The sequence below is a fragment of the Nocardioides sp. BGA-UO-ETr-FS32 genome (genome assembly GCF_059567905.1).
Genome location: NZ_JCAQOX010000015.1, coordinates 791366 through 848879 on the forward strand (window position 1 = coordinate 791366; position 57514 = coordinate 848879).

Below are 57514 nucleotides of genomic sequence, written 5' to 3' on the forward strand. Positions count from 1 at the left end.
CGGCCCTACGGAGTCGCACAAGTTGAAGGTAGCAATGGTCACCCTCACACCCGTGGCCATTGGGTCGGATCGCCGAAGAACTGGGCGAACTGGTCGGTGGCGACGCTGAGGGGCTCCTGCGTGAGCGTCTCGAATCCGGCCTCGGACATCCTGCGGGTGCCGAGTCCGACGGTGAAGCTGAACTCCCTGGGATGCACCTCGGGCAGTTTGTCGAAGTCGATGGGGGCAGGGTTCGGCCACAGCGCTGCCACTCGTCCGGCCACCTCCAACGGATGGAGAATCGGCCACCCGGGGTGCCACACCATCGTGACGTCTAGCCCGCGAACCCCGAACGAGCGGGTCGCGAAGCGAAGCTCCCTGTCCCCGACCACGACCCGGGTCGGGAGGAAGATCCGCTGGGTCTCGCCCTCCCACGGCAGTTCGCCCATGACGCTGCGCTTGGCAACGTAGACCGAGAAGTCGGCGGGCGGGGCCGAGCCGGTGCGCATCCAGTCCAGCCAGGTGGGTTCTACCCGCTCGAATCGCGGGAAGTCCTCGTCGCGCTGGACGTGGGGATTGTCATGCACCGCCTCGGGGTGACCTGCCAGCAGCCCGATCTTGAGGAACCATCGGGCGAGCGCGGCAGCTTCATTCGTGCTGATCGCCGGCCAGGCATGCGTCGACGACCAGGGGAGGAGTCGGCGGATGACCGGCTTGGCGGGCTCCTCGATGGAGCGGTTGAGCTCGGTGTTGCACGGCTCGCACATTGGCACGTGCACGCCAGGCAGTGCGACTGCGGTGACGGGCGTGACGCCGTCACGCTTGGTGTAGGCGACGCCGCCCTTTTCGGTCGTGAATGGTCCCTCGCCGCGAAACTCTTGGATCAGCCAGCGCGGCCAGACGTGCTCGCCCACGCCCTTGGACGGGTTCGGGCACAGGACGCAGGTCATCCCAGCGAAGCGATCGGACACGCTCCGACGATACGGAGGGCATGCGGGCCTCGGCGAATCGAAATCGGGATGGCGACCTACGCGTGGAGCGCCTCGAGCTCGGCGACGAGGTAGCCCGTCTCGTAATTGCGCACTGCGGGCTGCGGGTGAAGCCAGCGAACGCCGAGGCACTTGTCCTGGGCGACCACCCACCGGCCGCCGCATGGGCGCAACTCGTCGACGTCGACCTGTTCAACGGAACCGTCCATGTGCGGGAGGAGCATCGGGACGGCTGGCGACAGGTACTGAGTTTGGTTCGTCATGCTGAGCACGGTGCTCGCCAGCCGGGGCTAACGTCCACCGCTGCCGCTCGCCGCCCCCAAGGGACCACGTCGCGTCGTTGCCGGTCGGCAGAGTTCACCAGCGACGACTGCTCCGAAACTCCCGCGATGTGGCCCCGCTTGGCGACGTCCTGGACGCCTCGAAGGCGCCTATGAGTTTCTGGAGCCGCTCGACGGCTCCCTCGTGTTTCGTCTGCCGGGCATACGCCAGCACGATGTCGCGGTCGTACGCGCCGGCGTCGGCGAGATCCGTGAGGTAGCTCGTGACCATCCGCGCCGAGATGCTGTCGGTCCAGCCCTTGTACCCCTCGAAGACGAGGCGATCGAGCGCCTCGACGGCTGCCGGGCTGAGCGCGGCGTCCATGACCTCGCCGGTGACGACGTTGTAGGCCTGGTTCAGCTTGGCCCAGCCCTCGAACTCACCTGGAATCCACTCCACCAGGACGACCACGCTCTTCTCCAGGTGCTGGGCCTTCTCCATGGTCTTGTACCTGGGGCACCATGCGAGCACGACACCGCCGTCGCCTACTCGTCCGCTGCGTTCGGTCACGATCTCGAGCTTCGCGAGCTCGGCGTGGAAGGTCGCCGAGTTCTTCTGCGGCGCCAGGACCGTCAGGGGCACCCGCCGGGCGTGCGCAACGGCCAAGCCGAGGAGCTTGCCGGGCTGGAGGGTGTCCTTCCTCTCGCCGCGCGGCACGTAGACGTGCTTGTGCTTGAGCACCTCATCCAATCGGTCTGACACGCGATCCTCCTTGGTCGACCTGACCCAGGCAACGCTAGATGGGACCTCCGACACTTATGGCCGTCGCGTGGTTCATCAGCCCTTGGAATCGCCCAGACGGCGAGCGCAGGCGGTGTGGTGAGGATTCGCTTCCGGTGGCACCTACATGAACAGCCGATACGGGTAGGCAGCGTCGGGAAGCCCCCGCGTGTGCCCAATGACCCGCGCCAAGGTCTGGGAGTACTTGATCGTCACCGGCAGCGGGTCGTAGAGCGCGTCGTTGTTCCAGTCCATCTTGGTGAGCGCCAGCACGTCATCGGCGGTGCGCTCCAGCGGCCCCGAGCCAGCGTCACGGGTGACGAGCAGCGGGCTGGGGATGCTCTTGGCGCCTTGGTAGAAATTGTTGTTCCCGGCTGCGAGACCGGGTGCCGTGCCGTTGACGTAGAGCAGGCCGTCGCGTCCGGACAGGAACTGCAGCGTGCCGCGCTGGACGGGCCAGTTGGCCGGTTGGCTCGGACCCTGACCAGGTTTGGCCGGGACCAGGCGGACTCCTCGCCAGGGCGTGCTCGCCTGCACTCGGACGCACTCCACCTCTTCGCAGGCATCCCAAGCGTCGAACACCCCGTCGACCTCGTCGTCGCGGAAGCGGGTGGTCTTGTGGACGACGATTCTGGTCGGCAGGTTGCCGGCGTGGCGATCCTGGTAGAGCCGAGCGCTGCGGCTCATGACGGCGCGCATCTGGTCGCGCGTGAGGTGTGGGTTGTCGAGGTCGACACCTTGGCCGACGTCGTAAGCCACGAAGTCCATCCCGCCGCCATCGGCGTCGAACACCTGTGAGCAGCAGGTGACGAAGGCGTCCGAGGTGCCGCCCCGGATAGCGTACGACAAGCCGACGTACGCCACGTCCGCGTCAGTCGTGCGGTGGAGGCGCCACGGTGTGCCTCCCGCCTTGGCGTACAGGGCCATCGACAGGCGCCAGCAAAGGCTGCAGGGGTGTTTGAAGCTGATGGCTTTGTCTTCCCACACGATCTGGGTCGGGATACCGAGTGGGGCGGCGAAGGCCTTCAGCTGGTCGTGGAGATCGAGGGCGCCGTCGCTGGAGACCTTCCACCGTCGCCACGCTGCGGGAAGCGCCACGATCAGGACGTTCCAGCTCGATCGCGTTGTGGTGAGCTGCCGAATTGCCTGGGCGAGGGCAGCGGCGATCGCGAAGTGGGGATCTGGCGCGTTGGCGGTGCCCGGGTCGAGCTGGACGACCGAGTCGTCAGCGGGGGTGAGGTCGACTCCGTACACGTTCTTGAAGCCGGGATAGGGCGGGACGTACTTCGGCCGATCCGTCGGTCGATGCTGGTTGACGAGCGTGCCGAGGAACTGGCGCGTCCGGGGGTAGAGGGTCGTGGTCGTGATCAGGGCGAATCGGACGTCGGCCGTGCCGAAGGAGTCCCGGCTGTAGGGACCATGCGTCTGCAGGCCGCGCAGCGGGTGCTTGTCGCTGCCGCCGTTGCCGAAGGCAAGCAGTGGCTCGTCCAGTAGCCGGTGCGGGGGTAGCCGGCTGTCGATCACGTGGGTGGTCATTTGGCCTCCCGGCTGTACGCGGTGGTCCGGCTCAGCACGAAGCGTCCGCCGACCAGGTCCCGCTCGCTGAGCCCGGCGGGCAGCACGGATACCTCCGCGTGGTCATGCGGGGCGATCGCCTTCGCCCAAGCGTCGATGATCGCCGCCCACTTCTCGTTGCGGCGGTTGACCCAGCGTTCCTTTCGCCAGGCCGATGCCGGATCTCCTTGTCCCTTTCGCCGATCGGCGGGCGGCAGCGCAGACACCCACGTGCGCGGCACGAAGAGCAGCCACAGGACCCCGAGCCGCCACTCGAGTGACAGCTCAACGGACTCGGCGAATCGGCGGACCTTCCCGTCCGCTCCGCGCCCAAGTCTTGTTGGGCACTGGCCGGTGAGGTCCTCTCCGTACGCCACCCGCAGAAGCCTTCGCACCTGCGCTTGACGCTCGTTGTCGGGTCGATCCTTCCGCTCAGTCGTCACGATCAGTCGGTGGCCCGAGTCTCGGATTCGTGCCTGGACGGGGAGGTCGCGGGCGAGTCCGCGAGCGAGCGCTTCATAGATCAGGGCCCGCTCAACAGTCGGGGCGCCCTCGACCGCTGGGTTGATGTCGCGCTGGTCGATTGCGCCCTCGACGTCGAGCGCCTTGCCGAGCACTTCGGCGCTGCCCAATGCGAGCACCTGACGTCCCGAGGACACCGCCGCGCCACGCCAGAAGACGTCGTGAAGGGCCTGATTCATCTCCTTGCGACCCGGAGCCGCTGTCAGCGTTGCGCAGAGCGCCTTTGTCGGGGTCTCCAGGATCGGCAGTGCGTTCATCCGAAGGGCTGGCAGCGAACCCCGATCGTGCTGGGGGAGTCCGCTGTCGATCGCCCGGGGTTTGGCCTGTAGGCCGTCGACGTAGCCGCGCAAACCGTCAGGAAGTTCTGCCTGCCGGCCGAGCGCCCCTAGCGTCTCGTCGAAGGTCTCGATCGTGACGAAGTAGGCCGAGACGTCGCTGGATGCGCACGCGTCGAAGAGCTCCTTGACCGGGGCGAGCACCGTGTCCGGCTGACGACCCATCCACCACAGGCCAGCGGGGAACGCGCCGTCGGTGGCGACCGCTTCCTTCAGCATGTCCATGACGCTGGCGTCCCGGCCGCTGTATCCCATCACCGCCAAGCCGAAACGACGGCTGGCGTCCAGGACGGCTTGGCGCATGTTGGCGTCCTGCGTCTGCAGCTCGGACTCGAGGTTCTTCAATTCGCGGTCGCGGAAGTCGCCGTGCAGCTTGAAGAGGAACGGGAAGTCGCTGTCGCTGAGCGCGAGGTTCGCCTGGCCGGAATTGCCTAGGTCGGCGACGCCCAACCGGCTGCGCGTCGGGTCGCCGAGCCTGACCTGGGCTTGCTCGACGGCCCTTTCGATGAGGTCGTCGAAGTTGGTAGTGATGACGAGGTCGGAGAGTCCGGCGGCCACGAAGGCACCCAAGATCCGCTGCCCGTACGACGGTGACCGGCCCTCGAACAGGGAGCGGAGGTGCTGGCGCCTCGCGCCCGCATCGGGGAGGGCCATCTGGAAGGCGACGCTGTAGGCCGAGGGATCTGACAGGGCGGGCATGCCGTTGCGGTTGTCGTAGTACTCGCGGATGCGGTCCCGGTCCCTCGCCTCGGAGAGGGACAGGCTCTGTCGGACCAGCTGGTGTGCGTCGGCGTACATCCTGAGGAGGAGATCCATCATGACGTGGTCTGCGGTTGGCACTCTGGCGGCGGCGCTGGCTCCCGCGCCGAGCAGCCAGCCGACCTTGGAGCTCTGTACGGCCCATTGCCGGGCGAATGTGCCGTGGTCGACAACCTCGAACGACATCTGCGACGGACCTCCTGACAGGGCGTAGAAGCGGTAAGACGATGAGCCGTCTTCCGCTCGATGCTTCTGACAGTCAGCCAACCCACCTTGCCACGGGGGTGCGACAACTTTGTGGAGAACGGCCGTCGTTGGGCTGGCCAAGGCCTCCGCGTGGTCGGCTATCGCCGAACTTCTGTCGGATCGACGCGATATCAATAGGCATGCGCTTCACACTGGACGGCGAGTCGTTCGAACTGACGCCGGAGTTGGTCCGTGCGCGGCTCGCTGGCCACCTGCCCGAGGGCATTCGCGAGTACTGGGTCGAGATCGACGGCACGCGCTGGCCCGTCAAGCAGGTCATTTCGCTCGCGACCGGCGTGTCCGATAGGCAGCGCTTCCAGTCGCAGTCTTCACGTCGATGGCTCCAGAACCTCGGCTTCACGATCGGCGGAGGCCGCAAGGGAACAACCGCCACTCAGACTCCGCAACTAGGACCCGTAGCGGCGATGAGGGACATCGTCCCGGACACCCTCACCTCAGCGCGACCGGCGGGCGTCGTCCTCGTGGGGTGCGTCAAGACGAAACTCAGCCACGGAGCACCGGCCAAGGAACTCTACGTCTCGGACTACTTCGCGAAGATGCGGACGCATGCCGAAGCCAGTGGCCGGCCGTGGTTCATTCTCTCGGCCGAGCACGGCCTGGTCAGTCCCGACGAGTGGCTCGAACCCTACGAGCGCTACCTCCCCGACACATCGCGCGAATACCGGAGGGCCTGGGGAGAGAAGGTCGCCCAGCAGCTCGAGCAGGCAGTGGGCGCACTGTCGAGCCTCGTTGTCGATATCCACGCAGGAGCGGCCTACGTTGAGTCGGTGGAAGAAGCCCTCATGCCGCGGGGTGCCCAGGTGCTCGATCAACTCAGCGGACTTTCCTTCGGCCGGCGCCTGTCCTGGTACCTCCACCACGACGGCACCGGCGGACCTGACAGCTCGATCGTGATCTCCCAGCTCCGGGCCGGCCAGACGGCTAGGCCGCTCAGCGACATCATCGCGAGCGGCGGCGCCGACCTTCGCGTTCCCGGCATGTACAGCTGGTGGGTCGACGAAGCTGGCGCGAGCGACCTCACCTTGGGCCTGGGCCACCCCATCCAGCCCGGCCTCATTTACGCCGGTCTGGCCGGCGCAACTCGAAGTGGCGGCACGGCGTCCTCGAACACCCTCTGGGGTCGGATCGCCACCATGCACCTGGGCAAGAAGCATGAATTCTCCACCCTCCGACGCAGCCTCGGGTCCATCCTCGCCCAGGCCCACGGGCAGCCGACGATCGATGAGGAGCAGCTGACTCGGTGGATGCATGGGCACCTCCGGGTCATCCCGATTCCGGTCGCTGACGTCGACACCCTCGATCATTTGGAGTCGGAGATCCTCGGCCAGCTCGATCCTCCCCTCAACCTGGCCAAGGTCCCGAAGACGCCGCTCCGGGTGCGGCTCTCTGCGCTCAGGAAGAAGTACGGGGGATGACATCGTGATCTCGCCACCCTGTTCAACCACTACATCCGACCCGCCGACGCGCTCTCCAATACGACCAGTCACGACCTCGGACTGTGACGCATCCTCGCGGGACTGTCCGCGGTCTGACCTACAGTGCCGTTGTGCCGGACAGCCCTGACCTAGACGCGCTTCTGCGGCAGTTCGAGGGTCGGCTGGACGGGTTCGACCCGACGGGTTGGGAGATCGTTGCGCAGCACCGCAACCCTTGGGGCCGGATTCCGGTGACCGGTAGCGGGAGGTCACTCGATGGGGGGTCGCGGGAGTACATGGACCGTCTACTCGCGACGCAGCGGCAACCCGACCGGGATAGTCGTCGGCACCACTACGTGCCTCGGACGTACCTGAAGCGCTGGGGATTCGGCAAGCAGAACCGACGCATCTGGAACTTGGACACCGTTACTGGAGAGGTGCGGGCCTTCTCGGTGAACGACGTGTGTGTGGAGGAGAACTTCTACCGGGTCATCGGCCCGGACGGGAAGGCGCACAACCGAGTCGAGGCCATGTTTGGTGTGGTCGATGCGGAACTGGGCCGTATTCAGTCGCTATTCGAGCGGCTCGAGGACCCCGAGGAGCTGGATTTCGATGACCTCATCGGGCTCGGGGTGACGATCGCGGTCCAGCGGATGCGGACAGCGCAGCAGCGGCGTTTGCGTCTCCAGCACGACGCGTGGCTGGTCGCGCAGAACCCTGAGCAGTTCAAGTCCATGAAGGACCCGCTGAACCCGTTCCGCGTCGCCGGCATCCACACCGAGTTGCTGTTCACGAGCATGTGGGAGGCGGCCGACGTGATGACGACCAGGTCCATCGAGGTGTGGGACGACCCCGAGGGCAGATTCTGGACGTGCGACGCACCGGTGCTGGTGCCGTTTCGGAAGAACAAGGGCCCGAACCTGGTAGCGGCGCCGCACATCCTGTGGCCGGTGAACCCGCACCGAGTCGTTGCGCTGACGAATGAGCCGTCGGGGGAGAAGGCTGTCATCCGGCGGGTCACTCCGAAGGAGCGTGGTCTTGTCCGGGACGCGACTGAGAACGGCAGGGAGCGCTGGATATTTGCCTCGCCAGAGCAGAAGGACCGGTTGCCGAAGTCGAAGAAGTTCGGGCGCCGGACGCAGATGCGGATGCGATGCTCACAGTGGACTCCGCGTGGCCGATACGTCGAACCGCCGGGTTGCTGCGTCGAGCAGGCCGACGGGTTCTCGGCAGGTCCGGACGTTGCCCTGTGTGACCAAGGACTGCATGTGGCGGCCCCGGCGATGTGGGACTACGTCTGATGGCCGTCCACCTGAGCGCGTCGCGGCGGAAGGACCGCACCCTCCAGCGCGTGGGTCGCGGTGAAGCGAGAGACCCCTTGTTCTCGTCCAGGTCTGAACTCCACTTTGGGCAACAGTCGACCTACGTATCCCACTTAGGGCGGCAAGGGTCCTCGTCCTCGACGCGTGAATCTCACTGCGAGAGGGTGCCAGGGTGACGGGAAATGACCTGTTGGCCCCATACGGACGCAACGAGCCGTGCTGGTGCGGTGCAGATCGGAAGTACAAGGTCTGCCATGGCATGCAGCGGCCAATGTCGCAGCCGGGTGCGGCGCTTCCGCCGGACCGCGACGGGAGTATGTTCCTGAGCCCGTCCACTTCATTGGCTAGGGACGCATTGCGAACCATGATGCCCGGTGGCACCGGGATTACTCTGCCACCAGGCGGCCCCGCGCCAACAACGATTACCTACACCAACTGGGAAGCCGATCTGGGCGCTGCATTGACCCCCGCTCCCGAAGTCATGGCGGTCGAGGATCTGGGAAATTTGCGGGTTGAGGTGCTCAGACGCGTCGCCGGGATGCACCCTAGCGACCAACCTCCGTCAAGCGACGTGATCCAGGCTGTCTACGAGCTCGCCGCAGAAACCGTGCGCACCGTCGCCCAACTGGCGAGACAGCGGCAGAGGCCAGCCATGCTGTGGAACCAGGAACTCGATGTCGCTCAATTTCTCGGTCGAACCCTGTTGCTTGCCGACCATGTCCTTTACCCAGACCGTGTCTTCGACGCGATGCGCCGAAGTCCGACCATGGCGCAATTGGTAGATGACGCCAAGGCAGAGCTGCAACACGCTCACCTGCTCTCGGGAGGCCTCGCGATCCCGGTCCCACCGGGAGTGGCAATGGCAGCACAAGGACCGGTCGCTCAAGAGCTCACCGCTGGGGATCTTCAGCAGCTTGAACTTGTTTCGTGGGTGCGGAGCCAATTGATCGTCGAGGGGCCAACAGCTCGCGAGGCACTGTTCGTCCGAGCGGCCGACGATCTCGCACGTGAGCCCGCCAATTTCTGGCTACACGGACACATCGACCGAGAATCACTCGATGAAGAGACTGGGCAATTTCGCACTCTGTTACTGCAGCCGTTCGATACCGAGTTTGACTACGAACCATGGATTGCCCAAGTGAAGAATTCGGCGATCAGCGCGCTCGTGCAGCGTACGCACGAACGCGTGGTCGCTGCGGATGTCTTCGGTTCGGAGTACGTCTCAGCATCCCTTTTCGAGGCGAGGCTGCTCCGTATGCGCGAGCGCACCCAGAGCATGGGCCCGGCTCAAGCCGCTCTGTGGGCCGACATCCCTGAACTGACCACTCTTAGCGGCGCCGACTTGGTCAGGCTCATGAAGAACGAGGCCGCCATTGAAGACCTGCGCCGCCAAGTACGGGCGAGCTTGGAGACGGCTCGAAGTGACGGTGACAGGATCGATGCGATAACTGACCTGAGCCACCAGCTCGAGGCCGCCTCCCACAATCTGCAGAGGGTCTCCGCTTCAGATCGCGCTTGGAAGGCCGCCATACCGGGCGGCCTCAGTACAGCCACCATGGTCGTCGGTGGTATCACCGGAGGGCTTGCAGGCGTCGGGGTCGGAGCAATGGGGGCGCTCGCGACGCTCGCACCGGCCCTGGGAGACCGAATGAACTCTCGCCGACAAGCCGCATATGTGTTCGTCGCTGCCCGAAGAGGTCGTCGGTTGCGGTGATTCCACCAGACGCATCGCGGCGGATAGACGCACGTCGTCGATGCTCGGCAAGCGCTCGGGGCTTGTGACGAGGAGTCGTCCGACGCGGCAAGCTCAACTGCCGGACGCAGTTGGTGGTTCGACCGGCACCCGGGTAACTGCCACCTTGGTGAAGCCGAGTCGGTTCAGGTCGCGCACCGTCTGCATGAGGGTAAGGCGGCTAAAGAAGGGCAACCACTCGACGCCAGTCGCGGTTGAGTTAGCGATCACTGCATAGGTGATTGTCACCTTATCGCGATCGAGAGTTGAGCTGCCCGGGGGAATCAGGCTAAGCCACGCCGATGCGTCCGCCCCGCCAGCTGACTTTTGAATCGCCGCGCGGACCTGATCGCGGAGGGTGCCATCTACGAGCGCCTCGGCAGATACGTGCCCTTGCGCAAAGAGGTGGCTCAGCGTCGATGACCGAGACTTCCTCTTGACGTGGATTATCGACCCATCGGTGCTCAACAGGTCACAGAACTCGACTCTCGTCTTTGCCCCATCGGGGGCGACGAGCTCTTTGTCAAGCAGCGTCATGTCGGCTGAAGCAGCGGCCGCTCGCTTGTTGTAGTCGCCCTCGGCCTCTCCTGGATGCCCTGACGGTAAGGAAACCGTGGCTAAGGGGATCGCCGATACGGCAGAGTCGACTTGCGCGACGAGGGTGGCTGCAATCTCGAACCAGCGGCCCTCGATGAGGGCATACAGCCTGCTATCGACCGTCTGTTCGGAGACGAGGCACTGGTAGAGGCTCCAGCGCGCAACTGGGTCTGCGCTGCTGATGAACTTGACCGATACCTTGCGTGACTTGAGAAGGTCGATCGTCAGGTTGGCAGCATCGGTCAGCGGCTGCGCCAGGTACTCGTCAAGGTCAAGCTCGTCATACGCGTGCTTCCGCGTCGGGGTCATTCGGAAGTACTCAATATCTTCCCAGTCTAGATTCTCCGGCATTGCCATGTGAGTCGCACTGGTGTCGGACCCCCTTAGGTGCGAGACGAGTTGCTGGTCAAGTTTCGCGGCTAGCACGGGGTCTCTCACCTCGGCCAGTTGGTCTACCCATCCGAAGGTCGACTGATACTTCGTGGCCTTGTACTGCTTGTAGAGGTCTTGGAGCAGTGCAGCGAGATCTGTGACAGGCTTGTCCACGCCTAGAACCAGAGCGTCGGCTCCGCTGAGTGATTTGTATCCGCTGCCGGCTGGCGCGATTCCCGTCACAGCACGGACGATGTCGCGGAGCACATCCACGCCGAAGGTCGGAAGCTCCGTCGTCCGACTGGTCTGCGTGTTCGTGGACACGACCATCTCGTCGAACTTCTTCGTGTCCAGGCTCCTGATCTGACGTTCGTCAATCAGATTGAGCACGACCTTGAGCCCGAACCTTCGCTCGATCTTTCCTTGATTGAGAAAGCTGCGGCCGTATCCAAACGTCAAAGCATAGACTTGACCGTCAACCCTTAGGAGGAGCAGGGCCGATGCCGAAGCTGACTGCACTCCTTGAACACCGCCCTCAACCACTGGGTTCACGTACTTGACCCAACCAGGCGTCCGAGTAAAAGACTTCTTGGTGTAGAAGCGCCCATTCAACCCCGATGCCTTGGTCAGGTCACTGGCCACGAGACCGGACGCGATGTCGCCAGCTAACGCATCGTCAAATGCGCTGACGTCGCGAAGAAGGAAGATTGTGAGTCTTTGAGTCGCCACGCGAGACCCCCGTTTGGTCGGTCTCGAATCTTAAAGGCGATGGGCGGCGAACGCAGCAAGACGCTCGGGAGAGCCGACGTCGCTTGGATCTTGTGGCTGGTCCGGCGGGATGCGTTCTGAAAAGGTCCCAATCTCGGTGAGGACGTCGCGTGGCAACGTACTTAGGCACGAGGACGGACGCTCGCTCATCGTAGATTCGGTGTAGCCCTGATCGCGAGTGCTCGGGAAACCTTCACTCGCGGCGACGTGATGATGGGTCACGGGGGCAAGAACGTCTACCTCCACGACCACCTCCTGCAAGAGCCGGTGATTCCCTGATGATGAAGCTGGGGGAGGCGGCCAATCGGCTTTCGAGGCTCGACGTACTCGCCCCGGACGGCGTCGACTGTGCGCTGGCGGTGGCGAACCGCAACTTCCTGATCCACCAGTACGACGAGATCAACCGCGAGCTCACGTGGCTCTCGCGCGACCTGCCCGAATGGAAGCAATCGCTGGAAGCGCTGTTCGGCGCGGCGGACGCAACGATCGGCGAAGAGTCCGACAGGCGCCCTGAGCGAGCCCGAGTTTGGCCCGGTGGCAGATTCGATCGCCCTCCATCAACCCTCCAAGAACAGCCGGAAGTTTCAGGAGCCCGTCGGGTAAGGTCGGAACCGTCAGCGAGGACTCCTCCTCATCAACACGGAGCATCCGGCGGCATCCCGCAACGTTCGGTAGCGGTCGGCAGGGCGCCGATCCAACCCAGAGGTCGCAGGTTCAAATCCTGCCCCCGCTACGAAGAAAGGCCCTCTGACCAGCGGAAACGCTGGTCAGAGGGCCTTTCAGGTTTCTGACCAAAAGCGATAAGTGGGCGGAAATTGGGCTCTTTGTGTGGGCACTTAGCGCGCGTCCCCCGGGCGCGAACATGCAAGTGCCCTCGCCGTGAACACAGCGAGGGCACTCTCGAGTGGGCGGGCGCCGAGTGGGGCCTCGTCACGTCTTTGGCGTAATGGGCGGCCGGAACCGTTCGAGGTAGTCGGTCAGGTCAGGAGCGACCTTGGCCTTGTGGATGTAGTGCTCCAGCGTGATGTCCTCGTTGGCGTGACCCAGTTGGGCTTGCGCCGCCTTCGAGTCGACCGTCTGGTCGATCAGCGTCGCGACCGACTTGCGGAAGGTATGGAACGTGACCCAGTCGTAGGCGGTGCCATCGACTACCCGGTTCCACAACCGTTCCCAGTTGGAGACCTGACGCCACGTTCCGTTGCGGGTCGTAAAGACCGCGCCGTTCCTATTCGCGGGACTCTCGATCATCCGGCGCATCAGGATGTCGACGGCGAATGGTGGGAGAAACAGGGTCCGGTAGCCGGCGTCCGATTTCGTCCACGGCTGGCGGAACGTCCCCTTACCGGTCTCGGTGACGATCGTGCCCGACACTGTCAGGGTCGGGGTCTCGGAGGAGAGGTCAATCTCGGGGTAGATGAAGCCGGCTGCTTCGCCGATGCGACATCCAGTGGCGAGCATCAGGTCGACGATGTCGCGGAGGTCGGCCGACATCCGCGGCCCGGGTCGCTTGCGCTTCATCTCGGTGTCGATGAGCGCACGGACCTGGTTGACCTGCTCGAGGTCGAGGTAGGTGATCTCCTTCCGCGGCCGTGAGATCCGAGCGACCTCCTTGACCGGGTTCGCCGGGATGGCGTCATGCCGGACTGCGACGCCGAACATCTGGTGCAGCGCGTTCCGCAGCTTCGTCACGTCCGCTCCAGTCGCGGCGCGGTCCTTGATGACTCGGTCGATGACACTTGTGCGGCAGTCGGCGATTCTCCGCTGCCCGATTGCCGGAAGTACCTGGTTGTTCACCACGCTCCGATAGGCGCGCAGCGAATTGGCGCTGACGTTGTTGTCGACCTCCTTCTCCTTCAGCCAGAAGGCGGCCAACTCGGCGATCGACCTCTGTTGGGTCAGTTCGCCGTCCCCCACATCTGAACCCTTCAGGGCCTGCAGTTTCTGGATGAGGGCGGTTCGGGCGGCCGACTCGCTGTTAGCGCGAGCGCGCTGCTTGGCTACACGGCCACTGAAGAGGGCATAGCGAGCCTCGGCCTGGTAGGTCCCGGTCTTGGTCCGCGTGACGCTGATCTTCCCCCAGGTCCCAGGGGGCATCGGCGGCCGACCGCTCACCGGCCGGCCTCACGCGAACGCAACGAGCTGACTCCCAGGGCATTTGAGTTACGAGACATGGTGACTTCTCCGTGGCGGTGGTGGATCGGAAATCGTACCCAGATCAGGCGGGGCGCGCGTCGGTGTGGAGGTCGAGGTAGTTCTCGATCTCACTGCGCCGGTACCGGATGCCGTTGCCGACCTTGATCGCGCGCGGTCCTCGGCTTCGGCTCCGCCACTGGTACAGCGTGCCCTTGGGGACGCCTAGCCAGTCCGACACCTGGTCGACGGTCAGGAGCGGGTCGTAGGCGGGGCCGTACGTCGACGGGGACGCTGACCGGCCGGGCGCGCCGGTCTGTGCCGAGAGTTCTGCCGAGTGGGCCTGCTCCGCCCTCTCCGTGGCTGACTTCTCTCGCGCATCGAGTACCGCTCGTGCCTGCCTCTGTGCCGCAGTTGGTCGTGCCATGGTGGTTCAGTCCCTCATCCCAGGGCCAGCCGGGCTGTCGTTACGTGTTCCCAGTTGGCCTTCGGCTGGCGCAAGCCACGGGGCAACTTGATCCGCTGCCAGCAACGGGTCGAACTGGGCAACTCCGTCGGAATCGACCGGCATGGCGACCGGATGCGCGGGGCGCTGTTCCGGAGGGGGATGGCTGCGCTGAGTCGTGGTCTTCCCCGGCTTGGCAGCCGTCGTGGTGTTGCCAGTCGAGCTCGATGGAGGCTGCTGGCCGACTGTTCGGCGGCGGGCCTGGAGTTCGGCCTTGGACGGACGACACACGGCAGGTCCCCTCTCTCACTGGCCGTAGCCGCTCGTGCCGAGGCTGCGCGCGGCGGGGAATGGGGACGGTGGCTGCGACGCGGTCGGCGTCATGTCGAGGGTCCGACGCAGAGCGGCCCGTTGCAGCGGGTTGTTGAACTGTGCGACCGGCAACTTGGGTGCTGGCATGTTGATCAGATCGGTGAGGGTGGCCTCCAGCCGCGAGCGTCGTCCGACCCGGACAGGCCCGTCCGCGTGACGAGGGTTGCCGTCACGCAGGTTGCTGTTGGTACGCAGCAGTTCGCGGCGCAGTGCCTTGCCCAGCGTGTGGGTGACCTCGTGGGTTGCCTTGGCCAGCTCGACCAACTGCGTGGGCTGCAGCCGGATCGGCACGCCTTGGTCTTCCATCCGGACCACCGCGGTCGTGAGCTCGCTTTGCTGCCAGAAGCGGCGCATGTTCGGGTCCCGTACCTCGGAGACGTCGAGCAAGTGGCTGATCTGGGGCTGCAACGACTCCAGCACCTCGGCGCGTTCCTCGAAGAGCGCCGCGAACTTGCCGGTCTTGACCGACTGGCCGGCGGCCTTCGCGAACGCACGACACAGGTAGAGCTGGCTGGCCGTAACCTGCCGTGCAGAGTCGGCGGTGATCTCAGGCTCAGCGGCGTAGAACGCGTCGGAGGCATGGAGTGGGCGCAGGAACCGCGCAAGCCGTCGCTGTGCGGCCGCCAGGTCGTCAGGCGTCGAGACCAGCGACACCGGCTCCACCACCGTCGACGGCGCCGCCTGCCGCATGCGAGGGGTGGCCTCATCGGGGCTCGCGCTCGTGGCATGCCACGTCGCGACCCGGGCTGTCTGGGAGAGCACCATGCGCTTCTCGTCCAGCCTCATCGCGTCATCCGGTCGCTGATGCTCAGCCAGCAGGCCGACCTCCTCAAGGCGGGAGTCGAGCACGAGGACCGCTTCTAGGGCCACCGACACGTCGCGCATCACCCACCAGCCGGCCCCCGGATCGGTGCGCCAAGGCTGCTCGGCGGCCGCCGAGAGCGCATGAGAGGCCGCCAGCAGCTCGATGGCCGCCGCTCGCCACGCCTCGACCGTCGGATCGGTCGAGGCGGGAGCGAGGTAGTCGGCGGGGGAGCGGCGCTCGTCGAGGGGGAGCGTGGGGAGTGCGAAGGCGATGTTGTCCACCAGCGTCGCCAGCTTCTCGTCCAGCGCAGCCAGTGTCGGCTTCGGCCTAGGGGCCGGCAGGTGGTCCGGCGGCGGGTACCAGCTGTCCTGGCCGACGTCGTACAGCCGCTGCCGCAGCGCGTCGACCACGGCCTCGCGGCAATGCAGCAGCTGGTCGACCGCGGCCTCATCGGCCGGGATCACGTCATCGCGGATCAGGTTGTTCAGCGCCTGCGCCGCGTTCTCGGCGTGCTCGCCATAGGTGGAGACCGTCATCGCGGGCCACCAGCCGGGCGCCGTACGGGCCAAGTCGTTGCCATGCCCGGAGAAGCAACCGCCGCTGTGTCGGATCGGACACCGCGGCGGGAAATGCTTGTGGAGACGGGCGACTACCTGCCCGGCGGGCTGGGGGAGCGGTCTACCGGCTCCGCGACGCCCTCGGCGTCCGGCCGGCTCTCATCCGAGCCGGGTGGGTGCAGTGCGCCGGCCTGCAGCAGCCCGCGACGGGCCGTCACTGAGGCGGCGTTGCGCGGCGGGGTGGGGTCGGGGTCCCCGAAATGGCTCGGGTCACCCGGGTCGATCAGCGTGACCCAGTGCCCGTAGTCGGCGCACATCTTGGCGATCGAGGCCGGATCCGTGGCCACGTACACGTCATCGAGCCACTCGTTGCGGTTGGTGTCCTCGGCGAAGCCGTCGATGAGGGGCGAGTCCTGCATGGCGGCCACCGCCTGCTCGTACGACGAGTACGGGCCCACGACTTCCGGCCGCGGGTGCACCGAGTCGGCGAACCAGCGCAGGGTCACCCACCATCCCGACGCCGCGGGGCCGCCGTGCGCGTTGAGATAGTCGGTCCAGGTCGCATCGTTGGGCAGCGCGTTGGTCATGTCCGGAGAAGCAACCTCCGACGTGCAGGATCGGACACCTTGACCCTGACGTGACTACAGTCGAGGCCGCGGCGGGGCGCCGTGAGCGAGGCGGTGGGGGAGAGGTGGCCGTGCCCCTCCGCCTACTGCTCGCTCTTCGCGACGCGCGTCTCCCATGCCGTGGCGGGCTTCCACCAGCGGGGTCGGGCGTAGCCGACGACCCCGGTGATGTCGTCCCGGCTGAGGCCGTGCTGGGTGAGCAACTGGTGCTCGACCTGATGCCAAGGGGCGAGGTCGGTGGCGTCCTTCGGGTACTGGAGTGGGAGCCCGTCGATCTCCTCCCAGTCTCCAAGAAGGAGGGCGGAGCCCCCGTCGGGGCCGACGTCGCGGGGTAGGCACTCTTCGATTACCGCGACGATCACGTTGGCGAGGGCAGTGTGATCTCCATCGGCCGCCAAAGGCGTGATAGTGGCTTGCAGCGAGAGATAGTCGCGCCGTCGTCGGCCGTGATGCCAGGCGAGGCGCAGCCGTCGGGTGTCCGTGGTAGTTATGGTCGGCCTCCTTCGTTGGCTCCTGAGTGTTCCCGACAGGTCCGACACAACTCTGCGGCCGCGGTCAGGATGCCGCGCCTGTGAAGGCTGGACAAAGTCGCGATCGGCGGCGGCCTCGACCCCGCCGGTCCACCCGCTTCACGATTGCGCCGTGGTACCACCCGTGGGGAACGAAGTTTCGGTTCCACCGGGTTTACCAGCGCCCCGACCGGCTGGTCGAGCAGGTTGCCGGTGACCTCGCGGACCCGGCCGCGGTCATCGCAGGGTTCCTAGGCGACAGCGGCCACGCCGCGGCGCAGCAGCCGGCGAGCTGAGTCGAGGCGGAGGGTGTGCTGGAGCACCTGCGAGTCCGCCAGGAGCGCGGTGAGGCGCCGCTCGAGGTCGGCCAGCCCGGACCGAAGGTCGCCGATCTGCACCGGTACGTAGCGGGCCGGGCGCCGCTGCCCGAAGTCGGTGAGCTCGGCGCGGGCCATGCCCAGGAACGGCAACACCATGGCGTGTCCGTCCTGCCCGGTCGCGTCCTCGAGCGCGGCGAGCAGCGAGACCGCGTAGACGAAGTCCGGGGTCGCGTCGTACACGTCGCCGGCGCGATCGGTGGTGGGAACAGGCATCAGGTGTTGTCCTTTCGAGAGAGGTCGGCAGCGGACCCGGCCCCGCCACCCAGTGGAACAGAACAGGCCACGGCAGTGCACCCGCCGCGCCAGGACCGGTGACATGCAGCCGTGCCGGGCCGCCTGTGGACAGGAACTGGACTCCCGGCCGGGCTCATCGAGACCAACCCGGGGTTTCCGGTGGCCGAGGCCCTTCACCGGGCCTGGGCGGCGGGGGAGGGGGTGGAGGCGCGAGCGCGGGACGAGCCGTCTGGCCCGCCTGGCCCGGCTGACCGGGCGGGCTGGTTGGGGTGTTGGGCTGGGATCCGTTAGCCGCGGGGGAGGAGGGGTCGTGCTCGGTCGCGTGTTCGCCGGCGGCCTTCTCGGCGCTGCCGGCTGCCAGCTCGGCCGAGAGCCGGTCCCGCGTCGCGCGGACCTCGGCGAGTTCGCCGGCACGCGGGAAGGCGTCGACCAGGCCCGCCTGGGCCTTCTCTGCCTCGCGGGTGATCTTGGTGGTGTCCATCTCGACGTCCTCGAGCACCCGCTCCAGGCGCCGGGGGAGGTTCTCGACCCGCGTCACCAGGCCGATGTTCGGTTTGCGCACGTCGCCGGCCTCGTCCCGGCGGCTCCTGAGCAAGTACACCCAGCGCCAGCCCCTCAGCGTCGCCGCCGACGCCCACAGGGTCGCTCTCTACCGGCCCTTCCTCCGCCAGCACGTCTACTTCTCCTCCGACCTCAACGAGGACCGGCGCCGGCTGCCCGAGGCGTTCCCCACCCCCGCACACGCCAACCACGGGGTGCTCCTCACCGGCGTCTCCTCGCACTACGAGTTCTGCGCGATCGCCACCGACGCGATCCCGGACCTCCACCTCCTCGACACCGGCCAGTTCTTCGCTCGCTGGCGCTACGAGCCAATCGCGGAACCCGACGACGGGACTCTCGACTTCGGCACCACGGAGGAGACCGGCGAGACGGTCGACGGGTACCGCCGCATCGACAACATCACCGACGCCGCGCGCCAGCGCTTCCAAGCGACCTATCCGAGCCTGGACATCACCAAGGACGACGTCTTCCACTACGTCTACGGAGTGCTGCACTCCCCGACCTACCGGGAGGCGTACGCCGCCGACCTGAAGAAGTCACTGCCCCGGATCCCACTGGTCGCGGACTTCGCCGGCTTCGCGGCCGCCGGCCGCGACCTGTACCAGCTGCACCGGAGCTACGAGACCGCGCAGCCCTACCCGCTCGACGGCCTCAACACCAGCCCCGTCGGGAACCCCTACGAGTTCTACGCCGTCGGCGAGAAGAAGATGCGGTACGTCGGTAGCGGCGCCGACAAGGACCACAGCTCGATCCGGTTCAACGACCGAATCACCCTCGCCGGCATCCCCGAGGAGGCGCACCGCTACCGGCTCGGCAGCAGATCCGCAGTGGACTGGATCATCGACCGCTACCACGTGAAGACCGACAAGAACTCCGGCATCGTCAACGACCCGAACGCCTGGTCCCGCGAAGTCGGCGACCCGCGCTACATCCTCGACCTACTGGCCCGCGTCGTCACCGTCTCGCTGGAGACCATGACGATCGTCGACTCCCTGCCGCCACTGGACATCCGCGACCAGCAGTAGGGGTCCTGTGGTGGCCTGCTACTCGTCGCCGTCGCTTCCCACGGCGCGATCCTCGCCGCCCCGGACCAGGCGAAGATGGCCCCGCCCGGCCCAGTCAAGGTCGAGGCGCGCCTCGCGGCCCGGTGCCGGCCTGGAACCTGGGCACGTCGGGTCGTTGCAGGGCCCGAAGATCCGGTCGGCCTCCAGGTGCAAGTCATCCACGGTCGTCGTCTCCTCCCTGGTTCACCGTCGTGAGGTGGGGAGGGTCAGCACCCGAGCGCCGGACGCCGCCTCGACCGCCGATCCCTCGGCGGGCTCCGGCCGCGTCGACGGGACGCGCTCGGCCGCAGCTGCACGGATCCGCTGCACCCGCTCCAGCGAGGCGGAGCCGTGCTGCCACTGCGCAAGCTGGATCAACGACCCAGCCAGCCCGCGCTGCGCAACGATGCGGTCGGCGTCGCGCTGTACCACCGAGCGCCAGGCCCCCTCGGCAGCCGGTGCGACGTAGCTGATCGCCACCAGCACGCCGGCCGCGACCCCGATCGCAGGATCGCCGCCCGGCTGGAAGCCCTGGAAGACCGCGATGACACCGACCACGATCCGCAGATGCCACGCGAACCCGCCGGCGGACACCCACGAGAACATGCGCGCGATCTGCCGCACAACCACGAACACCAGCGTCCAAGGCAGCGCCCACAGCCGCGCCGCCAGGTCGAACCGGGACGGGCCGACCCGCTGGCTCGCGACCGCGTGCCCGATCGCCGTCGCGGCATCCTCGGTCGCCAGCCGCCGCTCGTAGAGGCCCTGCACCAGCCACGGCTCCACGATCACCGTGTCCCGGCCGATCGGAGTAGCAGGGAGGCCGTCGGTGTCGGTCAGCCGCACCAGCACCCGCCCGGGGGCGAGGTCCAGCGTCTCGAGGAGGGCCAGCGTCGGCTCGAGCACGGCGCGCTGCCCGGGGCGAGGGCCGCGGGCGAACCCGAAGATCCGGGCGGCCGGAGCCTCCAACCAGCCGCACGCCAGACCGATCGACAAGGCAAGCGTGCCCAGGAACGCGATCACCAGGCCCGCGCCGGGCAGGAAGCCCAGGCCGATGACCGCGATGAAGCTGCCGGCGACACCGGCCGGCACGACGGCGCAGAGGCGAATCAGCTTGGTCGACGTCCGCATGTTCCTCACGTCCCCTCGTGGGCAGGGAGCCTCATGAATCCGCGCCCAGCCGGCACGACCCGATCGTGCCGACACTTCCACTCTGAGTGTGTACAGAACCACCGACAGCGCAACCGCACCGCCGACGGTCTGTGGATAGCGGATCTCTATCCACAGGCCGCGCGCCGGAACCTTGACAACCGCGGCAGTGCCTACTCACGCAGGCTGCGGTTCAGGCGGTCTTGGGTCTCCTCGTCGAGGTAGAGCAAGTCGACCTTCGTGTGTCCCGCCGTGTGCGGCGCGGCGAGCGGGGGAGTGGCGGCGAGGAGCTTCGCGAGGCGCTTCTCCAGTCGCGAGCGAGTGTTCTGCACGGGTCTGTCTCCGTCCTTCTCAGCGGCCCGGGGCCGACGACTCCTGGCCGGCACCGTTGACGCCGGGGGCGTTGCTGGCGTCCTGGTCGTGGGCACGGCGCTCCTGCGCGAACGTGTCGCTCAATGCCGCCTGCTGCATCAGCGCGCCGGCGGCCGCGGGCACGGCACGGTCCCACTCACGCGGGTGCACGGCCTGCTCGAGGGCAGCGGCCACCAGGTCCGCCAACGGGTCGCTCTCCGAGAGCTGGTCGAGGGCGGTCCACGCCTGGGCTCCCTTGCCCTCCAGGAACGAGCTCAGCGCCAGCATCGTCGCCGGGCTGTCGCGCACCTCGCTCGGCGCCCGCCGCACGAGGTCCTGCCAGAACTCCGAGAAGACGGGCGCGTCCTCGCGGCTCATGCTGAACACCGCCGCGTCCCGGGCGGCGCTGTCGTGGAGCACGGCCAGCACCCGGGCCGCGTCGCCGTTGGAGAGGTACTCCCGGTCACGGCGGAACTGGTCGAGCCGTGCGCCGAGCCACTCGACTTCGGCCCGTCGGGCAGCCACATCCATGTCCAGTACGCGTGCTTCGGCGGCAGGAAGGTGCTCGGCAACCGCGGTGGGGTCGCCCTGCATCGCTGCGGCGAGGTCCTCGCGCCGGCCGACGGGCATGACCCGGCCCATCAGTGCGAACTCCGCGTCGATCCGGGCGCGGGCGCCGGGGTCGACGGTTCCGCGGGTGCCTTCGAGAAGGTCGGTCCACTCCTCGCCGTTGACCCACAGCATCGGCCCTACGGCGGGGCCGCGGCCCTCGCTGTTGACCAGAGCCCCACCCAAGGCAGCCAGCGCCTGGATGCAGGCGGGGCAGTCCTCGCCGTACGCCACGAGGGCGACGCGGTCAGGGTGGTGCCGGTGGAGGTAGACGTCGGTGAGCGCCTGGAGGAACTCCCCCATCTCTTCGGGAGAGTCGGGAATGTCGAGGCGGGCGGTGGGACCGTCGCCGAAGGCGAGGCAAACCATCCCCCGAGGAATGAACCCCAATGTGTGGGGGATGGAGGAGATCAGCTCGTCGTGCGAGCTGATCTTGAGAACGTTGGTCATCTACGATCACCTGCTCTGGTTGGAGGGCACGTTCTTACGGAGAAGCAACCGATCACGGGCCGGATCGGACAGCGGAGCGCTACCGATCTGGGGCCGTTGTCGACCGGGCCTGTCCGGGCGCGTCGGCGGGCATCCACCGCGATGGTCCGGACGCGAGCTGGTTGAGCGCGACAGCTTGCAGCGGCGCCGACGTCGGCGGCGTGTCGCCTGGGATCACGATCCCCTTGTTCGCCGAACCGAGTTGCTCAAGTGCGATCTCCCAGGTGCGGCCTGTCAGGTGCCCCAGCTGTACGCGGTCGGCGTCGGTGCGCTCGATGAGGCGGTCGATCGCCTCGCTGGTGAACACGGGGCGACCCTGCGCGTCGCAGTCCGCGACGAACACGCCCAGGTCGGGGTGATTGAGGTGCACCTCGCCGAGGTGCTCGTACTTCGGGTCCGCCCGGGACTTTCCATGCTGTGTCGGAGCGCAGCGCCGTGGCGAAGTCGGCGCTGGAGGCGACCGAGATTCGCTGTGGATGTACCCGCGGCCCAGCTCGAGCATGCGCTGGCGGCTGGCGTTGGCGGGCCGCGGCGCTGGGTCGCCAGGGAGCACGAACTCGTGTCCCAGTCCGAACTCCTCGAAGACCTCGAGGAGGACATTCACTCGCTCCGGCGGGCAGGAGTAGACGATGGCTTCAATCGGTGTGCGATCACCCATGACGCGTGGACCTCTCTCCGGGGTTCAGATGTCGGTGCCGGAGTGGCCCGGCTTGTCTGGCTGGTGGGTCTGCGTCGGGGGACCGCTGGACCAACGGCCGACCAGTTGTGCCCGGCCCCCCCGCGTGACCGCAGGCGCGTGGGCGGGCGCGTAGCTCAGTGGCCCGGCCAGTGCGGCTGAGGTCCGCGCCCTCGACTGCGCGCTCTCGATCACCGAGCGCATCATCGACACGCCCTCGTCGGCACGGGTCACCTCCTGGCCGGCGTGGTGGACACGCGAATCCAAGAGCACCAGCGCATCGGTCGCCGTCGCCGACTCGGCCGCATGCTGTGCGTGGCGGGTGATCTGATCTGCCATGGGGCGCGCGAGCGTCACGACCTCGGCGAGGACGGCGATGTGAGTCCGCAGGGCCCGGATCTCGACGTCACGGTAGTCTACGTCGGTGCCGCGGCCGAGCTGGTGGCCAGCGCGCCCGATCGCGCCGCTAGCCGCGGTGAGATGGCGGGTGAGGTCGTCGCCGAGCTCGTTCATGACGCCGGACCTGTTGCGAAGCCGCCCCAGGTGTTCGCCGGCGGACTCCAGATAGAAGTCCCTCCGCTCCTCCTGGTGGGCGTAGAAGGCGTCGGACGCGGCCTCGTCCAGGACCCGTAGCGACGAAGCTGCGACGCCGCTGAGCTCATCGACGGTCTCAGCCGCGCGCCGCAGCGCCCGCTCCGCGTCGAAGACGGCGTCGGCGGCCGCGAGCACTTCGCGCTCCTTCATCGGATCTCACCGAACCTGCGCCCGGGGTCATCGACCGTGGCGAGGATGGACCTGAGCTGGTTCGCCGCCGTCATGGTCTGCGTTAGCTGGTCGCGCAGCGCGACCACCGGATGAGGACGTGGGTTACCGGCGGCGCCGGACGAGTTGCTCGGGAACTGGTTCATCGGTCGTTCTCCTCGTGAGATGTGTGCTCTGCCGCGGAGAAGCAACCGGTCGCGCCCAGGATCGGACAACCACCGCGGAACAACATCGCCCACGGCGGCAGGCGGGGCCTGTGGGGGAGCGAGGGGTCTTCCGCAGCGGCGACGGGTGGTTGACACTGCTGGGGGGGTAGCGGACCGTTCATTCTCGCGACAGCGTCACGACAATCTGGGTCGCGGCGCGGCGTGGGTGCTGGATCCACATCCGGCCCCGCATAGGTGGGTATACTTCGGCGTGAGTTATACGGACCTATGCGGGAGGTGCTGTCCATGGAGCCGAGTCCGTACGCACCCGGTTCTCTTCCGGAGTACCTCGCTGGCCGCGGCCGCGAGCGCGATCTGATCCGCGACAAGGTCTCGCGGCTGAGCATGCTCGGTCGCTCGGGCGGACCGCTGCTCGCCTTCCATGCCCCTCGCGGCTTGGGGAAGACGTCTTTGCTGCGCATGGCCCAGCGCGACGCGATCGAAGATGGGTTTCTCACGGTGTGGGTCACCGGCCGTGACGACCGGCCGATGTCGCCGGACCTCGCGCAAGGGCTGAGCGTGGCGGTCAAGGACCGCTCCTTCGGGGAGCGGTCGAAGGCGCTGCTACACCGCCTTGACCAGATCCAGGTCGAGTTCGGAGTCCCGGGCGTCAAGGTCGGCGCAACCCTTTCCGCCGATGACAAGGTGCCGCCGGTCTCTGCGGTACTCGAGGAGTTGCTAGAGAATGCGGGCCGGTTTGCTCGCAACCACGATGCGAAGGGCCTGGTCGTGTTCGTCGACGAGTTCCAGGAGGCCCAGCTGGGGGACCGCAAGAGTCTCCTGATCGGGTTGCAGCACTTCGATGGAGCACCGGACGCAACCCCGGTCGCGATCATCGCTGCGGGGTTGCCCTCGCTGCCCGCGGCGGTGACCGAGGCGGCCACGTTCGGAGAGCGCTCGCGGTTCGTCGAGCTCGGCCTTCTCAGCGAGGTGGCTGTCGCCGAGGCGATCCGGGTGCCTGCGGAGCACCATCACGTCACCTGGGCCGACGAGGCGATCTTCGCCGCCATCGAGCTCGCCGCAGGCTATCCGCACAAGGTGCAGCTGATTGGCGATGCGGCGTGGGAGGTGGCACGCCCCACCCCGGGAAGCACGATCGCTATTGGTCACGTGCGGCGGGCCGAGGAGGACATCGAGGACCGCATGACGGGTCTGTTCCGCACCCGTCTGGCCCGCACCACGACCGAGCAGCAGCGGTTCTTGGCAGCCATGGCCGCAGCCGGCGACGGGCCGGTGGAACGAGCCGCGATCGCCACCGAGCTCGGTGTGCCAACCACTGCGGTGAGCCGGCCGCGGCAGCAACTGATCGACCGGGGCTTCATTGAATCGGTCGGCCACGGGAAGCTCCGCTTCACCATCCCCGGTTTCGCTGCCTACATCCGCGACAACGGCTGAGCCCGGACGAGGTGGCGGGGCATTCGGCTCCGGCTGGGCTTAGCCTGCGGCCTCCCGGTGTCGGCTCCATCGAAGAGGTTGCCCTGGCGTTCGAGGAACGCGGCGTCGCGTGTGCGGCACCATCGGGCAGCAGCGCCGCCTGCTCGACGTCAGGTGTGGAGGGCCGCTCGTGGTCGGCCGGGGTGGCGAGTCGCTGCACGGTGAGTCCGTAGCGGAGCCGGTGCCGGTCCCACGCGGCGACCGACGCGCCTCGTTCGGCGGGAGAGGTCCTGGAACCGTTGTTTGCGTTTCAGGCTGCGGGCGACGTACTCGTCGGGCGGGACGGCGCGTAGCCAGGTCTGGTACTGGTCGAGCTCGTCGAGACCGGCGCGGGTAGGTCGCTCGGCCCGGCCGGCGGAAGGGAGGTTGTCGCACCAGCCCTTCTCCCGAACCTTCGCGGGCTGCCTTGATCGCGCGCGCTCGGCCTGCCGTCCAGCTCGAGGGATCCCGGAGCGGTAGGCGGCCCGCTCGGCTTCGACCGTCACCAGCTCACGGGCGTACGCGTCCGCCGCGTCCTGTTCGACCTGAACCGACCGGGGCTGCCACATCAACAAGAGCAACACCAGTCACGTCGGATCGGACACCTCCTGAGAAAATGCGTCTCATCCGTTGGCTTCTACCGACCCTGAGCGGAGTCGGAAGATTGGCCGCCGGTGACGTAGTCGATCCAGCTTCGACCGAGTTCCTCTGCCCGCTGGTGGTTGGTCTCCCAGAGCACGACCCGGCCCTTCGCCCTACGTGAGCCGCGCGGGTGGTCCGCTTTGACCAGGTCAAGGTTCTCCAGGACAGCCAGATGCCTGAGCACCTGGCTGGGGGATACGCCGATCGCCTCAGCCAACTCCGGAGTGCTCATGGCTCGGAGCGAAAGGTGCCGCAGGATCTCGGTGCGTGCACTGTTGCCGATCGCGTCGAGCATCGCCAGCACCCCCTCGGGCATGTTCGGCGGCTTCGACAGACGTGGCACGGACTGCATTGTGCCGGACCCCGAGACTCGCCAGTTTCCTTCCTTGAACTGCAGTTAGTGCCGTTCATGTGTCATGCTCAGGGTAATGCAGGAACGGCCCGACCGTTCGAACCTCGGGTCACGCCAGGCCGTCAGGGGCTTGACGGCACAACGGACAATTGATTGCCTCCCCCGTTCGGGCGGGAGGGGAAGGACGCGGTCTTGGGAATGCGTCAGCAGTCGACGCGACCGGGGAACCAGGTGACCCCGGCGCTCTTGATGTGGTGCCCGAAGCCCGTGCCCAAGCAGGGTTTCAGCCCCCGTCGCGATGTCGCTCGGCAGTTCACGACGAGCAGCTGCGGACGTCACGCCACGACTCTGTGGCTGAAGCGTCCCTTTCGAGTGACGCGCGCCGTCACCCGCACGACGGAGATTTCGCGCGCAGTGTCCGATCCGCTCCGCCGCCGGTTGCCTTCATTAGTTAGAGAGCACCACACGGAGGGAAGGACGTCACCTTGAACTCGACTCCAAGAACGGCGCGGTCGGCAACCTGTCGGCCATGTCGCCGAGACTGGTGCACAAGGCCCGTGCATCGGGCAACTCGGGCTCCGGAAGGACGACGCTCATGAAGCGCACCCTCATCGCTGCAACCGCTCTCGCCCTAGCGGGCACTCTCGCCGCCTGCGGGGGAGGAGAGCCGAACTCGGACCCCACGCCGTCATCTACGGCGAGCACATCGCCAACGGCGACCGCGAGCACTGACGCGGGTGGCCTCCCGGCCGATTGGGAGTCGGAGTTCACCAAGGTCGAGCTGGCAGCGGCGCACAAGGCGATGGACCGCTGGAACGAGTACCGCCCTCTCCTCGACCAGATCCACATGCAGGGGAGGCTGACCCCGGGCGCGAAGGCAACTCTCCAGGAGTACGACTTCTGGTGGCAGCGCGACATGGTGACGCTGGGGGAGACGTACGACAAGGGCGGCCTGCGGCTTGTTGAGGGTGTGGTGCCGCTCTGGTCGTACGTGAAGTCGGTGCGGTTGAACAAGGACGGCACAGGCGACGTGAGGATCGTCCAGTGCACGGACTACCGGCCGTTGCGCTACACGCGCAATGGCAAGCCGCAGAAGGTCAACAAGCCCAAGCACCTGATCACGCCGCTACTAATCACGATGACCAAGCCGGATGCCGAGCACGGCTGGATGCACCTCGAGACGAAGCTAAAGGACAAGTCGTCATGCTCAGCCGAGTAGGGGCAGCCGCGACAGCGGCCGCCGTCGGCCTCGCGGGCGCCGTGGTGATCCTGGTCGCCGGCAGTGGCCCCACGTGGGCGGACTGCCCGCCTGACCCTGTCGACCCGGCCTCAGGCCTCTGCCTCTCCGACACGATCCCCGCGGATCCGGGTGACGCCGATCCCGGCAACCCGGGTAATGCCGGTTCGACCGGGCCAGCATGTCCGGCCGCACCTAATGGGGTGTGTGTGAACGACTACGGGTTCGTCTGGAACAGCGCGCACAACTGCTACGCGTTTCCGCTCAACCCGCAGCCCGATGCCGGATCCCCCCTCTGGCAGGGACACGATCCGACGAAGGGCGCGCTCTGGTCCTGCGATCCCACTGTCTCGGTTCCCGAGAACGTGTGGTTCGTGCCCAACGGGGCGGCGGTGATCGACCCCGCCCAGGTTGCCCAACAGCTCGTGGTGCAGGCGCCGTTCGAACTGGCCAACGCGCACATCGCGCCGCCGCCGACCTACCACACGTACATCAACTACTCGAACTGGATGTGGATCCCCGAGGACCAGTGGCACGACGTATCGGTGAGCCTGACTGTTGCCGGCGCGACGGTCACATTAGCGGCGACGCCGTCCTACACCTCGTGGGACATGGGTAACGGAGAAACAGTCTCGTGTGTGGGTCCCGGCCGTGAGTGGGTCAAGGGGCTGCCTGAGGACGCGCCGACGAACTGCTCGTACGCCTACGACGAGATGAAGGACCCCAAGGGCGACAAGTGGACGGTGTCGGCTCGGATCAACTACTCGGCTGGATGGACCTGTACCGGCAACTGTGGCGGCCAGACCAGCGGCAACCTCGGCGACGTGACTGCGCTCGCCGGTGACTCGACCTCGATCACGGTGTATCAGCGACAGACAGTAGTGAGGTAGATGTGACCAGCCTGGATTCTCGGACTTCGCGCCGGGCGAACAATGGACGTGTCAATCCGCTTCCGGGCGGGCTGCCTGGTGCTGCCTCGCTGTCGAAGGCGGTGTCGAAGGCTCCGCGCAAGTACGGCCAGATGCTGATCAGCGTGCTGGTTGTGATCGCGGCGGTGATCGCGGGTGGCTGGCTCTATGTCAACAAGGGCGGCGTGGAGGAGGTGTTGGTGGTTGCCCAGCCGATCCCGGCCGGGCACCCGATCACCGAGGACGACGTCCGCACCTCCAAGGACCCGCTGCTGGTCTCGCGCAGCGTGTCTGGCATCGAGGGGGCGATCCTGGTCTCCGATGTCGACTCGGTGTTCGGGCAGCGCACGACGGTCGCACTGTTGCCGGGTCAGGTGCTGACCGTGGACTCGGTGACCACCGACCTGCTGCCGCAGGAGGGCAAGCGACTGATCGCGGTGAACCTCCCGGCCGGGCGCGTGCCGGACACCTTGGCGGCAGGTTCGGTGGTTGACGCGATCGCGGTGCCGCAGGAGGGCCAGTCGGGCGACCCGAAGGCGCTCGATGACCCGGTGGTGATCTCGGCCGGCGCCACGGTGTACTCCTCGAAGCAGTCGCAGGACGGCACCGTGGTGGTGACGATCCTGATCGCGGAGACCGATGCGAAGACGGTGGCGGCGTACGGGGCGGTGGGGCAGTTGACGCTGCTGCAGGCCCCGATCACCGAGGGCGACCCGGCTGACTCTGCCCCGCAGCCCGATGCATCTACCGGGGGGCAGGGCTGATGCTGATCGCTGTGTGCTGCGACCGCGGCGCCCCGGGGTCGACGACGACGTCGTTGGTGTTGGGTGTCTCGACGCCGGAGCCGACGATCGTGGTCGAGGCTGACCCGTATGGCGGTGACCTCGCGCTGCGGTGTGTCGCACCGGGTGGCCACGGCGAGGCGTTCCCGCCGACTCCGACGGTGCTGACCTTGGCGACCGAGGCGCGTACGTCGGTGACCCCGGGGCTGGCGGCTGGCAGGGCACATGAGTTCACCGGGTCGACTCGGGTGGTGCCGGGGCACTTCTCGGCCGAGCAGGCCGCGGGTGTGAAGAACTGGGCTCCGCTGGCGGAGGCGCTGCGTGCCTCCGCGTCGCGGGTGGTTGCCGACCTGGGCCGCATCCATTCCAGCTCGCCGACCATCCCGGTCGCGGCGGCCGCGGATGTGGTCGTGATGGTGACCCGCCCGGAGGTGGGTGCGGTGATGCACCTCAAGGACCGGCTGGAGCGGCTTGCTCCGGTGCTGGCGAACATCCGCAACGCACCGCCGGTGGTGGTGCCGGTGGTGGTGACGCCGAAGCGGATCGCCGGCTCGGTGGTCGAGCACGTCGGGCGGATCCTGGCGCCGAGCAACGCCGCTGGCGTGATCGCTGGGATCGGCTGGATCGCGCTGGACCCGACCGGGGTCGAGGCGATGCACGCCGGTCGGGTCGGCGGCAAGAACGCACGTACCCCGTTGTTGAAGTCCGCGGGCGTGCTCAACGACCAGATCAACCAGGCCGCTGGTGTCGGGCCGTACGCAGCGGACGAGGCCGCAGTGCTCGATGCGCTCGCCGGCCAGGGGGGAGAGGCGTGATGGAGAGCAACGGACTCGGCTCGAACGGGCGCGGTGCGCCCGTGAACGGGATGCAGCTGAAGCAGCTCGTGCCGGTTGACCAGGTGCTGGTCAAGCGTCTCCAGTCCAGGGTGGGTGCTCGTCGCGGGAAGGCGTTGGAGGAGTTCCGCCGCACAGGCCAGCCGATCCCGAAGGGGGAGGACGCTCGGCAGCACACCGAGGCACTGCTGGCCTCGGTGCTGGCCGAGTACGAGTCCGACCTGGTCGAGGACGGCCGTCCGCCGCTGGAGGAAGACGCCCGGGACCGGCTCGAGGCCGCGCTGAAGGCGCAGCTGTTCGGCGCGGGCAACCTCGACCAGCTGCTGGAGGATCCGGAGGTCGAAGACATCGTGATCAACAGCTGGCAGAGCGTGTTCGTCACCTACGCCGACGGCAGCAAGGCGCAGCTTCCTCCGGTGGCGTCCTCGGACAAGGAGCTCGAGGAGATCGTCAAGACCATCTCGGCTCACGACGGCCTGTCGACCCGGCCCTTCGACCTGATCAACTACCACGTCACCCTCCGGCTGCCCGACGGGTCACGTCTGCACGCAGTCCAGGGGGTGAGCGCAAACGGGTTGTCGATCTCGATCCGCAAGCACCGCCACCTGAGGGCCACCTTGCTTCCGGTTCCCGGGCTGGCCGAGCGGGAGCGAGCCGCCGGCGTCCCGGCGTCGCTACGCACGAAGGACCTGCTGAGTGAGGGGACCGTTGACCATGACCTCGCCGCGTTCTTGTCGGCGCTCGTGAAGTCGCGTCAGAACCTCATGATCGCCGGGGCGGTGGGTGCGGGCAAGACCACGCTCCTGCGGGCGCTGGCCTCCGAGATCGACCCGATCGAGCGTCTGGTCACCATTGAGCGGTCCATCGAGCTCGGCCTGCACGAGGACCCCGAACGCCACCCTGACATCGTGCCGCTCGAGGAGCGGCTGGCGAACGTCGAGGGGGAGGGCGCAGTCGCCCTGGCAGACCTGGTGCGCGACTCCCTGCGTATGAGCGCCTCTCGGGTGATCGTGGGCGAAGTCTTGGGTGATGAGGTCATCACGATGCTCAACGCCATGCAGCAGGGCAACGACGGTTCGCTCAGTACGATCCACGCCAACTCATCGCGCGACGTCATCGCCAAGATCCAGACCTACGCGCTGCAGGCACAAGAGCGGCTGCCGTTCGAGGCCACCAACGGCCTGATCGCAAACGCATTGAACTTCATCGTGTTCCTTCGCCGGATCCGCACCGAGGACGGCAGTCAGCGCCGCATCATCGAGTCGATCCGTGAGCTCGCCGGGCGTGATGAGGACGGCGTGAAGACGACCGAGCTGTGGAAGTACAACAAGGCCACCGGCCGTACCGAGTTCACCCGCAAGGCGATCATCCGCGAGGAGGCGCTCCTCGACGTCGGATGGGACCCCGACGGCACGAGGGAACTGAACAGGTTCGCTGAGCCGACCGGCACCAACGGCGATGAGGGGTGGCAAATCTGATGACCCCCTTCGTCGCCTGCATCCTGGCGGTCTGTCTCGGCATCATCGGGGTGATCCGCACCGCCCACGGCAAGAACCTGCTCCCGGCCCGGGTGACCACCGCCCGACGTAAGGTGGCCGACCCCCAGCAGACCGCCCGGCAGGTCACGATCGCGCTGATCGTCGGGGTCGCAGTCGGGATCTTGACCCGCTGGCCGGTGGCCGGCCTGATGGCGGTCGCCGTGGTGATCTTGTGGCCGAAGCTGGCGCGCTCGGGTGCGATCGAGAAGCACAGCGTCGCCAAGATCGAGGCGATCGCCAACTGGACCGAGTCGCTCCGCGATGCCGCAGCATCCGAGTCGGGGCTGGAGCAGGCGCTGCCGGCAACACTGGACGGTGCGCCCGCGCTGCTGCGCCGACCGCTGCGGAACCTGGTCAACGCCCTGGACCTGCGTACGCCGCTGCCGGTCGCATTGGCGCACTTCGCCGACGAGGTCGACGACCGAGGCGCCGACAAGGTCGTGATCGCCCTCTCACTGACCGCTCAGCAGCGCGCCGGAAGCCTCAAGCGGGTCCTCACGACCCTGGCCGCCAACACTCGCGCCGAGCTGGAGATGCGCCGCCGGGTCCTCACCGAGCGCAACGGGGTACGACGTCAGTCCAACCAGGTCGCTCTCGGCCTGCTCGCCTTGGCCGGCCTGCAGGCAGTCTTCCTGCGCGGCTGGGTCGAGCCCTACAGCACGATGTACGGGCAGATGGTCCTCGCGGTGCTGGCCGCGGTCTACGTGGGCCTGCTCGTCCGGCTCCAGCGTCTGGCCGAACCCGAGCCGCACCCCAGATTCCTGTCCGGGGCGGAGCCCCTGGCACAGGCCACGAACCGGGAGGTGGCCCGGTGATTGCGATGCTGATCGTCTCGGCCGTGGCGGGCGTCGCACTACTTCGGCTGCACCGGCTGGCGTTCCCCGCCGCGCCGCCCCTGGCCGACCAGGCGGCACGGTGGGAGCGGGCACGCGCCCGGGCCGGCCGCCGCGCCCGCCTGGACATCGCCCCCGAGGACCAGACCTGGTCGAAGCGGGCCGCGGAGTGGTTCGCCGACAATCTGCGAACCCGCCGACCCGACGACATGCAGACCTACGAGCGTGACCTCGCCGTCACCGGTCAGCTGATGGAGGAGTGGCTGGCCAAGGTGCTGGTGTGGTTCCTGATCGGACTGCTCGGCCCTATCGCCCTGGTCCTGCTGGGCAACGCCGCCGGTCTAGGGATCCCGATGCTTGCTGCTCCCGCCCTGGGTGTCGTGGGGGTCGTGGTCGCGGTGATCGGCGAGGTCAGGGAACTACGGGAGAACGCTGCGAAGCGACGCGCCGAACTCTGCGACGCGCTCTCGGACTTCCTCGACCTGGTCGTGATGTCGATGGAGGGCGGCCGCAGCCACGCCGACGCGCTGCCCACCGTCGCGCAGATCGGCACCGGCTGGGCCTTCCACACCCTCTACGACGCGATCGACAACGCCCGACCCAACGGCATGACCCCGTGGCAGGCACTGGGCGCAGTCGGCGAGCGATTCGGCGTCGTCGAGCTCCTCGACCTGCGGGCATCGCTGAATCTCGCGCAGGACGAGGGCACCAGCATCCGCAACACCCTCATCGCCCGCGCCCAGTCGATGCGCGATGCCCGCCTCGCCGATGGCCACGCCCGCGCGAACAAGTCCACCGACGCGATGCGCAACAACCTGATGGTCATGGCCCTCGTGGCCGCCGCCTACGTGATCCTCGCCCGCGTCCTGTTCCTGTTCACCGCCTAACCCCAACGTTCACTCCTTGAAGAAGGGAACCACCTCATGAACGAGTTCACCCAACTGCAGATGGTGCTGGAGTACTGGCGCTCCCGCTGGGAGGTCGCCCAGCGAGACGAGCGCGGAGCCTCGGCACCGGAGTACCTCGTGCTGCTGCTCGGCATTCTCGCGATCGCCGCGCTGGCGATCATCGCCGTGCGCACCTTCGTCACCAACAAGGGCAACGAGCTCAACGGCAAGTAGAGCCGCAAAGCCATCCCTGCTACCGGACACCGCGAGCGAAGAAGACCAACCATGACCATCCCCAACCGCGACCGGTCCCCATGGGGCCTACGCCCGCCCCACCGCGACGAGCGCGGCATCGCGGCCCCGGAGTTCGTGCTCGTCATGCCACTGGTGATGCTGATCTTCCTGATGCTGGTGCAGTGGTCCGTGCAGCTCTACAACGACCGGATCGTGCACGCCGCGGCCCGTGAGGCAGCGGTCGACGCCGCCTCCTGGGAAGGCACCGAAGACGCCGGCAGGCAGACCGCCAACGAGTACCTGGCCAACTCCGGCAACGACCTGTCCAACACCAGCGTCAACATCAACGTGGGAGCGACCGAGGTCACCGTCACCATCTCCGGCGAGGTGATGACTCTCTTGCCCGGCTTCACCAAGCGGGTCTCGGCCACAGCCACCGTGCCACGGGAGAGGTTCGCGGAATGACCCGGCTGACGAGCACGACAGCAGACCCGGGAGATGCCATCGACTCCTTCAGCCACGACGGCCCCGGCGGCTATGCAGCGCTCGCAGCCCAGCATCCGGACCTGATGGCCGCCCTCCGCGAGCTGACGCCCGACGACGAGCCGCTGACGATCGGCGGGGACTGCGTCACCCGCCAGACAGATGGGTCTTGGCGAGTCCGACGTGACAGGAACCTTTCCTCGCCGGGGGTCGTCGTCCAGTCGCTCGGTGCCTCCCGCCACCGCTACCCGCGGCGCGGCCGTTCCTGGCGAGGGCGTCTTCGCGCACCCAGGGACGAGCGCGGCTACGCTGCCGTCGAGCTGCTGGCGATGACCACCGTGCTGGTCGGCTTCATCACCGTCGTCGTCGGCGGGGGCCGGATCGTCGACTCGAACAGCCAGGTTGATGACGCCGCCTACGCGGCCGCGCGGGCAGCATCCCTGGAATCGAACCTCGAGGCCGGACAGATCGCCGGCCGCGACGCGGCGGAGGATGCGCTGGCAGATCGGGGCAAGGCCTGCACCCGCCTGACCGTGTCGTTCGCGGGAACCGACTTCCGCACCTCGGGCCACGTGAGGGTCGAGGTCACCTGCCACGCGAACCTGAGCGACGTCGTCGGGTTCGGCCTGCCCGGCGCCAAGGACTTCACCAGCACGGCCGTGGTCCCCATCGAGCAATACCGGCGGCTGCCATGACGGGTTCACGATTTCTGACGTCCCCGATGATCCGACGGCTGCGGCGTCGGCGCGATGAGCGGGGTGTGGTCTCAACGTGGACGATCCTCATTGCCTCGGGGGTGTTCCTGGTGCTGCTTGGCCTGGTCTATGACGGCGGCAACGCCATGAATCAGCGGATCGCGGCGCACCGCGCCGCAGAGCAGGCCGCTCGTGCGGCCGCCGACGAGATGCGCGGCGTCCGTGACGGCACCGAAGGAATCAACCAGGCGACCGCGACCGCCCGCGCCAACCAGATCCTGCAGCAGGCCGGCTGGAGCGGCACCGTGAACATCGACGGCCTCGACGTCACGGTGAGGGTGACCGGTAAATCGGACAACGCGTTCCTCAACGTCCTCGGCTTCACAAGCTTCCCGGTCGACGAGACCGGCACCGCAACGTCCATCACGGGCCCGAACTAGGTTCCCGGGAGAGAGAAGAAACAACATGCTGGGATTGGTCAAGCGACTCGGAGCCCTCGCACTGCTGCTGGGCCTCCTCGTCGGGTTCCCTGCCCTGCTGCTCGCGGCTGTGGGCAACCCGTGGCCCGACGGCGGGTTGAACGAGCTGTCGCTCATGAGCAACTCGGCCGTGCTCGGGATCGTCTCGCTGGTGGGCTGGTTCGTCTGGGCGCAGCTGCTGCTGTGCACCCTGTGGGAGATCCCGCCCGCGCTGCGCCACGAGACCGAGGGGGCCTCGAGGCTGCCGATCGCGGTCGGTGGCCAGCAGAGGTTCATCCGGATGCTGGTCCACACCGTGCTCGCGGTCGGAGTCACCTCGACGACGCTGCTCGGTTCCCATGCAGCCACCTCGGAGGCTGCCCCGGCCGCACGGCTGCCTGTCACCCATGTCGCACACCAGGCTCCGGTCGCGAACCCGGAGACCAGTCCCGGCACCCCGCCGGTCACGTCCGCCCCGGACACCACCCAGGACCAGCGGGCCGACCATCCGAGGATCGTCACCGACAAGGGCGACACCTTGTGGGGCCTGGCCGAGAAGCACCTCGGCGACGGGTTCCGCTGGCAGGAGATCGCGGACCTGAACCAGGGGCGGAGCATGGCCGACGGACGCACCTTCAACAACCCGCGCAGCATCGAGCCTGGCTGGGAGCTGCTGCTGCCCGCCGATGCGAGCAACCTCGTCGGCGACCACGACCACGACCCCGGGACCGAGACCGAGCGGGTCGTCGCCCCCGGTGACACCCTGACCGGAATCGCTAAGGAGACCAGCGGTGACCCCGGCAACTGGCAGGCGCTGTACGAGGGCAACAAGGACGTGATCGGCAGCGACCCCGACCTCATCTACCCCGGCCAGGTGCTCGTACTGCCGGGCACGGGGGCCGTCGACCCGGACACGGACCAGCCGCCCCAGCGAGAACCCGGGCAGCGCGACCACATGCCCGGCAAGTCCACCGACGGCCAGCCCGGGCAGGGAGACGACACCGGCCCCGACAGCTCCACAGGCGGCGACGAGGAGGCCGGGCACGACCAGGAGCAGACGCCTGCCGATCCGGCCACCCCGACCGCACCCTCGCAGAGAACGACCCAGGACTCCCCGAGCACGGAACAGGTCCCGGCCCACACCGCCGAGGCGGACGAGGCCAGCGACGACAGCGGCATCACGGGCCTGCGGGCGCTTCTGGCCACCGCCGCCTGCCTCTCGGTCGGAGCACTAGGACTGGTGGCCGCCAACAGGCGCCGCCAGTTCCGCCGCCGCCGGATCGGTCGCACGATCGCCTCGACGCCCGACGATCTCGTCGAGGTCGAGCAGACGATCATCGAGAACGGCTCGGAGGCCCAGGAGGACGTCGCGTTCCTCGACCGGGCGCTTCGGCACGTGGCCGCATCCTGCAAGGTAGCCGGCAACCCGCTTCCCCAGCTGGGCGCCGCCGTCCTCGGCGATGAGGACCTGACGCTGCTGTTCACCCACCCCGCCCCCGGCGACCCGCCGGAGGCCTGGACGGCGACCGATGACGCCCGCGCCTGGATGCTTCCGCGCTGGACCTACCTCGAGCAGGACCTGGAGACCCAGCCCGCCCCGTACCCGGCGCTGGTGAGCATCGGGCAGGACGACGGCGGCCGCACCTGGCTGCTCGACCTGGAGACGCTGGGCACGTGCGGGATCGGCGGCGAGCCGGAGCAGGTGGCCGACGTGGCACGGTTCATGGTCGCCGAGCTGGCGGTCAACGCATGGTCGGAGGGCAGCGAGGTGCTGCTGGCCGACCAGTTCGGCCCCGAGACCATCGGCCTCAACCCCACCCGGCTGCGCCAGGTCCAGCGCAGCGACGCCCTCGCCCGGGCCGCGGTGCTGACCGGTGAGATGGGTGAGGTAGAGCAGAACCTCGACGCGGACGTGTTGACCCGGCGCCGCGATGGACTGCTGCTCGACAGCACCAACCCGGTAGTGGTCGTGGTGTCGTCTCGACCCGAAGACGCGTTCGTCGCCGACATCGAGGACCGGGACCGCTCCCGGGTCGTGGTCGTCCACAGAGATGAGGAGTCGCCGGCCGTCGAGCTGACCGGCGATGGGATGGCGTTCCTGCCGATGTGGGCCATCAGCGTCAAGGCCTTCACGCTGCCGACCTCCGAGGCGGAGGCCATGGCGGCGCTGATGTCCTCGACCCGCAACCTCGAGGACCAGCCGGTCCCGGCCACCCAGTCCGATGAAGGGCCGTTGGGCAAGTACGCCCGGGCCGACGGGTCGCTGCGGGAGGAGTACACCGAGCCGCGGCGCACAGCGGGCAACGACCCATCCTCGATGCTGCCCGATGCCGACGAGGTCTACCTGGCCACCGCGGCTACGACCGCCGAGGACCTCGCCGCGGCCGCGCCGAGTGTTCCGGAGGAGATCCGCGCTGAGATCGCGGCACTCGATCCGACGCTGGACCAAGACGTCGCTGACTGGTTCGACGAGTCTTCGCCGCGGCCCAAGGTGCACCTGCTCGGGCCGGTCGCGGTGACCGCCCTCAACGGTGGCGACCCCGCGTCGATCGACAACGCGGGAGGCACGGTCTCCTTCATCGCCTACCTGGCCGTCCAGGACCAAGGGGTCACCGGGGGGCGTGCCGCCGTAGCGTGCGGGTGGAAGACGCAGAAGACGGTTCAGAACCGTGCCACCAACGCCCGCTTCCTGTTGGGCACCCGGCCCGACGGGAGCGACTGGCTGCCGGACGCAAGCATGAGCGCTGGCGCTCGGCGGGGCACCAGCCCCACCTACGAGCTCGTGCGGGGGACCGGCGGGGTCCTCAACAGTGCGGACTTGTTCGTGCGGCTCAAGCACCGGGCCGAGCGCCGTGGTGACAACGGCTGCGAGGAGGACCTGGTGACCGCGCTGTCGTTGGTGACTGGTGCCCCGTTCGACGCGGCCACCGAGCACCGGTTCAAGTGGCTGTTCAAGCCGGGGCAGCAGCGGTGGGACGAGATCCTGGTGGGAGCCATCCATGACGCGGCCCACATCCTGGCGACGCGGGCGGTCACCGCTGGCCGGACCGACCTGGTCCGGGTGGCCTGCGACGCAGCCCGGAAGGCCAGCCCTCATAGTGACATCGCGTGGCTCGACGAGGCCGCGGCCACCGAAGCCGAGAGCGGTCGCGGCGCCGCTGGCGAGCTCATCCGCGAGCAGGTCCTCGACCGGTACGACGAGGACCTGCCGCCGCGCTCGGAGGCCGTCGTGGAACAGCGCGAGTGGGGTGCCACCGGGTAACTGAGCCCTGGCTGCTGACCGACGGACTCTCAGGGATGGCTTCGGCCTGCGAGCACGGGGGCGCGGAGGCTCGCGAATCCAGGGCGGCCGGAGGCCGTCGCGCAGCGACGCGAAGCGCCGTTGACTCGTGAACGTGCAGTCGTAGGCAGGCCGGTCAGCAAGCCGCTCGCCCACGTGCCTCCGGCGAGGTTCACGCTCAGCGGCGACACCCGCAGATAGGTCGCCAGAGCCGCATGGTCAACTCTTGCCCCAGGTACCTGTGGTCCTCGACGTGCAGGAACCCTGATGTGCCCACGGCGGGTGATGGTTCAGCCGGCGACACGCAGGTGCTCAAGGACGAGATCTGGGGTGTTGGCTTCGCTGTGCCAGTCTGTGGCGTCCTCCGCCGAAGTTCGTCGGCTGTGTCTCAGGTCGCGGTCGGTGGTGGCAGTACCCGTACCATCGGCGCGACCGCCGGGTCCTGGGATGCCTGGGCGGGGTCGTTGTCGAAGATCGGGTCGAGCGCGGCCGCGACGTGGGCCATCTGCTCGTCGAGGTCCGCTTCGCTGATGCCTTCCACCCGCTCCTTGCGTCTCCAGGCCGCCCACTTCGCCTGACCGACGGCCCCGTACCCGTCGACGGCGTCCCCGATGGGTTGTAGATCCACGCCTCGGTGGCGGGCAACGGCTTCGGCGGAGCGGCGTAGTTCGTCGGGGTCCAGCTCCTGGGTGTCGGCCAGTCGCACGATGTCCACGTAGTCGCGCCAGCGAGTGCTGGTGATGCCTCGTTCGAGGATCGTGACGCCCTTCTCGGCGATGATCGTCTCGGGGGCGTACCCCCACATCTCGACGTCTGCTCCCATCACGCGCGGGACACGCACGCGTCGCGGCGACGGGACAATGGGATCACCAGTGGAGATGTCCCAGGAGATCTGACAGCTCTGGGTGCCGAGCCAGGCCTTCACCCGGACGCGCAGGCCCGGATAGTCGTCGTGCTCACGGATCTCCTGCACGCTCAGCGAGCCGAGGTCGAAGAGCAGGCCGTCGTCGGCGTCGACCTCGGACAGGTCGCGCACGATCTGGGCGACGTGCTCGGCGGACACCTCGGCGCTGACCGCCTCGGCGTCGACGTCCTTGGTGGGTCGCCGGACGTCGTAGGCGCCGAGCAGGATGCCGCCCTTCAGCACGAAGTCGTCGGCATGGTCTGTTCGCGTGAGCCGGTCCAGGAAGGATTCGAGTGCATGCCGCGTCAGGAGTTCGGAGGTGGGGGCGGGCCGCCCTTCGGTGTCGGCGATGGAGTGGGCCTGCCGTTGGATCTGGCGGAAGACCTCGTCGCCGTCTCTCACGACAGCAGTTCCAGTGCGTGCAGGATCGGACCCTTGGCCCGGGGCAGCTTCGATGCGATCGCCATGAGCTCGGCGGGCTTTCCGCCTTGGCGCAGCCATTCGCGAAGAGCGTCGCGGCCGATCTCGTAGCCCAGGTCCCCGCGCAGCCGGAAGGCATCCGCAATGCAGCGCGTCGGCGAGTAGATGCCGATGGTGAGCTCGGAGCCGGGGATCGTGGTCTCGGTGCGCCCGAGCTCGAAGGTCTCGGCTGCGAAATGATGCCAGGCGATGGCCGAGGTGGTGGCGGGCGCCCGTGTCCCTCTCGGGATCGCGATGTCCAAGGCGGCGGGGATGGCGTCGGTGAGGTTGCAGTGGGCAAGCGCGGAAGTCAGGCAGATCGTGGCCTCCGGTCGGCGAGTGGCGGCCTCGATCCAGTCGAAGTCAGCGGGCGGGGCGTCGGCCGGTCGGTAGATCCCGCGGGCGATGCGGTCGAACTCGCCCGCCCGGATGGCGCGGTACAGCGCACTGCGGGACATGCCGAGGTTTCCGGCATGCTTGGCGTGCAGGGTCTCCATCGCTCCTCCTTGAATCAATCCGTGCACAGATAACCATACCTGTAAACGATTTGTTCCACCACCTCTGTACAAGGGGAGGGCTCCAGCCACGCGCCGAGCGCGCGCACACGGACCGTCGCCAGCCCGCCTGCGCGTTCCTCATCGTGATCGTGCCGCTCTTCTACTTCCTGTCGGTCATCCTCGTCGTCTTGTTCCTGCTACTCCGCTTCGCCGGACCGCGATGACAGCACCACCCAGCCGCCGAAGAGCGCTCGGCCGACTGGGGCTGGGGATTGTGCGCATGGAGCCAGGCATCGACAGCAACCGCACGCTAGGCCCGGCCTCCGGCCCGGCGTGATGTGAGACCAGCGGGTACGACGTCGGGCCTCGCCGGAGGACACCGAGCTGCGCGCCCCCCGGTGCCACCTCGGCCCTGGCCGCGGCGAGTGTGTGCATGTGCATCCCGTCAACGGGTTCACCGTCCGCCGAGACGTCAGGCCCTGGAGTGCGCCGGCGGACGCAAAGCGGGGCCGGGTACTGACGTGACGCGAGTTGCAAACATCCGTAAGCATCTTCACCGTTCGCCTGCATCTCAACTTGGGTGTCGAGACGCAGGCGAAGGGTCAGGGCTCGCCGGCGAGCGTCCGAAGAACCCGCGCGTCGTCACGGAGCGCACGTGCGAGCCCAGGCGCCTCGGCCGGATCGGTTTGGTAACCGACCAACCCGTCGTCGGCGAGCCCGCCAGCTGCATCCAGGAAACGGGCCAACCGGTGGAGCAGCCCGGCCGGTGCGCGGACCCATGGTTCGCCCTCGAGGTCCTCGGCCACCTGGTCCGCAACGACCAGGCCGAGGACGCCGATGCTGTGCGCCAGCTGCGCGACGGACTCTCGGGTGTGCTCGAGATCGTCGCGCTCAACGAGCCGGAGCCGGACCGCCTCAGCGAGGCCCGCACTGACCCGACCAGCAAGTCGAACCGGAATCCGCGAATCGCGCTCAGCGGAGAAGAGGTCAGCGCCCGGCGTCTCCTCGACGAAGCTGAACGCGAGCTTCTCGGCAAGCCCCTTGATCGCGTCGTCGGTCAGATAGCCGCGAGCGGTCGCCTCGCTGACGCGCGCTTGCGCGGCCACGAACATAACCCGCTCATCGATCAACTCGCCTGCCGCGCTCTGGGACATCGACATCCCAAGATCAGACAACGCTCCAACGAGCGTGCTGATCCGGTCGTCTCGCCACGCGCCACGGGATGTCATCGGGACCACACCTCAGTTCGGGGTGCGATGCCCAGGTCGCCGGACTCGATGGTCGCGTCGGAGGCTCGACGATCACCGGGCGAGGCTGCTTCGCGAGAAGCGGAAGACGTCGACACATCCCGAAGGCTAGGGGCACTGCTGCCGCAGCCCGGACCAGCCCGGACCAGCCCAGCCCGGACCAGCCCGGATCGGTGTCGACGACGCTTGAAAACGAGGCCATAGCGACGGTCGAAAACGAGGCCACCCAGACAGATTGGATGGGTGATCTCTGTGGAGGATTGGGCTCTGATCCGGCGGCTGGTGGCGGATGGTGTTCCGCAGCGTCAGGTCGCGCGGGACTTGGGCATCGGGCGGGCGACGGTGGCTCGGGCGGTGGCGTCAGACGGGCCACCGAAGTACGAGCGGCCGGCGGTGCCGACATCGTTCACGCCGTTCGAGCCGGCGGTGCGGCAGCTGCTGATCAAGACGCCGGACATGCCGGCGACGGTGATCGCAGAGCGGGTCGGCTGGACCGGCTCGATTACCTGGTTCCGCGAGCACGTCCGCCAGTTGCGGGCTGAACACAGGCCGGTGGACCCGTCGGACCGGTTGACCTGGCTGCCGGGTGATGCTGCGCAGTGCGATCTGTGGTTCCCGCCGAAGAAGATCCCGCTCGAGGACGGCAGCACGGCGTTGCTGCCGGTCATGGTGATCACCGCGGCGCACTCTCGGTTCATGGTCGCGAAGATGATCCCGACCCGGCATACCCAAGATCTGCTGCTGGCGATGTGGCTGCTGCTGCAGCAGCTCGGACGTGTCCCGCGCAGGTTGATCTGGGACAACGAGTCCGGGATCGGCCGCGGCAAGCGGCACGCCGACGGCGTCGGTGCGTTCACCGGGACCCTGGCCACCACGCTGGTCAGGCTCAAGCCCTACGACCCCGAGTCGAAGGGTTTGGTCGAACGCAGGAACGGGTTCTTCGAGACCTCCTTCATGCCCGGCCGGGACTTCGTATCGCCGGCCGACTTCGACGCCCAGTTCACCGAGTGGCTGGCCACGGCGAACGCCCGGGTGGTGCGCACGATCAGGGCCAGGCCGGTCGACCTGCTCGACGCCGACCGGGCGGCGATGCTGCCGCTGCCACCGGTGGCACCGACGGTGGGATGGGTCAACCGGGTCCGTCTGGGGCGCGACTACTACGTCCGCGTCGACAGCAGCGACTACTCCGTCGACCCGAACGTGATCGGCAGGTTCGTCGACGTGCACGCCGACCTGGCCCGGGTCGACGTCCGTCACGACGGACGCCTGGTCGCGTCCCATGACCGAGTCTGGGCACGCGGGATGACGGTCACCGACCCCGCACACGTCGCCGCTGCGAAGTTGTTGCGTGAGCAGTTCCAACTGCCCCGACCAGCCGCGGATCCCGACGAGGAACTCGGGCGGGACCTGGCGGACTACGACCGTGCCTTCGGCCTGATCGACGGCGGACTCACCGATGGCGCTGCGGACGGCGAGGTCGCCTGATGGCCACGAAGAAGGAAGCGGCTGAGGCGCTCAAGCAGCTGACCTACCTGGCGTCGGCGTTGAAGGCGCCCCGAATCACCGAAGCAGCTGGTCGGCTGGCTGACCATGCCCGCGACGCGGGGTGGACCCATGAGGAGTACCTCGCCGCCGTGCTCGACCGTGAGGTCGCCGCCCGAAACGCATCCGGTGCCCAGTTGCGGATCCGTGCCGCCGGGTTCGGCTCCCGCAAGACGCTCGAGGAGTTCGACTGGGACGCCCAACCAGCCGTGCGCCAGCAGATCGCCGCACTCGCATCCGGCGGGTTCCTCACCGAAGCACGCAACGTAGTGCTGCTGGGACCGCCCGGCACCGGCAAGACCCACCTGGCCACCGGCCTGGGCATCGCGGCTGCGCACCACGGCCACCGGGTCCTGTTCGCAACCGCGACCGAGTGGGTCACCCGGCTCACCGACGCCCACCGCGCCGGACGGCTACCCCAGGAACTGGCCAGGCTGCGGCGCTACGGGCTGATCATCGTCGACGAGGTCGGCTACCTGCCCTTCGAGCAAGACGCCGCGAACCTGTTCTTCCAGCTCGTCTCATCGCGCTACGAACACGCCTCGCTGATCCTCACATCGAACCTGCCCTTCAGCGGCTGGGGCGGTGTCTTCGGCGACCAGGCCGTCGCCGCAGCGATGATCGACCGCGTCGTCCACCACGCCGACGTCCTCACCCTGAAGGGCGCCAGCTACCGGCTACGCAACCGCGGGATCGACACCCTGCCCAGCATCAAGACCCAAGACACGGCAGACTAGACAGCACGAACCGGTGGCCTCGTTTTCGAGCGTCGGATCGGCCTCATTTTCGAGCGTTGCCGACAATCGGACCGGGCGGGGCCGGGCCGGAGCGGACAGTGAACGGCCTCCCAGACTCTCGAACGCCAACCTCGCAGCTGACATAACCCGGGTTGCAAACGATCCGTAGGCAATTTCAACCTTCGCTGCATCTCGACATGGGGTGGCCCGGGGGCACGGCAAGCCGGTCGGCCGATCTTTTTCCAACCCTTTTGCCGATGGCCTGGTGAGCGGCCTCACCGGCGCTGACCGGCTGTGTTGCGTTTGGTGAGCGGGGTTGGTGAGCGGTCACCGGGCCGGTCCGGGGGTGTGGTGAGCGCTGTGGTGAGCGAGGTGGTGAGGGGTTGGTTCTGCAGTAGGCGCGTCCTGATCGCCTCTCTCGGAGGACCGCCATGTCGGCCAGTCACCCCGCCCACGAAGTCACCATCGGCGCCGGATCCCAGATCCCGAACCCACGCCTGTCCTGGAGCGAGGGCCAGCACCGGCGGCGCAAGGCCCAGAGTGCCCTGGCGACCTCGGTCATCAGCAGCTTGGAGCGCTCCGGGAAGTGGACCGAGTGGCTGCAGGTCGAGCCCCGGCTGGCCGGGTTCGCCAGCCTCGAGGAAGCACGGGAAGGATGGCGTCGACGCGACGAGCGCTGCTACCAGGTCGTCGCCGGCCTGACCGCCCTCGGGTCCCGCCGCGGAGGCGATGACGACGACGCCGCGCTGGCCGTGGCGGTGCTGCTCGAGGACGGCGTGAGCCGGGTGGCGATGACCCTGACCGACGTGTGCGAGATCGACGACGTCAACGCCACGGTGTGGGAGGAGGTCAAGGGAGCCGAACCGCAGGTGGACTGCCACGCGGCCACCTACCTGCTGCGGCGCGCCCGGCAGCGCCTGAGCCGCCCGGCGGCCGGCATGGTCTCCCGGGTCGACACGACGTCCCTGGAGGCGAGGACCGAGGTGCACAACTCGTTGGTGCTCGGCAGCCATACCGACGGCGCGGGAGGCTCTGACCAGGACCGCGACCTGATCCTCGCGGTCCCCGAGGTCGAGGACCCGGTCGAGGATCTGGCCGACCTGCTCACCTGGGCGCGCGAGGTCGGCGTGATCGACACCGAGGAGATCGATCTGCTCGTCGAGCTCCTCGCCGCGGAGAACGACGGCCTCGCTCGCGAGGAGGCCCAGCGGGTCATCGGCGAGCGCCGCGGCGTCGCGATGCGGACGATCCGCCGTCGCCGCGACCGCACCGCCGCGCGGCTGCGGGACGCCGCCCCGAAGTACCTGGCGGCGATCGCCTGAGCACCTCGCTCAGCATTCTCGAAGAACGTTGCCGCGCCCTGTCCGATCCGGACAGGGCGCGGTTGCTTCTCCAAACATGAGCGAGCAGGCACACACCGCAGTCACCGTCTCCGAGCCGACCCCCGAGGTCGTCGCCCAGCTGCTGGGCGTGGTGGCCGACCACAGCGTCGACCACGCGCTGTCCGACATGGAGCGGATGATTGCGCGTCTGCGCGCCGACGATGAGGAGGCCGCGGAGGCACGCGAAGTGCTGCGCACCACCCCCGCCGCCGTTCTCCGTGAAGCGCTGCGGCTCCGGGCAGCCCGGATCGAGGCGACCCGATGAGCACCAGCACCGCGACCCGGTACTCCACCCGCGAGCTGAGGGCTGCCGCAGCCGCACTGGCGGCCGGCAAGTTCGCCACCCCGGCCACGCGACCCTCGGCACCGGAGACGGCCGAGGACCAGGACCCGCGGGCGACCCTCGAAGCGACCGCCGCGACCGAGGGGGAGCGTGACCGTGCCTCCCGCGGTGACGGCTCCACGTCGAGCCGGGGCGCCACGTCGGCGGTGTCGGCGGGGGCCGGGCCGCTGGTGCGGGTGCGTGCCGCCAACGCTGGCGCTGGGGCCTCGACGATCGCCCTCGCGCTGGCCGATGTCGCAGACGCCGCGGGTATCCGCACGCGTGTGCTTGATGCGGCCGCTCCGGCGTGGTCCGGACTGCTGGGCGCGACGGTCACCGAGCTCGGTGCCGCTGAGGGATGGCGCCGCGGGCGCCGCGGCGACGGCGTGCTGATCGACCGCGTCGAGGAACCGGTCCGGATGCCCCGGGAGGTGCCCAACCCGCGGTCGGTGGACGGCGTCGACCTGACGGTTCTGGACGCCGGCTGGTCGATGCGTGAGCTCGCCGCCTCCGGGGCGGGTTCCTGGGTCGCCACGACGCCGGCACGCGCGGAGGTCCTGGTGACCCGGCCGCATGGACTGGCGCTGAGCCAGACCGAGGCGGCGCTGGTGGATCTCGAGGACCAGCTCGCCCGCGACGGGGTCGTGGTCGTCGTCGTGGGCGCGGCCCGCTGGAGCGACCGCGAGTTCGCCCCCGCCGGACGGCTGCTGCGCGCAGCTCGACAGCAGGAGGCCGTTCTGTTCGCGCCGCTGTTGCCCGCCAAGGCCCTGCCGGGTCTGGGCCCCGAACCGCTGCCCAAGCAGCTCACAAGCCCCTCCCTGCGCCTGTTGGAGCGGATCAACACCATCACCGGCCCGCTGACGGCGAACCGGACCTGAAATGAAAGCAGGAGAAGAAATGATGATCGAGACCATCTCGGAGGTCGCCATCCAGATCGCGGCCGCGGGAAACATCAAGGCCGAAGGCGTCGGCGACGTGTGCGCTCAGGCCCCGACCGGAGTCAAGCCATACGTCAACGACATCCTCGGGTGGGTCAAGTACGGCGTGATCGCCATCATCATCGGCGCCGGCTTCGCCTCGTCGGGGGCGCTGATCGTGGGGAAGTTCGGCCAGATGGGCCGGGCCGCTCAGATCGGCGCCTCGGGGCTGTTCTGGACCGTGATCGGCGCGATCGCGTTCGTCTGCATCTACGCCATCCTCAACGGCATCGTCGGGAACGGCTGCTGACATGCTCGGCCGGACCCGACACGTCTACCGGTCAAAGCTGGTTGACCCCGACACCGAATGGACCCGCCGCAGGCTCCAGATCCTGCTGGGGGCCGTGGCTGTCGTCGTACTCGCCATGGCGGCGGGCGGCGTGTGGTCGGTGGTCAGCATGCTCCCCGGCTCCTCGTCCGGCGACGGAACCGGGTCCGATTCGGCACAGTCCGCCCAGGACCAGCTCGCCGACAAGCAGCTGCCCGACGCGCCCTTGGAGGCCGCACAGCCCGGAAGCCTGTCCTCGGGCGAGACCGGCACACTCGAGATTCCGGCACCGATGGAGGTGGGGGAGGTCGGTGTTGCGACCGGGTTCCCGCACACGCCGGAGGGCGCCCTGGCTCAGCTGGCCGCGATCGACACGACCGCGTTGACCTCGGCGTCGGTTCGGGTGGCCCAGGAGGTCATCACTGCGTGGGCCGCGCCCGGCGGTCCGACGGCCGAGAGCTGGTCGGGTGTGCAGGGCTTGGCCGCACTCCTGGAGTCGGCCGGCATGTCCTCGGAGGCTCAGAACACGATCACGATCGGGGCAGAGCCGAAGATGGGGTTCATCAAGGGCACGGTCGGTGACGACTTCGTCATTCCGTGCATCGACTTCATCATCACCGCCACCACCGCGTCAGGCCAGCCGCAGCAGGTCGCGGCCGCCGACTGCCAGCGCATGGTGTGGCAGGACGGCCGGTGGGTGATCGGCGCGGGCGAGGAGCCGGCACCGGCACCGTCGCTGTGGCCCGGCTCCCAGGCCTCCTTCGACGCCGGTTACCAGTGGCTGGAGGTGCCGCAGTCATGAGCACGCAGACCGTTGCGGGCATCATCCCCATGATCGATCTCAACCCCTTGAACTGGCTTGGGGACAAGGCCAAGGAGGGCTTGGCCGACGGGTTCACGTCGATGATGATGTCGATCTGGTCGGGCGCATTGTGGCTGCTCAAGACCGCGTTCGGACTGATCGACAACTTCACCCCCAACGTCGCCGACCCCGACCTTGCCAAGCTGTACTCGGTCACCTTGTGGATCGCGCTGGTGATCGCCCTGGTGATGGCGTTCGGCCAGATCGGCCTCGCGGTCATCCGGCAGGACGGCCGTGGGTTCGGCACCCTGGGGGCCGGGGTGGTGCAGTACGGCGTCGTCCTGTCCTGCTGGGTCACCGTGAGCGCTGGGTTCATCGCCGCCGCCTCCGGGCTGACCAAGGGCATCTTGGACACGCTGCTCGGTGTCGACAGCTTCTCCGGCTACGCGGCAGGCGACGGGTTCGTTGACCGCGTCTCGGGCACGACACAGGCGGCCACGCTCGGGATCTGTGCGCTGTTCATCCTGATCCCGGCGTCCTTCGGCCACATGGTGATCATGATGGTGCGCTCGGCGGCGCTGCTGATCCTGGTGGCCACCATGCCCATGGCTGCCGCGGGAGCGCTGTCGGAGGGCACGAAGTCGTGGATGTGGAAGTCGATCCGCTGGTTCGTGGCCTGCGTGCTGATGGAGCCGCTGCTGGCGCTGGTGGTGGGAATGGGCACGCAGTTCGCCTGGGCCGGCATGCCCGACGGTGAGGAGCAGAGCCCCGCTGAGAAGGTGCTGCACTTCTCCTCGACGTCGGAGAACATCGGCATGTCCGTGGTCGGGTCGATCATCATGCTGGTGGCCTGTTTCATGCCGCTGGTGTTGTTCCGGATGCTGGCCTTCGTCGACCCCGGCACCGCTTCGGGGGCCTCGTTCCGGTCGACGATGGACGCGAACGGCGGCGTCGCCGGCTTGGTGAAGGGCAAGGGCGCCGGGGCCCAGGCGTCCGGCTCTGGTGCCGCCAGCGAGTCCGCCTCCGATGGGCGCACCACCTCGGAGAACGGTGCTGAGGCTGAGACCGCGAACCGGTTCCAGTCCTCGGGGTTCAAGAAGTTCGGCGGCAAGGTCGGCGGGGTCGTCGGCGGGGCGATGGAGAAGACCGGGAAGGTCGCCCAGGGCGGCGCTTCGATGAGCGTCGACGTACTCGGCCAGTCCGGCATCGGCAACCAGGGCTACTACCCGACCGACCACACCCCCAAGCAGAAGCGGCAGGGACAGCAGGGGCAGAAACTCCGGCCGTTCAACGACACCAACGGCGACGGCGTCGCCAACGACATTCCCCCCGAGGCCCAGGCCGCAGTTGAGGACGGAGCGTTCATCGAATGAGTGTCTACGGAGCATCCGCGACCCGTGACCGGCAGGCCTGGCTCTTCGGGCTCACCGGTCCCCAGTTCTTCATGGTGCTGGCCGCCGGATTCCCGACCTGGATGGCGATCGCCACCGAGCAGTGGATCGCGCTGCTCGGCCTCGTCCCGATGTGGGGCATGGTTGCGCTACTGATCTGCCTACCGATCCGAGGCCACTCGGCCTTCCAGTGGATCGGCGTCCTGTTCCGGCACCTGGCCGGGGCAGCGTTCGGCTGGTCCCGGTTCCAGTCCAAGGCCGCCGCCGGCGACCTCGACCTCGGCGACATAGACGACGATGAGGAGGACGGCGACGCGGGCGAGGCGGACCTGCCCGGCATCCTGTCCAGCATCCAGATCCACGACGGCCCGCCGATGACCGGACAGACCGCACGCCCGGCGGTCATCCAGAACCACGCAACCCGCACGTGGGCGGCCACAGCGCGCATCGTCCACCCCGGTATCGGGATGAGCGACGACGCAGATCGGTTCCGCATGGGCGCCGGCCTCACCGAGATGATGGAGGCCGCGACGGCCGGCAACCAGATCGACCTGGTCGTGGTTCAGGTCCGCAGCATCCCCGACGACGGCACCGAGCGCGACGAGTGGGTCCGTCATAACGCGCGCCCCGACGAGCCCGAGGTTTCAGCCCGGGTCAACGCCCAGCTCGAGGCGATGACCGCCGGCGCGGCGGTGCGCCGGGAGGCGTTCGTGACCGTGGTGGTTCGTGAGGACGTCATCAACAAGGACGCCAAGCGCGCCGGGCGAGGCGTGATGGGTCGCGCGCGGATCCTGTATTCGGTGCTGGCCGAGGTGGAGGCTCGACTGACCGGTTCGATCGGCTGCACCCGGGTGAACTGGCTCGACAGCTCCGAGCTAGCTGTGGCGATCCGCACCGGCTTCGAGCCGGGCGATGCGCCCGCGCTCGCCGACGCGGCGATCCACCACCGCGAGGACCCGGCGATCCCGGCCGGTGTCCCGGTCGCGGCCGCCGGTCCGACGAACGCGTCGACCGCGCTGCGGTCCTACCGGCACGGGGAGTGGGAGTCGATCTCCTCCACCATCCTGCTGCCCCGCAAGGGTGCCCGGATGGGTGCGCTGGCGCGGGTGCTGGTGCCGTCCCAGCCGGGCGAGCGGCGCGCGCTGACGGTGTCCTACCGGCCGGTCTCGCAGCAGGCGGCCGACCGGGCCACCGGCCGGGCGCAGATGTCGGCGGTGATGGCCGGCACGCTGCGCGAGAAGGCCGGCAAGGTCGAGCGGGCCAAGGACCGCCAGTCGGTCGGCAAGCTGCACGAGCGCGACGAGAAGCTCGAGATGGGCCGCTCTCTGGTCAAGGTGTCCTCGGCGGTCTCGGTCACGGTTCCGGCCGGGTGGAACATCCAGGACTTCGGCCGCCGTCTCGACGCGTCGATCCGCATCAGCGGCTTCACCCCGCTCCCTCTGGACGGGGCACACGACGCGGCCTTCGCCGTGTCCGCGATCCCGCTGGGGGCAGGCCTGCCGAAGAAGCGCCGCTAACCCGAGAAGCGCGCAGACCCGGCCCGGCCTGAAAGAGCCCGGTCGTCAGATGTCCGATCTGGCGGCCGGGCTGTTGCTTCTCCAGGCATGGAGCACCAATCCGCCCTGCCGAAGGAGACACCTGTGATGTCGACGCGATCGAGGAACCGCTCGGACCTGAGCGCGGCGCGACCGCCGCTGGTTGGTCGCCTGCACGAGATAGTGACCACGCGCCCCGTCCCCACCCCGGAGCCGCAGGTGCCGTGGCAACCTCCCCACCTGGCCGGCCAGGCGCTGATCCAAAGCCCGCAGATGACGGTGCTCGGCCAGCTTGGCCGCGGGAAGACCTACGGCCGGCCGGGCTCCGTCGCCAAGGCTGCCCTGGCGCGATGGCTCTACGTCGACGCGATGCGACGCACGCGGCGTCCGGTGGTCGTCCTCGACCAGAGCGAGCCGTACCCGCACGCGTTCGTCCTCGACGAAAATGCCGGGGGCGAGCGGCTCGACCTCTCCGCGTACGCCGACCGCGTGATCGACCCACTCACGTTCGAGCGCGCGCTCTCGACCTCGCCGCGCGTGACGACGGGGGAGTGGTGAGCGTGGGGGCGACCAAGACCCGCGCTCGTGGTGGCCCGAAGACCTCGCGGCCGTCGTCGCGGACGATCGACGACCTGCTGTCGGACTTCGGGACCACGATGCCCCGCAAGGCGGCTCCGGTCGCGGAGCCCCCGGCGGAGAAGCTGTTCCCCGGGTCGGTCAAGCCCAACGGCGTACGCCGGATGGGGTATGGCTGGGCGGCCACCCTGCCCCCGCTGGCCGGCTATCAGATGACCTCGGAGGAGACCCCGGTCCTGTGGCCGCTGATCTCCGGCGACGGACTCCCGCCCTGGGGAGCGGAGATGGGCTACGACGTGCTCTCGGGCGGCAAGTTCTACTGCGACCCGATGGGCTGGGTGCTCGACGACTCGATCCCGGTCACCAACCCCAACATCTTCATCTTCGGCAAACCGGGCCGCGGGAAGTCCGCCACGGTCAAGGCGTTCATGCTCCGGATGATCCGCTACGGCTACCGGTCCCTGGTGCTCGGCGACGTCAAGGACGAGTACGAGGACCTCGCCCGGTTCCTCGGCGTCGACCCGTTCCGCATCGGACCCGGCCTCGCGGGCCGGATCAACCCGCTCGACCTCGGGCCGCTCGGCGTTGACTGGGATAAGCAGACCCGCGAAGAGCAGCACCGCCGCGCGAACGTGATCTTCAACCGCTGGCTGTTCCTGATCCGGGGCCTGATCGGCTCCCAAGGCGTGACCTTCACCCCGACCGAGGAGCGGGTCATCAACAAGGTGCTGCGGCACCTGACCGGCTGGTCTGTCGGTGCCTCCCAGCTCAAGCCGGTCACCATCCCCCAGGTGTGGGCGGCACTGGACTCGCCAACCAAGGAACTGGTCTCGGGCTGCCGCTACTCCTCCGAGCAGGCCTTCTACGACGGCACCCGGCCGCTGCGCGACGCTCTGGGTGCCCTGTGCGAGGGCTCGCTGCAGGGCATGTTCGACACCGAGTCGACCTTCCGCCCCGACTGGCGTGCACCGATCCAGACGCTGTCGCTGCGCTCGCTCCACGAGACCGGCAACAAGGTCGCCGTCGGCATCGCACTGATGTGCCTCAACTCCTGGGGCCAGGGCATGCGCGAGACCGCTCAGGCGGGCGATCGGCGGATCGTGCTCCGCGACGAGGCCTGGCTGCAGACCCGCCTGTCGCTGGACGCGGTCATGGCGCTGGACGCCAACCTGCGGCTCTCCCGCACCGAAGGCGACATCCAGCTGGTCACCTACCACAAGCCGTCCGACCCGCTCTCGGCCGGCGACCAGGGCAGCCAGGCCGCCCAGATCGCCAAGGACCTGCTCAACCTCTCCGACGTCCGCATCCTGATGGGCCAAGACGAGTCGGTCGCCGACGAGCTCGGCCGCCTGATGGGCCTCTCGGACATGCAGCAGAGCGTGATCACCAACTGGGCGATGCAGGAGAAGGGCCGCGCCCTGTGGATGGTCGGCGACCAGCGGTACAAGGTCCAGACGCTGCTAACGCCTCTCGAAAGGCGGCTCACGTACACCAACGACGCCATCGACCCGGCTCTTTAGAAGTGCGCGTGACTGTTCGTCGGATTTCTGACGGTTTCGCGCCGAGCTTGCACACGCTCGGCGTCCGCCTGAGGAGGTCGTAGTCGTGAAGAAGGGCATCCTGCTCGGTCTGCCGCTGGTGATGATCTGTCCGCTGATGCTGCTCATGCTGGGCATGGGGAACGCCAGCATTGAGGCCGTCCGGGCCGCATGCGCCACCACGGCGACCTCGGGGGGCACGGGCGGGTCGTTCGGGATCGGCACGCTGAACTGGCGCGGCGCCTCGCACTACACCAAGAACCCCCATCCCGGCGAGCGGCCCTACGGCGAGCGGGTGCCGAACATGGTCACCAAGATCAGCGCGTCCGGGGCCTCGATCATCGGGTTCCAGGAGTTCGAGCCGCCACAGGCCCAGGCCTTCCTCGAGGCCACCGACGGGGCGTGGGAGATCGTGGCCGGCAAGCGCCGGAGGCACTCATCCACCGCGGACGCGATCGCCTATCAGCCCTCGGCCTGGAAGGTCGACGAGGTCCGCTACGTCTCGATCAGGTACGGCGGCCCAATGATCCAGGTCCCGCTGGTGCGGTTCACCTCCACTTCAGGACTCGGGTCGATCTGGGTGCTCAACACCCACAACCCAGCCAACGCCGTCGGCGGCACGGACGCGATGCGCGATGCCGCCGTCCGCACCGAGGCCGAGGCGTTGGGGAAGCTGCAAGCCGCCGAGCCGAGCACGCCGCTGTTCCTGACTGGCGACATGAACGACAAGGCCCGGTTCAAGCGGCTGTTCTTGTCCCTGGCGTCGGGCTGGTCGACCGCCAACCCCAGCGACAAGCAGATCGACTGGATCATGGGCAGCCCCGCCGCCACGTTCTCCGGCACCGTCGTCGACCAGAGCACCAACGACAGGGCGCACAAGTACACCGACCACCCCTTCGTTCACACCAGCGTGCAGCCGACCGGCTCTACGCCGCGCCAGCTGGGAGGCAGTGCCGACCTCGGTGTGATGCCCACCGGCATCACCGCCACACCGGGCGCCCCGGTGACGGGTCAGGTCCTGGTCGCGAACGCCAACATCAAGCTGCGGTCTGGGGCGACACCGGGCATCCGCGCCCTCGCCGGCCCGTCGCCGGACTTCATCACGCTCAACGAGGTCGAGGACGTGCCGCTGTCGCAGATGCGTTCCGCCGCGCCCGGCTACGACGCCTACCGCGAGAAGCCGCCGGCCGGCCCGGATGCGGGGCAGGCCATGGGGAGCGCGATCATGTGGCGCACTGACACCTGGAAGATGCTCGACGGTGGCCGCGTCAAGATCGTCGACAACGACCACACCGTGTTCAAGGGCAACAACAAGCTGTGGGACCGGTTCGCCGCCTGGGGCACCTTCCAGCGCGACGACGGCGCGGTCATCTCGATCATCGCGGTCCACCACATGACGAACGTCTATCGGTTCCCCCGCCAGTGGGGGAACCCGCCAATGAGCCGCGCCGAGCAGTACGGCCTCGGCATGGACTACCTGATCAACCTGGTCGGCGTCCTGTCGGCATACGGGCCGGTGTTGGTAGGTGGCGACATGAACTCCCACCCCGGGGACGGCCCCAACGCGGCCGCGCCACGAATGGCGGCGGCCGGCTACCGGTACACCAAGGACTCCGGCGTCATCTACAACTTCTACGCCTCCCCCGCGAATGTCACCAAGACCTGGGAGATCAGCAAGGCCGCCGTCCACTCCGATCACCCCGCTCTGTTCACACGCATGGCCATGAACGGCGCCGGTCCCGGCACGAACGCACCCCCCGGCACCCAGCCCGGCGCAACCAGGCCGGCCGGCTGCCCGCCGTGCCCGACCTCCGGGAACCTCGGTACACTGCTCCAGCCGGTCGCTGCGGCCGGCAACCTCGAGGCCGCCAAGGTTGCGGCCTCGGCCGCCTACCAGGCCGGCTTCCGCGGGGAGGACCTGGTCACCGCGGTGGCCATCGCCCGCGTGGAGTCCACCTGGGATCCGAAGGCCACCACCGGGAGCCACTTCGGGTTGTGGCAGATCTCCGCACAGCACAAGGGCAAGGTGCCCGGCTGGAACACACGAGCCGACATCTTCGACCCGCTCCTCAACGCCCGCTACGCCTTCGCGCTCTACTCCGCGCGACCCGGGTCGGGGGAGGCCAAGTTCGCCGACTGGATCCCCTTCGAGAAGACCGACTACCACCAGTTCCTCGACGTCGCCCGCCAGGCGGTCGCCGCCACCGGCGGAGGCACCACGAACATCGGCAACACCGGTTGCACCGCCTCGCCGATCCAGGTCGCCGGTGAGCTCTCAGCCGCACTCAAGGCCCGCCTCGACGCCATGATGAACACCTCCAACGGCCTCTGCGGGCTGTCGTGGACCAGCGGTGCTCCCTGCACCTACGACAACCAGTGCCCCAAGGTCGTCGACGCGCTCTACGGCGGCCCTGGCGTCGGCCGGGGCTACGGAAACGGGCAGGACGTCGCCCAAGGCATCATCAACGCCGGACTGGCCCAGGCACACGGGACCGGCCTCGACCCGCTCCCGCCCGTGGGCGCCGTGGTCTCCTACAACACCGGCAACGGCGTCGGCCACGTGGCGATCTACGTGGGCGGCGGCACGATCTTCGGCAACGACTACGGCTGTGGCGCGAACGGCGTCCATGGCTGCGTCGGGTTCGCCGACGTCCACACCCCCGGTGGCTCGGTCACCTGGGCCGTGCCCAAGCAGGCGTTCGACCTGGGCGGGATGCCCGCCGCCGCCGCGTAACCGCAGCAGGTGAGAGCGGCCCAGCAACAGCGTTGTGAAAATCGGTGGCGCTGGTGTGTCCGATCGGCGCCGATCTGGGTTGCCTTTCCAAGCATGGACGTACGGATCGGCACCACAGTCGACGGCCAGGCCGCCGGGTTCGACACCAGTAGCGCCCGGCCGCTGCTGCTGGTCGGCGACGTCGGCCGAGGCAAGACCACCACCGCGCGCTACCTCACCCGGTGGTGGCTGGCGAACACCCAGCGGCATGCCCACGTGTACGCCCAAGCAACCAGCGAATGGGCAGACCTGCGCTGCGAGCCCGAGCACCCCGACCAGCTGGAGAACCCGGTCGGCCGCGACTGCCGTCCGGAAGTCTGTCTGGTCGTGGTCGACGACATGGACCTGATCGACGACAACCGCATCTCCTTCCTGCCGCTGGGAAGAGCGCGAACGATCCTGACCTCTCACGGCGGCAACAACCTGGCCGCCGGCCGCGCGCTGCTCGACAACGAAATCGACTGCCTGGGCCTGGTCCGACCCGATCACGCCGACCCTGCCGAGGCCGCAGTCCTGGACGGACAGGGGCGCCTGGACTGGCCGATCGGCACGGTCGCGGTCATCCCGGATCAGCGGGGGCCGATGGACTTCCCGTGCCACCGCTGGCAGGCACCGGCCGGTGCATGGGCGGTGGCGCGATGAGCATGGAGCGTTCCCGGCGCGCCCGGTTCACCAACGTCGCCCCGACGGCGGGCGAGTTCACGGTGGCCGTCCTCCTGGCCGGGCTCTTCTTCATCCTGATCACGCCGCTGGTCGTCCAGGGCGCTGTCGCGTGGGCCACCTCAGGGGGCTTCGCGCTGCCGAACGGCCACCTTCTGGACGCCTACGCCGGGCTACTGCACGGCCACTTCGGTGCGGGCCTGCACCGCGGCGTCGCCGACACGCTGCCGTCGGATGCCGTGATGTGGATGCTCACGCTCCTCGGCGAGGTCCTGGTGCTCGGAGCCGCCGTCGTTGTCGGCATGTGGATGCGCGACCTGACCGGCACCGGCTCCCGGCACGGCCTGGCAACCCCCACGCAGGCCGCGGAGGCCCTCGGGATGCCGCGACTGCGCAAGAGCGCAGCGGTGATCCGGCCAGACCTCTACGCCCGCTCCGGGCGCCGAACCCCGGTCGGCAGCAAGTAGCCGACCCCAAATGCACAGCAGAAAGGAAGCCAACGTGACCACAGCCCTCAAGCACGTGAACCCCCACGAGGTGGGCTGGCGGCTCGGCCAGACCGGGCGCAGCGGACCCGAACTGTGGGTGCCCTACGACCGGACCACGTGCGTGATCGGCCCCCAGGGATCCGGCAAGACCCTGGACCTACTGGTGCCCGCCCTGCTCGATGCGCCCGGCGGCGCACTGGTGACCCTCACGAAGCCCGAGGACCTGTTCCTCACCCTGGAAGCCCGGCAGCACGACGGCCGGCCAGTCGCGGTCCTCGACCCGTTCAACGCCGCCCCCGGCACCCCGGAGTTGGTGTGGGACCCGATCAAGGGCTGTGAGGACGCGATGCTCGCTGAACGGCGGGCGAAGGCGTTCGCGAACGGAACCATCAAGGGCGCCACCTCTCAGTCCTCCGACCAGGCCGCCCGGTTCTACGCCGGCGAGTGCGCCAAGGTCCTGCAGGCCTACTTCCACGCCGCGGCGATCGCCGGCATCGGTCTGGATGAGGTGCTCATGTGGGTCTCCAGCCCGCGGGAGCATCCCCAGGCAGAGGAGATCCTGCGCACCCACCCGGCGGCGGAGCCCCTATGGGACGGCCTGCTGCGCGGCGCCCTGTACGGCGACGAGCGGACGGCCGGCAACACGATCACCACCGTCCAACAGTCCATGGCGCTGTTCTTCCAGCGCTCGATCCGGGAACGCTGCGTCCCCTCCGCGACGCGGCCCGCAACCGACCTCGAAGCACTGATCAAGGCCGGCGGCACGATCTACCTGCTGGGTCGCGACGACCCGTACGCAAGCGCGTCACCGCTGATGACGGCTGTAACCGAGCAGATCCTGGACACGGCCAAGCGGCTGGGCGAGACCTCCCCTCACGGACGGTTGTGCCCCCCGTTCCTGGCTTGCCTGGACGAGCTGCCCTCAACAGCGCCGATCCCCACACTGTCGACGCGGATGGCCAACGAGCGCGCACTGGGGCTGTCCTTCATCCTCGCTGCCCAGACCTGGCGGCAGTTCGTGGTCTCCTACGGCGAGGACGAGGCACGCACCATCTACGGGTTGTCGAACAACCTGGTGGTCTTCGGTGGCGGCAAGGACATCCTCTTCTACCAGGAGCTCGCCGACCTGATCGGATCCACGAGCCACACCGAGACCCGGTACTCGGCGCGCGGCCACGAGTTGTTCGGCGTGATGGACCGGTCCTTTGACCAGCGGCGGGTGCCGATCCTGGAGCCGGCCGAGCTGCGCCGCATCGAGCAGCGCAAGGCGCTGGTGCTGGCGGAG

General features: G+C 68.3%; 56 protein-coding genes (2 of these 56 cut by a window edge). 32 read left to right on the forward strand and 24 right to left on the reverse strand.

Annotated elements, in window-relative coordinates; all coding sequences use genetic code 11:
- The 6 genes from AC57BS_RS17325 to AC57BS_RS17350 form a co-directional block, all read right to left on the reverse strand.
- Window positions 1-19, reverse strand: the start of a protein-coding gene (locus AC57BS_RS17325; RefSeq protein WP_496412683.1) for a ScoMcrA-related endonuclease. The gene continues 1226 nt to the left of window position 1, outside the view; only the first 19 of its 1245 coding nucleotides appear in the window; its start codon is at window positions 17-19; the stop codon falls past the left edge of the window.
- Between the two features lie 25 nt (window positions 20-44).
- Complete coding sequence (locus tag AC57BS_RS17330; RefSeq protein WP_496412684.1) at window positions 45-950, reverse strand: hypothetical protein; 906 nt, start codon at window positions 948-950, stop codon at window positions 45-47.
- A 56-nt stretch (window positions 951-1006) separates the two neighbouring features.
- The gene (locus tag AC57BS_RS17335) at window positions 1007-1231 is read right to left on the reverse strand and encodes a hypothetical protein (protein ID WP_496412685.1); all 225 of its coding nucleotides are present in this window, start codon (window positions 1229-1231) and stop codon (window positions 1007-1009) included.
- Window positions 1232-1325: 94 nt separating this feature from the next.
- Window positions 1326-1991, reverse strand: a complete 666-nt coding sequence (locus tag AC57BS_RS17340; protein ID WP_496412686.1) for a hypothetical protein — start codon at window positions 1989-1991, stop codon at window positions 1326-1328.
- Between the two features lie 141 nt (window positions 1992-2132).
- The gene (locus AC57BS_RS17345; RefSeq protein WP_496412687.1) at window positions 2133-3533 is read right to left on the reverse strand and encodes an argonaute/piwi family protein; all 1401 of its coding nucleotides are present in this window, start codon (window positions 3531-3533) and stop codon (window positions 2133-2135) included.
- A gap of 8 nt (window positions 3534-3541) precedes the next feature.
- Window positions 3542-5365: an SIR2 family protein gene (locus tag AC57BS_RS17350; RefSeq protein ID WP_496412688.1), complete on the reverse strand. Its 1824-nt coding sequence runs from the start codon at window positions 5363-5365 to the stop codon at window positions 3542-3544.
- A 200-nt stretch (window positions 5366-5565) separates the two neighbouring features.
- On the opposite strand from AC57BS_RS17350, the gene AC57BS_RS17355 reads away from it, so the two are divergent.
- From AC57BS_RS17355 to AC57BS_RS17365, 3 genes are all read left to right on the forward strand, one after another.
- Entirely contained in the window at window positions 5566-6861 is a 1296-nt protein-coding gene (locus AC57BS_RS17355; protein ID WP_496412689.1) for a DUF6884 domain-containing protein, read from the forward strand.
- A 131-nt stretch (window positions 6862-6992) separates the two neighbouring features.
- Window positions 6993-8162, forward strand: coding sequence for a DUF4238 domain-containing protein (locus AC57BS_RS17360; RefSeq protein WP_496412690.1), 1170 nt, complete (start codon window positions 6993-6995; stop codon window positions 8160-8162).
- A 193-nt stretch (window positions 8163-8355) separates the two neighbouring features.
- A complete protein-coding gene (locus AC57BS_RS17365; protein WP_496412691.1) occupies window positions 8356-9897 on the forward strand; it encodes an SEC-C domain-containing protein in 1542 nt (513 codons plus the stop codon).
- A gap of 93 nt (window positions 9898-9990) precedes the next feature.
- Here the strand turns inward: AC57BS_RS17365 and AC57BS_RS17370 are convergent, their stop codons facing one another.
- The 8 genes from AC57BS_RS17370 to AC57BS_RS17405 form a co-directional block, all read right to left on the reverse strand.
- Window positions 9991-11613, reverse strand: a complete 1623-nt coding sequence (locus tag AC57BS_RS17370) for a DUF6119 family protein (protein ID WP_496412692.1) — start codon at window positions 11611-11613, stop codon at window positions 9991-9993.
- A 969-nt stretch (window positions 11614-12582) separates the two neighbouring features.
- Window positions 12583-13764 (reverse strand): tyrosine-type recombinase/integrase, encoded by a 1182-nt coding sequence (locus AC57BS_RS17375; protein ID WP_496412693.1) that lies wholly within the window; start codon window positions 13762-13764, stop codon window positions 12583-12585.
- A 103-nt stretch (window positions 13765-13867) separates the two neighbouring features.
- Window positions 13868-14209: a helix-turn-helix transcriptional regulator gene (locus tag AC57BS_RS17380; protein WP_496412694.1), complete on the reverse strand. Its 342-nt coding sequence runs from the start codon at window positions 14207-14209 to the stop codon at window positions 13868-13870.
- Window positions 14210-14533: 324 nt separating this feature from the next.
- Complete coding sequence (locus AC57BS_RS17385) at window positions 14534-15940, reverse strand: hypothetical protein (protein ID WP_496412695.1); 1407 nt, start codon at window positions 15938-15940, stop codon at window positions 14534-14536.
- A gap of 113 nt (window positions 15941-16053) precedes the next feature.
- Window positions 16054-16548, reverse strand: a complete 495-nt coding sequence (locus AC57BS_RS17390; RefSeq protein ID WP_496412696.1) for a hypothetical protein — start codon at window positions 16546-16548, stop codon at window positions 16054-16056.
- Between the two features lie 122 nt (window positions 16549-16670).
- Entirely contained in the window at window positions 16671-16949 is a 279-nt protein-coding gene (locus AC57BS_RS17395) for a hypothetical protein (protein WP_496412697.1), read from the reverse strand.
- Between the two features lie 398 nt (window positions 16950-17347).
- A complete protein-coding gene (locus AC57BS_RS17400) occupies window positions 17348-17689 on the reverse strand; it encodes a hypothetical protein (protein ID WP_496412698.1) in 342 nt (113 codons plus the stop codon).
- Between the two features lie 154 nt (window positions 17690-17843).
- A complete protein-coding gene (locus tag AC57BS_RS17405) occupies window positions 17844-18272 on the reverse strand; it encodes a hypothetical protein (RefSeq protein WP_496412761.1) in 429 nt (142 codons plus the stop codon).
- Here AC57BS_RS17405 and AC57BS_RS17410 point away from each other — a divergent pair.
- Window positions 18184-19296, forward strand: a complete 1113-nt coding sequence (locus AC57BS_RS17410; protein ID WP_496412699.1) for a type ISP restriction/modification enzyme — start codon at window positions 18184-18186, stop codon at window positions 19294-19296. The genes AC57BS_RS17405 and AC57BS_RS17410 overlap by 89 nt on opposite strands.
- Before the next feature lie 222 nt (window positions 19297-19518).
- Here the strand turns inward: AC57BS_RS17410 and AC57BS_RS17415 are convergent, their stop codons facing one another.
- The 6 genes from AC57BS_RS17415 to AC57BS_RS17440 form a co-directional block, all read right to left on the reverse strand.
- A complete protein-coding gene (locus tag AC57BS_RS17415; protein WP_496412700.1) occupies window positions 19519-20445 on the reverse strand; it encodes a hypothetical protein in 927 nt (308 codons plus the stop codon).
- A 191-nt stretch (window positions 20446-20636) separates the two neighbouring features.
- On the reverse strand, window positions 20637-20795 hold the full coding sequence (locus tag AC57BS_RS17420) for a hypothetical protein (protein ID WP_496412701.1): 159 nt from the start codon (window positions 20793-20795) through the stop codon (window positions 20637-20639).
- A 19-nt stretch (window positions 20796-20814) separates the two neighbouring features.
- Window positions 20815-21873, reverse strand: a complete 1059-nt coding sequence (locus AC57BS_RS17425) for a DUF4192 domain-containing protein (protein WP_496412702.1) — start codon at window positions 21871-21873, stop codon at window positions 20815-20817.
- Window positions 21874-21952: 79 nt separating this feature from the next.
- A complete protein-coding gene (locus AC57BS_RS17430) occupies window positions 21953-22570 on the reverse strand; it encodes a DUF3145 family protein (protein ID WP_496412703.1) in 618 nt (205 codons plus the stop codon).
- A gap of 24 nt (window positions 22571-22594) precedes the next feature.
- On the reverse strand, window positions 22595-23317 hold the full coding sequence (locus AC57BS_RS17435; RefSeq protein WP_496412704.1) for a hypothetical protein: 723 nt from the start codon (window positions 23315-23317) through the stop codon (window positions 22595-22597).
- An 11-nt stretch (window positions 23318-23328) separates the two neighbouring features.
- Window positions 23329-23496: a hypothetical protein gene (locus tag AC57BS_RS17440; RefSeq protein ID WP_496412705.1), complete on the reverse strand. Its 168-nt coding sequence runs from the start codon at window positions 23494-23496 to the stop codon at window positions 23329-23331.
- Window positions 23497-23802: 306 nt separating this feature from the next.
- On the opposite strand from AC57BS_RS17440, the gene AC57BS_RS17445 reads away from it, so the two are divergent.
- On the forward strand, window positions 23803-24951 hold the full coding sequence (locus AC57BS_RS17445) for an ATP-binding protein (protein ID WP_496412706.1): 1149 nt from the start codon (window positions 23803-23805) through the stop codon (window positions 24949-24951).
- Between the two features lie 655 nt (window positions 24952-25606).
- Here the strand turns inward: AC57BS_RS17445 and AC57BS_RS17450 are convergent.
- Window positions 25607-25963 carry an ArsR family transcriptional regulator gene (locus AC57BS_RS17450; RefSeq protein ID WP_496412707.1) on the reverse strand — a complete coding sequence of 119 codons (357 nt, stop codon included), beginning with the start codon at window positions 25961-25963 and terminating at the stop codon, window positions 25607-25609.
- Between the two features lie 595 nt (window positions 25964-26558).
- Here AC57BS_RS17450 and AC57BS_RS17455 point away from each other — a divergent pair.
- From AC57BS_RS17455 to AC57BS_RS17510, 12 genes are all read left to right on the forward strand, one after another.
- Complete coding sequence (locus AC57BS_RS17455) at window positions 26559-27182, forward strand: hypothetical protein (RefSeq protein ID WP_496412708.1); 624 nt, start codon at window positions 26559-26561, stop codon at window positions 27180-27182.
- A gap of 227 nt (window positions 27183-27409) precedes the next feature.
- The gene (locus AC57BS_RS17460) at window positions 27410-28090 is read left to right on the forward strand and encodes a hypothetical protein (RefSeq protein ID WP_496412709.1); all 681 of its coding nucleotides are present in this window, start codon (window positions 27410-27412) and stop codon (window positions 28088-28090) included.
- 2 nt (window positions 28091-28092) lie between these two features.
- Entirely contained in the window at window positions 28093-28872 is a 780-nt protein-coding gene (locus AC57BS_RS17465) for an SAF domain-containing protein (RefSeq protein WP_496412710.1), read from the forward strand.
- Window positions 28872-29705, forward strand: a complete 834-nt coding sequence (locus AC57BS_RS17470) for a hypothetical protein (protein WP_496412711.1) — start codon at window positions 28872-28874, stop codon at window positions 29703-29705. The genes AC57BS_RS17465 and AC57BS_RS17470 overlap by 1 nt, the downstream gene beginning before the upstream one ends.
- Entirely contained in the window at window positions 29705-31201 is a 1497-nt protein-coding gene (locus tag AC57BS_RS17475) for a TadA family conjugal transfer-associated ATPase (protein ID WP_496412757.1), read from the forward strand. Before AC57BS_RS17470 ends, AC57BS_RS17475 begins: the two co-directional genes overlap by 1 nt.
- A complete protein-coding gene (locus AC57BS_RS17480; RefSeq protein ID WP_496412712.1) occupies window positions 31201-32076 on the forward strand; it encodes a type II secretion system F family protein in 876 nt (291 codons plus the stop codon). Before AC57BS_RS17475 ends, AC57BS_RS17480 begins: the two co-directional genes overlap by 1 nt.
- 5 nt (window positions 32077-32081) lie before the next feature.
- Entirely contained in the window at window positions 32082-32981 is a 900-nt protein-coding gene (locus AC57BS_RS17485) for a type II secretion system F family protein (protein WP_496412758.1), read from the forward strand.
- A 36-nt stretch (window positions 32982-33017) separates the two neighbouring features.
- Entirely contained in the window at window positions 33018-33215 is a 198-nt protein-coding gene (locus tag AC57BS_RS17490) for a hypothetical protein (protein ID WP_496412713.1), read from the forward strand.
- 51 nt (window positions 33216-33266) lie between these two features.
- Window positions 33267-33680 carry a TadE family protein gene (locus AC57BS_RS17495; protein WP_496412714.1) on the forward strand — a complete coding sequence of 138 codons (414 nt, stop codon included), beginning with the start codon at window positions 33267-33269 and terminating at the stop codon, window positions 33678-33680.
- A gap of 104 nt (window positions 33681-33784) precedes the next feature.
- Window positions 33785-34393, forward strand: a complete 609-nt coding sequence (locus AC57BS_RS17500; protein WP_496412715.1) for a TadE/TadG family type IV pilus assembly protein — start codon at window positions 33785-33787, stop codon at window positions 34391-34393.
- 26 nt (window positions 34394-34419) lie between these two features.
- Window positions 34420-34833 carry a pilus assembly protein TadG-related protein gene (locus AC57BS_RS17505; RefSeq protein WP_496412716.1) on the forward strand — a complete coding sequence of 138 codons (414 nt, stop codon included), beginning with the start codon at window positions 34420-34422 and terminating at the stop codon, window positions 34831-34833.
- 25 nt (window positions 34834-34858) lie between these two features.
- Window positions 34859-38113: a LysM peptidoglycan-binding domain-containing protein gene (locus AC57BS_RS17510; protein ID WP_496412717.1), complete on the forward strand. Its 3255-nt coding sequence runs from the start codon at window positions 34859-34861 to the stop codon at window positions 38111-38113.
- A 406-nt stretch (window positions 38114-38519) separates the two neighbouring features.
- Here the strand turns inward: AC57BS_RS17510 and AC57BS_RS17515 are convergent, their stop codons facing one another.
- The 3 genes from AC57BS_RS17515 to AC57BS_RS17525 form a co-directional block, all read right to left on the reverse strand.
- Window positions 38520-39437, reverse strand: coding sequence for a nucleotidyl transferase AbiEii/AbiGii toxin family protein (locus AC57BS_RS17515; RefSeq protein ID WP_496412718.1), 918 nt, complete (start codon window positions 39435-39437; stop codon window positions 38520-38522).
- Complete coding sequence (locus AC57BS_RS17520) at window positions 39434-39991, reverse strand: type IV toxin-antitoxin system AbiEi family antitoxin domain-containing protein (RefSeq protein WP_496412719.1); 558 nt, start codon at window positions 39989-39991, stop codon at window positions 39434-39436. Before AC57BS_RS17520 ends, AC57BS_RS17515 begins: the two co-directional genes overlap by 4 nt.
- 602 nt (window positions 39992-40593) lie before the next feature.
- Entirely contained in the window at window positions 40594-41145 is a 552-nt protein-coding gene (locus AC57BS_RS17525; protein ID WP_496412720.1) for a hypothetical protein, read from the reverse strand.
- 336 nt (window positions 41146-41481) lie between these two features.
- On the opposite strand from AC57BS_RS17525, the gene istA reads away from it, so the two are divergent.
- From istA to AC57BS_RS17600, 15 genes are all read left to right on the forward strand, one after another.
- Window positions 41482-42723 (forward strand): IS21 family transposase, encoded by a 1242-nt coding sequence (gene istA / locus AC57BS_RS17530; protein ID WP_496412721.1) that lies wholly within the window; start codon window positions 41482-41484, stop codon window positions 42721-42723.
- Window positions 42723-43517, forward strand: a complete 795-nt coding sequence (gene istB / locus AC57BS_RS17535) for an IS21-like element helper ATPase IstB (RefSeq protein WP_496412722.1) — start codon at window positions 42723-42725, stop codon at window positions 43515-43517. Before istA ends, istB begins: the two co-directional genes overlap by 1 nt.
- A gap of 431 nt (window positions 43518-43948) precedes the next feature.
- Window positions 43949-44839, forward strand: a complete 891-nt coding sequence (locus tag AC57BS_RS17540) for a hypothetical protein (protein ID WP_496412723.1) — start codon at window positions 43949-43951, stop codon at window positions 44837-44839.
- A gap of 76 nt (window positions 44840-44915) precedes the next feature.
- Window positions 44916-45164, forward strand: a complete 249-nt coding sequence (locus AC57BS_RS17545; RefSeq protein ID WP_496412724.1) for a hypothetical protein — start codon at window positions 44916-44918, stop codon at window positions 45162-45164.
- Window positions 45161-46099, forward strand: coding sequence for a hypothetical protein (locus AC57BS_RS17550; RefSeq protein ID WP_496412725.1), 939 nt, complete (start codon window positions 45161-45163; stop codon window positions 46097-46099). Before AC57BS_RS17545 ends, AC57BS_RS17550 begins: the two co-directional genes overlap by 4 nt.
- Window positions 46100-46118: 19 nt before the next feature.
- Window positions 46119-46448: a hypothetical protein gene (locus tag AC57BS_RS17555; protein ID WP_496412726.1), complete on the forward strand. Its 330-nt coding sequence runs from the start codon at window positions 46119-46121 to the stop codon at window positions 46446-46448.
- Between the two features lie 94 nt (window positions 46449-46542).
- On the forward strand, window positions 46543-47268 hold the full coding sequence (locus tag AC57BS_RS17560; protein WP_496412727.1) for a hypothetical protein: 726 nt from the start codon (window positions 46543-46545) through the stop codon (window positions 47266-47268).
- On the forward strand, window positions 47265-48641 hold the full coding sequence (locus AC57BS_RS17565) for a TrbL/VirB6 family protein (RefSeq protein ID WP_496412728.1): 1377 nt from the start codon (window positions 47265-47267) through the stop codon (window positions 48639-48641). The genes AC57BS_RS17560 and AC57BS_RS17565 overlap by 4 nt, the downstream gene beginning before the upstream one ends.
- The gene (locus AC57BS_RS17570) at window positions 48638-50176 is read left to right on the forward strand and encodes an SCO6880 family protein (RefSeq protein WP_496412729.1); all 1539 of its coding nucleotides are present in this window, start codon (window positions 48638-48640) and stop codon (window positions 50174-50176) included. The genes AC57BS_RS17565 and AC57BS_RS17570 overlap by 4 nt, the downstream gene beginning before the upstream one ends.
- 126 nt (window positions 50177-50302) lie before the next feature.
- The gene (locus AC57BS_RS17575) at window positions 50303-50752 is read left to right on the forward strand and encodes a hypothetical protein (protein ID WP_496412730.1); all 450 of its coding nucleotides are present in this window, start codon (window positions 50303-50305) and stop codon (window positions 50750-50752) included.
- Window positions 50749-52290: a putative type IV secretion/conjugal transfer ATPase gene (locus AC57BS_RS17580; protein ID WP_496412731.1), complete on the forward strand. Its 1542-nt coding sequence runs from the start codon at window positions 50749-50751 to the stop codon at window positions 52288-52290. The genes AC57BS_RS17575 and AC57BS_RS17580 overlap by 4 nt, the downstream gene beginning before the upstream one ends.
- Window positions 52291-52375: 85 nt before the next feature.
- Window positions 52376-55042, forward strand: a complete 2667-nt coding sequence (locus AC57BS_RS17585; RefSeq protein ID WP_496412732.1) for an endonuclease/exonuclease/phosphatase family protein — start codon at window positions 52376-52378, stop codon at window positions 55040-55042.
- A 9-nt stretch (window positions 55043-55051) separates the two neighbouring features.
- Window positions 55052-55723, forward strand: a complete 672-nt coding sequence (locus tag AC57BS_RS17590; RefSeq protein WP_496412733.1) for an ATP-binding protein — start codon at window positions 55052-55054, stop codon at window positions 55721-55723.
- A complete protein-coding gene (locus tag AC57BS_RS17595; protein WP_496412734.1) occupies window positions 55720-56208 on the forward strand; it encodes a hypothetical protein in 489 nt (162 codons plus the stop codon). Before AC57BS_RS17590 ends, AC57BS_RS17595 begins: the two co-directional genes overlap by 4 nt.
- Window positions 56209-56242: 34 nt before the next feature.
- Window positions 56243-57514, forward strand: the 5' portion of a protein-coding gene (locus AC57BS_RS17600; protein WP_496412735.1) for a type IV secretory system conjugative DNA transfer family protein. 204 nt of this gene lie beyond the right edge of the window; 1272 of the gene's 1476 nt are visible here — the first part of the coding sequence; it begins with the start codon at window positions 56243-56245; the stop codon falls past the right edge of the window.

Coding starts and splice junctions, on each gene's coding strand:
- AC57BS_RS17385 (WP_496412695.1), bottom strand. CDS start 15,940: ATGACGGTCTCCACCTATGGCGAGCACGCCGAGAACGCGGCGCAGGCG.
- AC57BS_RS17490 (WP_496412713.1), top strand. CDS start 33,018: ATGAACGAGTTCACCCAACTGCAGATGGTGCTGGAGTACTGGCGCTCC.
- AC57BS_RS17350 (WP_496412688.1), bottom strand. CDS start 5,365: ATGTCGTTCGAGGTTGTCGACCACGGCACATTCGCCCGGCAATGGGCC.
- AC57BS_RS17430 (WP_496412703.1), bottom strand. CDS start 22,570: ATGGGTGATCGCACACCGATTGAAGCCATCGTCTACTCCTGCCCGCCG.
- AC57BS_RS17495 (WP_496412714.1), top strand. CDS start 33,267: ATGACCATCCCCAACCGCGACCGGTCCCCATGGGGCCTACGCCCGCCC.
- AC57BS_RS17565 (WP_496412728.1), top strand. CDS start 47,265: ATGAGCACGCAGACCGTTGCGGGCATCATCCCCATGATCGATCTCAAC.
- AC57BS_RS17440 (WP_496412705.1), bottom strand. CDS start 23,496: ATGAACCAGTTCCCGAGCAACTCGTCCGGCGCCGCCGGTAACCCACGT.
- AC57BS_RS17480 (WP_496412712.1), top strand. CDS start 31,201: ATGACCCCCTTCGTCGCCTGCATCCTGGCGGTCTGTCTCGGCATCATC.
- AC57BS_RS17415 (WP_496412700.1), bottom strand. CDS start 20,445: ATGCGGACGTCGACCAAGCTGATTCGCCTCTGCGCCGTCGTGCCGGCC.
- AC57BS_RS17500 (WP_496412715.1), top strand. CDS start 33,785: ATGGCCGCCCTCCGCGAGCTGACGCCCGACGACGAGCCGCTGACGATC.
- AC57BS_RS17445 (WP_496412706.1), top strand. CDS start 23,803: ATGGAGCCGAGTCCGTACGCACCCGGTTCTCTTCCGGAGTACCTCGCT.
- AC57BS_RS17380 (WP_496412694.1), bottom strand. CDS start 14,209: ATGGCACGACCAACTGCGGCACAGAGGCAGGCACGAGCGGTACTCGAT.
- AC57BS_RS17550 (WP_496412725.1), top strand. CDS start 45,161: ATGAGCACCAGCACCGCGACCCGGTACTCCACCCGCGAGCTGAGGGCT.
- AC57BS_RS17595 (WP_496412734.1), top strand. CDS start 55,720: ATGAGCATGGAGCGTTCCCGGCGCGCCCGGTTCACCAACGTCGCCCCG.
- AC57BS_RS17425 (WP_496412702.1), bottom strand. CDS start 21,873: ATGACCAACGTTCTCAAGATCAGCTCGCACGACGAGCTGATCTCCTCC.
- AC57BS_RS17400 (WP_496412698.1), bottom strand. CDS start 17,689: ATGCCTGTTCCCACCACCGATCGCGCCGGCGACGTGTACGACGCGACC.
- AC57BS_RS17475 (WP_496412757.1), top strand. CDS start 29,705: ATGGAGAGCAACGGACTCGGCTCGAACGGGCGCGGTGCGCCCGTGAAC.
- AC57BS_RS17555 (WP_496412726.1), top strand. CDS start 46,119: ATGATGATCGAGACCATCTCGGAGGTCGCCATCCAGATCGCGGCCGCG.
- AC57BS_RS17355 (WP_496412689.1), top strand. CDS start 5,566: ATGCGCTTCACACTGGACGGCGAGTCGTTCGAACTGACGCCGGAGTTG.
- AC57BS_RS17335 (WP_496412685.1), bottom strand. CDS start 1,231: ATGACGAACCAAACTCAGTACCTGTCGCCAGCCGTCCCGATGCTCCTC.
- AC57BS_RS17450 (WP_496412707.1), bottom strand. CDS start 25,963: ATGCAGTCCGTGCCACGTCTGTCGAAGCCGCCGAACATGCCCGAGGGG.
- AC57BS_RS17505 (WP_496412716.1), top strand. CDS start 34,420: ATGATCCGACGGCTGCGGCGTCGGCGCGATGAGCGGGGTGTGGTCTCA.
- istB (WP_496412722.1), top strand. CDS start 42,723: ATGGCCACGAAGAAGGAAGCGGCTGAGGCGCTCAAGCAGCTGACCTAC.
- AC57BS_RS17455 (WP_496412708.1), top strand. CDS start 26,559: ATGAAGCGCACCCTCATCGCTGCAACCGCTCTCGCCCTAGCGGGCACT.
- AC57BS_RS17510 (WP_496412717.1), top strand. CDS start 34,859: ATGCTGGGATTGGTCAAGCGACTCGGAGCCCTCGCACTGCTGCTGGGC.
- AC57BS_RS17545 (WP_496412724.1), top strand. CDS start 44,916: ATGAGCGAGCAGGCACACACCGCAGTCACCGTCTCCGAGCCGACCCCC.
- AC57BS_RS17520 (WP_496412719.1), bottom strand. CDS start 39,991: ATGGAGACCCTGCACGCCAAGCATGCCGGAAACCTCGGCATGTCCCGC.
- AC57BS_RS17485 (WP_496412758.1), top strand. CDS start 32,082: ATGCTGATCGTCTCGGCCGTGGCGGGCGTCGCACTACTTCGGCTGCAC.
- AC57BS_RS17575 (WP_496412730.1), top strand. CDS start 50,303: ATGTCGACGCGATCGAGGAACCGCTCGGACCTGAGCGCGGCGCGACCG.
- AC57BS_RS17525 (WP_496412720.1), bottom strand. CDS start 41,145: ATGTCCCAGAGCGCGGCAGGCGAGTTGATCGATGAGCGGGTTATGTTC.
- AC57BS_RS17570 (WP_496412729.1), top strand. CDS start 48,638: ATGAGTGTCTACGGAGCATCCGCGACCCGTGACCGGCAGGCCTGGCTC.
- AC57BS_RS17390 (WP_496412696.1), bottom strand. CDS start 16,548: ATGACCAACGCGCTGCCCAACGATGCGACCTGGACCGACTATCTCAAC.
- AC57BS_RS17540 (WP_496412723.1), top strand. CDS start 43,949: ATGTCGGCCAGTCACCCCGCCCACGAAGTCACCATCGGCGCCGGATCC.
- AC57BS_RS17470 (WP_496412711.1), top strand. CDS start 28,872: ATGCTGATCGCTGTGTGCTGCGACCGCGGCGCCCCGGGGTCGACGACG.